The organism is Commensalibacter sp. W6292M3 (genome assembly GCF_016101315.1).
Taxonomy (GTDB): Bacteria; Pseudomonadota; Alphaproteobacteria; order Acetobacterales; family Acetobacteraceae; genus Commensalibacter; species Commensalibacter melissae.
This window is the reverse complement of sequence record NZ_JACFQT010000001.1, coordinates 403,700-461,370: the sequence shown is the minus strand read 5'-3', so window position 1 is coordinate 461,370 and position 57,671 is coordinate 403,700. Positions and strand designations below refer to the sequence as shown.

The following is a 57,671-nucleotide window of genomic DNA, read 5'->3' as shown; positions in this document are numbered from 1 at the left end:
AGGCTTATATATCCCTGAAACCTGGCCACACCTTTCCCATAATGATCTTAGGGAATTGAGAAAGCTTGATTATTCAGAACTTGCCGCAAAAATTATTGGTTTATTTACAGGGGATGATATACCTGCTCCCATCCTTTTGGATTTATGCAAACAATCCTACGCAAGCTTTAACCATAAAGCAATTGTCCCCTTGGTTCAGCTCGAACACAACCTTTTTGTTCAGGAACTCTTTCATGGTCCCACCCTGGCTTTTAAAGATATGGCCATGCAGCTTTTGGGACGCCTGTTTGATTATGTTCTCAGCCAACGAGAGGAGCATATCACAATTGTAGGTGCGACCTCAGGCGATACAGGCTCTGCAGCAATAGAGGCTTTTAAGGACAGTAAATACCTTACGGTCACTATTTTACATCCCTATGGACGCACTTCAGAAGTTCAGCGTCGTCAAATGACAACCGTCCTTTCACCCAATATCAATAATATTGCCATTAAAGGTTCCTTTGATGATTGCCAGGATTTAGTCAAGTCCATGTTTGCGGACATGCCATTCCGTAAAGAAATGCATTTATCTGCCATAAATTCCATTAATTGGGGGCGTATCGCCGCACAAATTCCCTATTATATTTATGCGGCACTATGTTTAGGCGCTCCTGACCGTGAGATTTCCTTTACTGTCCCAACAGGAAATTTCGGAAATATACTTGCTGCATGGACGGCAAAGAAAATGGGACTCCCCATTAGATTTTTAGGAGTCGCCTCCAATCATAATGATATCCTAACACGCTTTTTATTAAATAATGACATGAGTATACAAGAGGTAAAACCGAGTTTATCTCCCTCAATGGATATCCAGATTTCTTCGAATTTTGAACGGTTGCTTTTTGAATTGCTTGATCGTGATGCAGCGCAATGCTGTCAAATCATGCAAAATTTCCGCAAGGATGGAAAAATGAATATTCCTGAACAATCCTGGACAAAAGCGACGCAGAATTTTAAGGGAATGTCACTGAATAATGAAGAAACGAAAAAAGCCATTACAAAAATTTTCAAAGATTCACTGTATCTTGCAGACCCACATACTGCAATCGGAATAATAACCGCACAAAAATATCTTGAAAAAGATGTCCCTATGGTAACTGTTGCAACAGCTCACCCGGCCAAATTCCCTGATGCGATTAAACAGGCAACAGGAATTCTTCCTCCACTGCCACTTGCAATGGCGGATTTATATGAAAGAAAAGAAAACTATCAAATTCTTCCTGCAGATTTACAAGCGATTGAAAATTCAGTCCGCACTGTAGCCTATCAAAATAATTTTTAATTTTAGGATAATTATGAATCAAGCCATAAATATCACACGTCTTCCTTCCGGCATGTTGGTTGTGACTGAACAGATGAAACATGTAGAAACCGTTTCCATGGGAGCTTATGTTTCAGTCGGGACAAGATATGAAAAGGCTGAAGAAAACGGAATATCCCATTTTCTGGAACATATGGCTTTCAAGGGTACACACTCTCGCTCTGCATCCGTTATTGCGGAAACGGTTGAAAATGTTGGTGGACATATCAATGCCTTTACCGCCCGCGAACTTACAGCCTATTATCTTAAACTTTTAAAGGATGATGTGGAACTGGGGACAGATATTCTGGGCGATATCTTGACCCATAGTATTTTTGATGCGGAAGAATTTGAAAAAGAGAGAAGTGTTATTCTTCAGGAAATCGGTCAAGTTAATGATACACCTGATGAAATTATTTTCGATTATTTCCAGGAAACCGCTTATCCCGATCAACCAATGGGACGTCCCACTCTTGGGACAAGCAGTATTATCAGATCTTTGCAAAAAGAACATCTGCAACACTATATGAATTCACATTATAATGCGGAAAATATTATTTTCTCTGCAGCTGGTAATATTGAACACAATAAAATTGTTGCGTATGTAAACAAATATTTCAAAGACTTACCAAAAAAAAAATCAGTCTCTCCTGTTGCAGCCCTATATAAAGGTGGGGAATTCAGAAAATTAAAACACTTGGATCAGGCACATATTATTCTGGGCTTTCCATCATTTACATTCAAACATCCATGTTATTATGCCTCCATTCTTTTATCTATTATTCTCGGTGGCGGAATGTCCTCTCGTCTTTTTCAGGAAATACGAGAAAAAAGAGGGCTTGTTTACACAATCTACGCTTATAACCTTACCCATCAGGATGATGGAATATTCAGTATTTATACAGGTACTGGTAAAAAACAGGTCAAGGAATTAATGCCTGTTCTTGTACAAGAATTGAAAAAAATTCAAAAATACATCAAGCCCGAGGAATTACAACGCACCAAGGCTCAATTAAAGTCTTCCCTGTTAATGTCAATGGAAAGCACTAACAGCCGTTGTGAACAACTTGCACGTCATTTACAGATTTATGGCCGGATCATTTCCCCCCAGGAAATTTCCAAACGCATTGATGCTGTCACCCTTGATGGCATATGCCAAGCTGCAAAACACATTTTTACCCGTGTTCCCACGCTAACAGCGCTGGGTCCTATTGAAAACGTTCCATTTCTATCAAGTATTACCGAAAGTCTTGCACAATGACAGATCATAAAGATTTTATCAAAAACCTGATTTTAAAGGCTGAAAAGGCAGGGGCGACCGATGCGGATGCAATCTATCTTGAATCTACATCCGTTGGTGTGCAGGTCAGAAATGGTCAGGTGGAAGAGCTTGAACGTTCCGAATCAAAAACAGTTGGATTAAGAGTTTTAGTTAACAAACGCGTTTCAACAGTCTCAACAACTGATTTGCAACAACAGAATATGGAAAAGCTGGTAGAGCATGCTATTTCAATGGCAAAAATATTGCCAGAGGATCCCTATGCCGAATTGCCCGCACCCTCAGAAAAAAATTATATTGAACCGCAAAAGCTAGATCTGTATGACCCTACAGAACAATCAACCAAACAGATGATTGAGCAAGCCAAAGCCGTGGAAACTGCCGCAATTACCATAAAAGGAATAACAAATAGTATGGGAGGAAGCTGCAGTTATGGCAAGACAGCTATGACCTTGGCGAACAGTAAGGGTTTTTTTGGATCTTATCAACGTACCTCTCATTCGCTGGCTGTTTGTGTTCTGGCAGGAACCGGTACAGAAATGCAAAGAGATTATGACTTTCATTCCTCTGTTCATCTTCAGGATTTACAGTCCCCCAAAATCATCGGTGAAAATGCCGCCCGTAAAACGTTGGCCAAATTAAATCCCTCCAAACCCAAAACAGGTATATTATCTGTCGTTTTTCATCCTCGGGTTGCCAACAGCATTGTTTCTCATCTGGCAAGTGCATTAAATGGTCATGCAATTGCAAAAGGAACTTCTTTTTTGAAAGAGAAAATGGGACAATTTGTTTTTCCCGAAAATATAACCATTATTGATAATCCATACAAAATAAGAGGGTTGGCATCTCGTCCTTTTGATGCTGAAGGATTGTTTCCTGAAGAATTGAAACTGGTTGATTCTGGTAAAATAGCCAATTGGTTGTTAGACAATCGTACAGCAAAACAACTCGGTCTGCAAAGCAACGGTCATGCAACCAGAGGTCCATCATCTCCACCCACACCAACGACAACCAATTTGTATATTCAGCCTGGCGAACAAACCCCCGAAGAATTGATGAAAGATATTTCAGAAGGTATTTACATAACAGAACTCTTAGGCTCATCGGTCAATATCGTCACGGGTGACTATAGTCGTGGCGCCAGTGGGTTTATGATCAGAAATGGAAAAATTGCTGAACCAATTATGGAATTCACACTTGCTGGCAATCTAATGGACATGTTTTCAAAACTTCACGTCGCAAACGATCTTGATTTCAGATATACTACCAATAGTCCAACTCTACGGATTGATGAAATCAGTATTGCTGGACAATAATTTCATAACCTTAAGAGATGGATCAATAAAATGAAACGTGCGACCTTACACAGCCGTACACTGTTATTTTTATTAAGTGCTGCTTTGATTAGCCCCCCGCTCCTCATTTCTTCCTCTCATCAAGCTGAAGCAAGAGCAGGACGAGGGTTTTCCATGGGTAGCAGGGGAAGCAGAACCTTCAGCTCACCTTCCTATACTAGAATAACACCTAATGGAGGACAATCTTTTCAACGTACCATGACGAGACCTCCAGCAACTAATAATTCAGGTTTTAATGCGCGCCCTGTAGCACCGTCAGCTCCAACTACGCGACAGATATCCCCCAATAACGCAACAGCTCCGCAAAGAGGAAATTTTCTTAAAGGAGTTGCCGGAGGAGTTGCCGGAGCGGCTGCCTATGATATGTTGATGGGTCATCATCAAACCAACGCCCAAACTCCCGCTGCTAATGCCAATCAAAATACTGATCAGAACATGAATCCGTCAGATCCCAATACAATGCAATCACATCCGACACCAATGTCTCAACAGACACCCAAAAAGCATAATTCATCAGGATCTCTTGTATGGATTATAGTTCTTGGGCTTCTGGTATGGTTTGGTATCCGTTATTTTCGCAAAAATTCTGCCATTAATAAAGGACAAGGAAACAATAATTCAATAAATCCGATTAAGGAATATATCAAGGAATCAAATATACAACTTAATCAAAACGATTATACTGTTTTCCAACAACGACTCATCGAAATACAGGAAGCCTGGAATCATCAGGATTTGGGAAGTATGCAAAAAATTGCCACTCCCGAGATGGTGTCTTATTTCAATGAGCAACTTACCGATTTGGCTAGTAAAGGTCTGCATAACAGCACTTCAAATGTACAATTTGAACAAGGGGATCTTTCCGAAGTTTGGACAGAAGGTACACGTGAATATGCTACCGTGGCTATGCGTTATTCGCTAATCGATATAACGACCGACAATAACGGAAACGTTGTAGAAGGTAATCCGAATCAGCCTGTAACTGTAACAGAACTTTGGACTTTCGTACGATCGGTTGATCATAATTGGTGGTTATTGTCTGCCATCCAACAACAGAAATAATTTAAACTTTGATTAAGGTGATAATATATAAAATTCCACTTAATCCCAAAAATGCATAAAATAAAATTTTATTCCTTTGAATGTTACGGCGTTTTTTTTCCTGCCTTTCTTCAAGGGATATTTTTTTTTCAAAATATATCATGATTGATATTAGACACCCCATAAATCATAAATATAATGATCTATAATCAAGGCTAAAAATAAAAAGAAGAGATAAATCAAAGAAAAACGAAAAGACCATCTTGCCGCTTTATCACTTCTTAAACTTTTTCCTGAATGATCCTGTTTTTCAAGTAAAACACAAATGGCCATAAACATAAATCCGACATTCAATATCAACGCTGCCACCATATAGACGCTATGCGTGAAATGAAAATACACAGGCAATAAACTGACAATGGCCAACAAAATAGTATATATGAAAATCTGCCACCGTGTATGTCTGGCCCCTTTCACAACTGGAAGCATGGGAATACCAGCCCGTCCATAATCCTTGCAAGCATATAGGGATAAAGACCAAAAATGGGGAGGTGTCCAGAAAAAAACAATCAAAAACAGTATTATTGGGAATAATTGGATCTGTCCAGTTACACTTATCCAACCTATCAAGGGAGGAAAAGCACCCGCTGCCCCACCAATAACAATATTTTGCGGGGTTGATCTTTTTAACCAAACTGTATAAATCACACTATAATAAAATATTGAAAACGCCAGTATAAAACTTGCAAAAAAATTTGTAGCCAGAAACATAAGGATGACAGAGATAATGGATACAGTTACCCCATAAATCAAAGCATCTGAAGATTGAACCCTCCCCGAGGGCAAAGGACGGGTTATAGTCCTGTTCATAACACGATCAATATCCTGATCGTACCACATGTTAATGGCACCAGCACCTCCTGACGCAAGACAAATACAAATAATACTTATCAAAGAAATAAAAGGGTTTGCATATCCAGGTGCCAAAATAATGCCGACAATTCCTGTAAAAACAACCAAAGAAATAACCCTCGGTTTTAACAGAAGGAACCAATCCCTGACATTGCTTCCAACAATTAGTGGGTCGAAGCGTATACGCTGGTTGACAGCATTATTCTCAATCTGAATTTTACTCATCTGTTTTGCTTGTTTGCAGTAAACATGGGAGAAGGCAATTTCCATTCATTCGTGATTGCACCTTTACCCCAATAATTGGCTACAGGTTTAACCACGTTATAAAATATGGCATTGATAATCACACCCTGAAAAACAAATATGGATAGTCCCATAAATATGTCACCCCAAAAAACTGTGTTTCTACCTAATGGGATTATTTTCAATGTCAGAACAATTCCAATCATTGTAATCACAAAATGTGAAATTCCCAATGATTCTGAATATTGTTTTCCAAAAATTTTACCCATCCAAAAATAAAACCCTGCAAAAATTGATAATATAATTGCATAAGTTAGAGTTGAATGAATCTGATTTATTCCTTGAATTAATCCTTTATATGGCCAGGCAAAAAGTAAAAGGAACAAGCAGCCCAACGACCATAGCATAGGCGTTGATATGTTTTTTAAGCCTGTTTTAAACAAGTTCAATGCAAAAATACTTAAAACACATATCAATCCATATAAACCAACAGCAAATATAGTTTCGATGTTCACAAATGAATCTGTCTGAAAGTAGACTTCTGTAAATATGGATTTATTCCAAAATAAAAATAATAGAAGAGAGAATGCTGTTGTAATGCCAATTAATAAAATTTTATCCGATTTGATTTTCTTTTCCGAGATTGTCTGAAAAATATGAAATAAGATACCAAATGATGGCAAGATTAAAACTACAACCATGGGGAAAACGAAATTTTTTACAGTTTGTGAAATCGCCCAATCCAACTGCATATTATAATTGAAATAATCTCGTGTTAATATTCCCAATAATATTGATCCCACTCCCAATAAAAAACTCGCACTTATAACATGCATCCAGGCAAATAGGGGAATTGAGTAAAACTTAATATCCTGCCCACGATTATTAATAAAAGTAACAAGGACATTAATTGAAAATAAAACCGCACCAATTGACCAAAATACCAGGCTTATCAAGCTCATCAATCCAGTTTCTGAATTAAAAAAGGAAAAAAAATTAAAGAAAAATCCTGTCCATAATAAAATAATTGAAAGGATATTGATTAATGGAAACGCAAAATTTTTGCTTCCAATTAAAACAGGAAAGAACCATGAACCGAAGGCTACCATTAACGCTGGCTGTAAGACAAAAAAAACCATCATTCTGGCATGAGTCTGGAAAATGTTGATGGCGGCAGTTTGGTCATGAATTTGAAATAATAAAGGTAGAAATTCATTCAGTTGATAATATAAAGCGGTGATCCCTCCACTTAATCCTGCCAAGATAGCCAAAATAATGGCACTCATTCCTACTTTATAATTGATTTTCATTAATAATTTTCCACAAATATACTTTTTTTAGAGTATATCTATCTTTCAAAACTAACCAAAGTAAATAATCCTAAAGGCGGGACCGAATTTATTTCAGCCCTTTTTAACACTTCTGGTGGTAACAAGGACTGAATGGCAAAATCGGGATGCCAACCCAATGCCTTGGATGCAGGAGCCATAATTCGTTCAACATATGACCGGAGTCCTTTTTGAGCTATAAAATGATTCACAAAAAGAATATGTCCACCAGGCTTCACTACACGTTGTAATTCCTTAAACAATCGATCTGGATGAGGCACAACCGAGGCAACAAACATGCCAACCGCAATGTCAAAAGAATCCGTTTCAAAAGTCGTTGCCTCAGCATCCATTTCCAACAATGCATCAACATTATCGATTTTTTCTTTTTTCACACGCTGTTTGGCCTTTTCCAGCATATCGGTTGAAAGGTCAATACCCGTCACTCTTTTATCATTATGATAAGAAGGTAAAGCCAGGCCAGTTCCGACACCCACCTCTAATATTTTTTTCCCCGGTAAAGAATTAACCTTTTCAACGGCACATCGTCGGCCAAATGAAGAAACTGTACCAAAAACAGTATCATAAACCTTGGCCCAGCGACGATAGGCAAGCTTAACTGCATCTGCATTTAAGGCAGTATGAGGTAAAGGAGACACGCTATTGCTCCAAATTTGGTGAAATAACAAAATAATACAAAAATAACACTTTATAATCCAATTTCATAAAAATAGAAATTTTTTTTATTTACCTTAAAATTAAAGTATTATTTTTTATAATTTTTCTTTGGATAATCAAAATTCATCGAACACTCTTTATTGTTTCCCGAATTATGTCTATACTCCATTTTGTTAACAAATTAAATAAATATAATTAGGACTTAAGCGTTAAAATGTTAATGACAATTGTGGTATGGATCCTCGCGATTGGATCAATCATACTATGGAGCTATAATTTTACTTACCTAAAACATCGTGAAATATACGAGTGGTTTGATAATAAATTTGGCAAGGATGACCCCATACCGCCAATGCCTTCAAAATCGAATTCTGATCAATCCAGTGATGACAAAAAAAATAATCTTTAATTCTTTTTCATTATAGATAGGATTCAATAATATTCCAGATACAAGCGGCAGAATTCATTTGATTAAAACGGTCCAGCTCTTGTAACCCTGTTGGTGAGGTGACATTAATTTCAGTTAGGTAATCCCCCAATACATCTATCCCAACAAAAATCAACCCCTGCTCTTTCAGGGTTTTACCTATTTTAGAGCAAATATAAAGATCCCGTTCAGTTAATTGAGTTTTCTCCGCCACTCCCCCAACATGCATATTGGATCGCATATCTCCTTTTTGCGGAACTCGATTGATTGCACCGATAGGTTCCCCATCAACTAAAATGATCCTTTTGTCTCCCCTTTTAACGGAAGGCTCATAACGTTGCACCATCAGGGGTTCATTGGATATTGAAAACTGCATTTCTAACAATGCATTAAAATTCTCATCCTCATCCTGAATGCGGAAAACGCCTACACCCCCATTCCCGAACAACGGTTTAACAACAATATCTTTGTATTCCTCCCTAAACATCCGAATTGTTTCAACATCATGGGAAACAAGCGTGGGAGGCATTAATTCAGGCCAAAATGTAGCCATTAATTTTTCCGGTGAATTTCGAACGGATTTTGGATTATTTACAACAAATACCTTGTCCTTGCCCACACCATGAATACGTTCCAGAATATGTGTGGCAGTAATATATCCCATATCAAAAGGTGGATCCTGGCGCATCAACAGCACGTCAAAATCTGCCAGATTCACGGTTTCCACTTCTCCAAATTTTACATGATCACCTGTAACCTTTTGAATATTAACTTTTCGACCTCGTGCTGTTACATATTTACTTTTTTCATTATTGAACAAACTTAAGCTATTTACAGAATAAACAAAAAGTGAATAACCACGAGCCTGTGCCTCGAGCATCAATGCAAATGTTGAATCTCCATGAATATTTATCTTTTCCAAAGGATCCATTTGTACCGCGATTTTTAACATTTTTAAATATCCATTCTATTCTGACTCTGCATCATAAGTGATTTCTAAAATTTCAAGGTATTTTTCACCAACAGGGGTTTGCAACCTTATTTCATCCCCTACTCTAGCACGCATTAATGCCCTAGCTACAGGGGATACTAGACTTATTTGCCCTTTTTCCGTAATTGCTTCATCTGTTCCAACAATAGTAACCCTATGCTCACAATCATCCTCGGTTAAATAGCGCACTGTAGCACCAAAAAAAACCCGATTTTTTCCCTGTTGATCAATGGGGTCTACAATTTGTGCGTTCTCTAACCGTTTGGATAAAAATCGAACCCGACGATCAATCTCACGCAATCTTTTTTTTCCATAAAGATAATCTCCATTTTCAGATCGATCTCCATTACCGGCTGCCCATGAAACAATCTCCACTATTTTTGGACGCTCTTCATGCAATAGTTGCAATAATTCCTTTTTCAAACGTGTATAACCCCAAGGGGTGATATAAGGTAAAGACATATAAACAAACCTAAATTATAAAATAATCCCTATATTCCCATAAAGGAATAGAATATCCTGCCTTTTAAAATTTGCCCCGGTTTTAAGATAAACAAGCCGCGATCCGAAATTTCTGGCATATTGATTGCATTATTCATGTTAGTTGCCGGTTCCATAGTAAAAAAAGATTGGTCTGGTGGGGTATATACAACAAAATGCCGAAAAATAACGCTGGCAGAAACCGTTAAGAAACTATTACTATATTTCCAGCGGATAAACGCTTCGCGATCCCAGTTCACATAACAATTATCCAGAAAATCGTCTTGTTTCAAAATACGCATTTGATCAAAGTTCCATTGATCTTCGTTCAACATGCGACCCTCTGGCAATCCATCCGGACCATTGTTCCATACAGACGGTGCCGAAAAACCAATTTCAACAAGATTTCTTCTTGGCAAATAGGGATGAAAGCCCATCCCGATGGGTTGTTTGCAAATATCAGTATTTTTACATGACATTTGTATAAACAATCCACTTTCATAAACACAATATCTCAACCTAGCAAAATATGCATAGGGCCATTCCTTTTGAGATCCCTTATCCGGATTATAATTCAAAGTTAAAACAACACTATTTTCCGTAAAGGATTCAAGATCCCAAGACCTTTGCCATGCATTACCATGAATGGAATCCTTTCCGTTCGACGCATTGGGGGTTAATTGATAAACACTGTTATTGAATTTAAATTTACCGTTTGCAATACGATTAGAATAAGGCAACATCGGATAGGCTGCAATAATCTGGTCAGAATGTCTCGTCAAGGGCGAACGCTCGACTGGATAAAAAATCAATAAATCTTTTCTCAACCAATATGCTATGGCTCCACCCAAAGAAGGATATATGCCAATTCTATTATTTCCCGCCTTAATTTCCAGCATCCCGCATCCCTATTTAATGTTTCTTTGATCTTTGACGCCTCGATGGACCATAGCCTCCCCCACCAGGTCCAAGAGGTCTTGGTTTAAAATTGCTTTTTAGGGTTCTCCCCTCTTCTCTGGTACGGATTGTCGGTTCAATATCAGAAATTAATCCCATATCTAAATCTTCCAATCTCTTTATTTCATCTCGTATACGAGCAGCCTCTTCAAACTCAAGATTGGTGGCAGCGTTACGCATTTCCTTTTCCAATTCTGCTATGGTTCCTTTCAGGTCCTTCCCTACCAAAGAATGAATATCAGAAAATTCTGTTGGGGAAACCGTTACATAATCCTGTTCATAAACAGAAGCAATGATCTCTCCAATTTTCTTTTTTACCGTTGCTGGCGTAATATTATGATCTTCATTCCATTGTGTCTGTTTTTCACGACGTCTTGCAGTTTCTTCGATCGCATATTTTAAACTGTCCGTCATTTTATCCGCATATAATAAAACACGCCCATCAACATTTCTTGCTGCCCGTCCAATCGTCTGTATCAAAGAGGTTCTTGACCTTAAAAATCCTTCTTTGTCAGCATCAAGAATGGCCACCAATTGACATTCTGGTATATCCAGACCCTCCCTTAGAAGATTGATCCCTACCAGAACATCTATCACACCCAAACGCAAATCCCTTATAATCTCTATACGCTCCAAAGTATCGATATCTGAATGAAGATAACGTACCTTTATACCAGCTTCACTCATATAATCAGTTAATTTTTCAGCCCATTTTTTGGTTAGCGTTGTAACAAGAACACGCCCACCCTTCTTGATGACCTTATTTGCCTCGGATAATAAATCATCCACTTGCAATTCAATTGGTCTTATATCAGTAACAGGATCAGTCAAACCGGTTGGACGTATGACCTGTTCAATAAACACGCCTCCTGTTTTCTCTAACTCCCAGGGACCTGGTGTCGCACTGACAAAAATGCTCTGGGGACGATAACAATCCCATTCCGCAAAATTAAGTGGCCTATTGTCCATACAAGAAGGGAGTCGAAAACCAAAATCCGAAAGCGTTTTTTTACGTGCATAATCCCCCCGTTCCATTCCTCCTATCTGAGGTACACTTACATGACTTTCATCCACGATAAGCAAGGCATCTTCTGGCAGATATTCAAAAAGAGTAGGTGGAGGTTCACCGGGATTGCGTCCTGAAAGATAACGGGAATAATTCTCAATACCCTTACACAATCCTGTTGTTTCGATCATTTCAAGATCAAAAGTTGTACGCTGTTGAATACGTTCGGCCTCCAACAATTTGCCTTCAGCTACAAATTGATCAATTCTTTCCTTCAACTCAACCTTGATATTTTTAATTGCCTGATTCAAGGTTGGTCTTGGCGTAACAAAATGACTATTGGCATAAATAGTTATCGACTTTAAGTTTGCTGTATTAACCCCGGTCAAAGGATCAAATTCGTTAATTGATTCAACCTCATCCCCAAAGAGCTGAATTCTCCAGGCACGATCAGCGTTTTGAACGGGAAAAATATCTATTGTTTCGCCTCTTACACGAAACGTTCCCCGCTGAAAGGCCATATCATTTCTACGATATTGCTGTTCTACCAAAGCTTTTAGCAAATCCTCACGATTTATCACTCCGCCTTCCTCAACCCGCACAACCATATGAGAATAGGTTTCTGGAGATCCAATACCGTAAATACAGGAAACAGAGCCAACTATAATAACATCATTACGTTCTAGTAAAGCCTGTGTGGCCGCATGTCGCATACGGTCAATCTGTTCATTGATCTGACTATCTTTTTCTATATAAGTGTCAGATCGAGGCACATAGGCTTCCGGTTGATAATAATCATAATAACTGACAAAATATTCAACCGCATTATTTGGAAAAAATTCTTTCATTTCTCCATAAAGCTGCGCTGCAAGCGTTTTATTGGGTGCTAAAATCAAGGTTGGTTTTTGCACGGCCTCAATAACCTTGGCCATGGTAAAAGTTTTGCCTGAACCTGTTACACCCAATAAGACCTGGTCACGATCTCCAGCCTCAATTCCATCAGTAAGTTGTTTGATGGCGTTTGGCTGATCTCCTGAGGGCTGAAATTGCGATACAATTTCCAACCTGTTCATTTTCGGCTTTGCCGGAATCTTTTCTGGATGAAAAATGACAGTTCCGCTTCTTTTTGGTTTTTTCATGGAAATTATCTGATTGTGTTATGATTTCTATATTTGATTTAAGATTAAGACTTTGTATTTGCTATATTATATAGCATAATAAATGGGCTACTAAAATGAACAATCCCAGTTCATAGATCAAAAAAACAAATGTCTGTTTTCATCGCCTGAAATATTCGATAAAATCCATTTATATAAAAGATCATTCATTTAAATCAAACAGAGATACAATGTCTAATTCATCTTGTCACACCGATCAACCGAATCATGATACACTAAAATCCGAAAAGAAAAAATCGGATCAACTTCCTTCTTGGGACCTGACAGATTTGTACCCATCACCCGATTGTCAAGAATTAAAGAATGATCTGCAAAAAGCTCAAACCCTCATCACACAATTTTCTGAAAAATGGAAGGGGAATTTATCCCAGACATCAAGTCAGGAATTAAACCAGGCTCTTAAAAGTTATGAAATAATCAATGAAATATTGGGAAGAATTGGATCTTATGCTCAACTGATTTTCGCAACTGATTCGACCAATCCTCAAAATACCAAATTTTATCAGGATATCCATGAAAAAATAACTGGATTAAGCACGCAGTTTCTTTTCTTTACTCTGGAATTGAACCAGCTTAGCGAGGAAAATGTCAAGAATAAAATGCAGGACAACGAATTACTGCAGTGGAAACCGTTTCTTGATAAAATCCGTATATTGCGCCCTTATCAGTTAAGTAATGAAATCGAAAAGCTTTTCCATGAAAAAGCAGTTACGGGTGCCAATGCATGGTCAAGATTATATGACGAAACATTGGCGACCCTGGAAATCCCCTTAAAAGATAATACCGTCCCTTTAGGTGACGCTTTGAATAAATTATCATCTTCACAGGCAAAAGAAAGAAAAGATGCAGCCCAGGGATTGAGTTCGGTATTTTCGAAAAATCTGAGACTTTTCTCGATTATTACAAATACGCTGGCAAAGGATAAGCAAATCTCTGACCAATGGCGTGGTTTTCCCCGTCCAGACTCACAACGAAATTGTGATAACCAGATTGAAGACAGTGTCGTTGATGCGCTGGTTACCGCTGTTACCAATAATTATCAAAATCTGTCACACCGATATTATCTATTAAAAGCAAAATGGCTGGATGTGGACAAATTACATCATTGGGATCGTAATGCTCCCTTACCGGAAGATCATGATCAACTTATACCCTGGAGAGACGCGAAGACAATCGTTTATCAAGCGTATCATGAATTTGATCCTCGGCTGGGCAAAATGATTGATCAGTTTTTACATAGTCCATGGATTGATGCCACACTACGTACCGGGAAATCCTCTGGTGCCTTTGCCCATCCCACTGTTCCATCGGTTCATCCCTATATTCTTCTTAATTACCATGGTCGCAGCCGAGATGTCATGACATTGGCCCATGAGCTGGGGCACGGAATTCACCAGATTCTTGCTGCAAAACAGGGATATATTCTATCTGATACACCGCTGACCCTTGCTGAAACAGCCAGTGTATTCGGAGAAATGCTGACTTTCCAGAGCCTTTTAAAAAACCAAACAGATCCCAGACATCGTCATATTCTCCTAAGCCGTAAGGTTGAGGATATGTTAAACACAGTAGTAAGACAAATTGCATTTTATCAATTTGAACGCAAGGTTCACGAAGCCAGACATGAGAACGAGCTTTTACCTGAACAAATTGGTCAGTTCTGGCTTGAAACTCAACAAAAAAGCCTTGGCCCAGCTTTTGAATTTACACCAGACTATAATACATATTGGACATATATACCGCATTTCATCCATACACCTTTTTATGTTTATGCCTATGCGTTTGGTGATTGTTTGGTAAATGCACTCTATAATGTCTATCAGGAAGGGTTTCCCGACTTCCAGGACCTTTATATTGAAATGCTGAAGGCGGGTGGAACAAAAAGTCATAAAGAACTTTTGGCGCCTTTTGGATTGGATGCCTCTGATCCAGCCTTTTGGCAAAAAGGATTAAATGTAATCAATGATTTCATAGATGAACTGGAACAAATTTAGATGGTGCATAATAACGATAATCTTGATAAAACCAGTTTATTCAGTGGAATGAAACGTATGGTCAATTCTACCCGGGCGGTGGGGGGGATTGCCGCACGGTTGGCTGGTGAAAAAATGGGAATACCGATTAACAAAGCTTCCCATGCAGAAGAGTTGAAAAACATTCTTGGGAATCTCAAAGGCCCCATGATGAAGGTGGCGCAATTAATCAGTACCATTCCCAATGTCCTGCCTGATGAATATGCCGATGAATTGGCGCAGTTACAATCAAATGCCCCTCCGATGGGATGGTCTTTCGTCCGTCGTCGCATGAGGGGAGAATTGGGTCCGAACTGGGAAATCGCTTTTGACGAATTTTCACATGAAGCTGTCGCCGCAGCCAGTCTTGGTCAAGTCCACAAGGCAAAATTGCACGATGGAAGGGAAGTTGCCTGTAAATTACAATATCCCGACATGATTAGCACTGTTGAATCAGACCTCAAGCAACTTCGTCTATTAATTGCTTTATACCATCGATTGGACAATGCAATTAAACAGGACGAGGTTTACAAAGAGCTTGTTACACGTTTACAGGAAGAACTGGATTATAAAAGAGAAGCGGCCAATTTAAGACTTTTCTCCTACATGCTCAAAAATAATGACACAACAGTTATACCAAATGTAATTGAAAATCTTTCCACTGAACGTCTTATAACCATGGATTGGATAGAGGGCAAGAATCTAAGATCCATGATCACACCTGAATTAGATCAGGCTCATCGGAACAATATTGCCCGCGCACTCTTTAAAGCCTGGTATATTCCTTTTTATCAATATGGTGTCATTCATGGTGACCCGCATATGGGAAATTTTCTTATCAATCATCAAAATCAACTGTGTCTTCTTGATTTCGGTTCGATACGAATTTTTCAGGGTAAATTTGTCAAGGGTGTTATTGATCTTTGCCGTGCCGTAGAAACTAACAATGAGGAATTAGCCTATCAGGCCTATACCTCATGGGGATTTAAAAATATTTCCAAAGAGACAATGACTGTTCTAAATGAATGGGCAAGTTTTCTCTATGCCCCCCTAACCCAGGATAAAGACCGTTATATACAAGATGATACAGATCCGGATTTGGGACGTAAATTGGCCAATAAAGTACATAAAGGGCTTCAACAGGCTGGGGGAGTGACACCACCACGAGAATTTGTTCTGGTTGATCGTTCTGCAATAGGACTTGGAAGTTTATTTACAAGATTAAACGCAAAATTAAACTGGCATCAATTATTTCAGGAAATCATTGCAGATTTTGATGTTGACAAACTGGATCAGGAACAGGAAAAGGCAATAGAATTGGCCCGTGTTCCTCCCCCTTTGGAATAGAATAACGGCTACAGTGATTTAGTATGGAAAATTTGCTAGATCACTGTAGATATCAGGCAGTTAAAAGATTTAATACAAACCTTTAACTGCCTGATATAATTTTTTGAATTTTTGATATTTTTCTTGATATTGCGCACTGACAGATGGATTGGGAACATAGGTTGCCTGTATGGAAGGTTCTGGCAATAAATCTCCAAATGCTACATTTGGATGACAACTCAACATTGCCAATCTTGCGGCACCTAATGCTGGCCCCACATCTCCGCCTTCACGATATTGCAACGTTTCTCCTGTAATATCAGCCAGCAATTGACGCCAAAAAGAGCTTCTTGCCCCTCCGCCAATCAAACTGATATGGTCTGGCCTTAAACCCGTGGCATGTAAAACTTCCATACCCTCCGCCAATCCAAAACTTACCCCCTCTATTACTGCCTTGGCTATATCCTTCCAATCATGTTGATGGGTTAAGCCAAACAACATTCCATTTGCCTGGGGATTATTATGAGGCGTTCGCTCACCCGAAAGATAGGGAAGAAAAATAACGGATGATGGAATTAAAGAGGCCTGTCCTGACATTTCCAACAATTTAGGCACTGTCTGAATTCCCATAATCCGAGCAGCCCAATCCAAACAGGAAGCAGCACTCAGCATAACAGACATTAGATGCCAGGTGTTCGGCAATGCATGACAGAAACTGTGAACAGCCTGTTTACAATTATTCAAAAACCCATCACTCGCGACAAAATATACCCCGGATGTTCCCAAAGAAAGCATAGCCTGACCTTTTCGCCAGATACCAACCCCAATTGCTCCAACGGCATTATCACCACCACCGGCAATAACCGAAACTTTTGAAGTCATTCCCCATCGTTGCGCTAATTCAGGTTTAACCGTTCCGGTTGCCTGATTGCCTTCAAACAATTGAGGCATATTTTTTCGCGTCAACCCACATGCCTTTAATAAATCATCATTCCATTGACGATTTTTGACATCAAGCCACATAGTTCCAGATGCATCAGACATATCAGATGCATAAATTCCCGTTATCAACCAGCGAAGATAATCCTTGGGTAATAGGACTTTATCAATTTGTTGATATACTTCCGGCTCATGTTTGCGCACCCAAGCTATCTTGGGTGCGGTAAAACCAGGCATCAGTATATTGCCTGTTATCTCTCTTGAATTTTGTACATTCTCCTCAATTTCATTACACTCCCGATAGCTACGCCCATCATTCCATAAAATAGCAGATCGCAATATTTTACCATTTTTATCCAGCAAAACTGCCCCATGCATTTGACCCGTCAACCCTATCGCCTTTACATCTTTCAAGGAATATTGACTCGATAGTGACAAAAAAACCTTGTCTGTCGCCTCCCACCAATCAATTGGATTTTGTTCTGACCAAAGAGGATGGGGACGATAAACTTTCAGTTTTTCAGTATGGCTGGCGACAATCTGATGGTTATCATTCAATAAAATACCTTTAATACCTGATGTTCCAAGGTCAATCCCGATATACATAACCATCCTTTATAATGAAATATAATACAAAAATAATATCACTTATTTGACTGTTCCAAGCGTGACGCAGGAATTTGAAAATCCCTTATTGCAACTTTCATTCAAAAGTTTTTTAGCCTTCCCCTTATTCTTTGGAAAATCCTTACCAGACAGAAAAGCCATTCCAAGATTATACATGGCCTGGGCATTCCCTTCCTTAACAGAATTTTGCAAATAATATTCTGCCTTGCCAATATCCTTCTTAACATCCTGTCCAGTCAGATATATCTGTCCCAAAAGACGGGCCGCTTCGGAATTTCCATTACTAGCCAAGATATCAAATAGTTTAATTGCCTCAGATACGTCTTTTTTTGTACCAACCCCCTTATAATACATCTTGGCAAGAATGAATTGGGAATCTAGATCTCCTGCCGCAGTGCCTTGCATATAATATTGGAAAGCCTGACTGTCATCTTTTTGAACCCCCAGTCCATTTTCATAAAGTTGACCCAGATTATAATAAGCCTTTACTTTTCCCTGTTCAGCCGCCTCCCTAAACCAATAAATGGCCTTGGAGTAGTTCTTGTCAATCTGATCATTATTTTTGTATAATTCTGCCAAAACAAACTGGGTTTGTGCATCTCCCTGATTTGCACCCTTTTGATAGTATTGAATGGCCTTATTGATATCCCTTTTCACCCCTTGACCTGTTTCATACATCAAACCTAGAGTATAGATCGCATGGATATTATTTTGCGCTTCAGCCTTTTCAAACCAGAATTTGGCCTGATCATAATTTTTTTCTATGAAAAATCCCTGTTCATATAATTTACCCAGATAGAATTGCGCCTGAGCGTTCCCCTGTATTGCAGATTTTTTATACCAATCAACAGCTGCTGACGGGTCTTTCGGAATTCCGCTGCCTTTTTCATACATAGTGGCCAATTGAAATTGTGCCTTACTATCTCCTGCCTGTGCCGCTTTTTTAAAAAGGTCAAAGGCTTTCTGAAAATCCTTGTTAACCCCTCTTCCTTCCAGATATAATTCCCCCAGGGCATAAATTGCGTCATTATTTCCGGAATTGACCGCCTTGTTGAACCAGTTCAGTGCCTTGGAATAATCCTGGGAAACAATTTTTCCCTCTTCATACAAAATCGCCAATTTATATTGTGCTTCCGAATATCCTTTTTCAGCAGCCTGCTGCAATAAAGATAATGCCAATTGCGAATTTGGATTAACCCCTTTACCCACCATATACATCATTGCGAGATTGTATTGAGCTGTCACATTCTTTTTCGAGGCTTTTTCATACCAATAAAGAGCCTTGGAATATTCTTTATCAACCCCAGTCCCGTTTTCATACATATTGCCAAGTTTATATTGGGCGTCAGCATAACCTTTATAGGCGGCCTGCTCAAAACATCGTTGTGCCAATTTCGGACTTTTTGTAATATATTTCCCTTCCAGATAAAGATTTCCAAGAAAATACAAGGCATGAATATTTCCCTGATCGGCAGATTTTTTGATCAGTTCTATACCTTTAGTTACATTTCTATCATTTCCCTCAAGATAAATGATACCCAATTGATACTGCGCATTTGTCTCCCCCTTGTCTGCAGCGGTTTGATACCAGCGAATTGCACGTGAAAGATCTTTTTTTACCCCTTTGCCATTCTTGTACATATTGCCAAGTACATATTGGGCCTTTACATATCCGTGACGGGCTGCCTTGCGATATAACTGAATAGCTTTTTGATAATTCTGCTCGGTGTTTTCGCCATATTCATACATCACACCCAGCATATATTGAGCCTCGACATTTCCCGCCTCAGCTGATTGCTCAAAATATTCACGTGCTTTTTTATAGTTCTGAGACGTACCCTCACCCTGCATATAAAGATTTGCACGATTAAATTGTGCCTCAATAAATCCCTGACGAATCGTTTTATAGAAACAGATGCACAAAAACACAAAAATTATGCAAATTACTGCTGCACTTTTACCGATAAAGGCAATCTTAGATCTGGACATAAACCCAACAATAACAAAAAAGAAAATGAATTAAGGCTGAATTATAAAGAATTTAATCGATAAAATAAACTTAACAAATCAATTTATTACAGACTGGTATCCCGCTTTATCTCATCTTGAAACCTGATAATGAAATATACCAGTTACAGATATCATGTTTCGCTTAATCGAATTAGCTCCATCCCTTTTTGATGATCGTGAGGTATTCCTCTTCCCTCTAGATACATTTTTCCAAGGATTAACTGTGATTTTTTATGATTTTGATCGGCAGCTTTTTGAAACCATGCCGCAGCCTTATGATTATCCTGGATAACACCATCTCCCTTATAATACATGACCCCCAAATTAAATTGAGCCAAAACATAACCTTGTTCCGCAGCTTTTTTAAAATAATCATAGGCCTTTTGAAGATTTATTCTTGATGTCTTTCCAGTTAAATAAAGATATCCCAAATTATATTGAGCATTCATATCATTTTGATCAGCTGCCTGTTCATACCAATACACGGCTTTGTCAATATTCTGGAGGACACCCTTACCCTCCTCATACATTTGTCCAAGCATGAATTGCGCCTTGACGTAACCCTGCATCGCGGCCTTGTTATAAAAGCTGAAAGCCCTCTTATAATCTAATTCGACCGTATTTCCAGTAAAGTACAGATTGGCTACAAAATATTGTGCCTCAACATCATCCTGATAGGCGGCTTTCTCAAAATATCCTCTGGCTTTATTAGTATTTTTTTCTCCACCTTCACCATTCCAATACATCAAAGCTAGATTATATTCCGCTTTACGATCTCCCTGATTAGCAGACAGTTCAAAATATTCACGTGCTTTTTCAAGATCCCTCGAAACACCTTGACCATTCATATAGATGAACGCCAGATTAGTTTTTGCCTCCATATTACCTTTTTGGGCGGCCTGTTCGAAATAAACTCTTGCTTTACTATAATCCTTATCAACACCCTTACCATCAAGATAGATTAAACCTAGATTGAATAAAGCCTCACCCTCACCCTGACGAGCGGCCATTAAAAAATATTCATTGGCCTTTTGATAATTTTGCTCGACAATTTGGGCATCCATATAAATCTGCCCCAGTATCATCATTGCCTTTGTATTACCTTTTTGGGCCGCGTTTTCAAACAATTCAAAAGCTTTTTCAACGTCAGCTTTAACACCCAAGCCCTCGTAATAAATTATAGCCTTATACAAAATACCTTGCGCATATCCCGATGCAGCAGCTTTTTCAAAATATTCCAAGGCTTGTTTGTAATTTTGTGAAACACCATCCCCGTTAAAATACATTAAACCTATATCAACAGGATTGTTTCGTATTGCAGGTGAAGTTTCAGTTTGTATCCGATGATTTTTTTTATTATTGGATTTATTGATTATATAAAATAATGCAATGAAACCTGTACATAAAAGAATAATTATAAAAAAAATCATATGAACCCTATCGATTCAAATTGAATGTTTAGATCCAAAATAATTCTGAAAACGAAGATAATCAATAGTAAAATTAGTTATTTATAATTCGAAAATACTTGTTCACACTAAATTAATACTTGCCTCTTACTCAGTAACAACTTTATATTTCCTATGAATCATCCAATTTGAATTTTTAAGAAAATTTGATCATGAAAAACATTAAACCAATTTCTCTTGAAGATTGTCTTCCTCTCAGACAGAAAGTCTTATGGCCCTCATTAACAGTGGAGGAATGTATTGACCCAGAAGATCAATATTCAAAACATGTTGGATATATTCTTGATAACCAGGTTGTCAGCTGTTTTTCCATTTATCCAAAATTGCAAAACAATTATCAAATTCGTAAATTTGCAACTTCCCCCTCTTTTCAAAGAAAAGGTATTGGGACAAAACTTTTCACAACTGTTCTTAATGATCTGAAACAAAAGAAAATTGAATTTGTAACGCTGAATGCAAGAATAACCGCGGTTGAATTTTATAAAAAATTTGATTTTTATTTGTCCGGAAAAAAATTCATTAAAAAAAATATACCATTTATTCCAATGCAAATCGCATTGAAAGATTTTAATTTTAAATATAATTCAATTGAATAATTATTCTAAAGATATACAACTATACAGGATAAAAATTTATTGAATGGCGGAGAAGGTGGGATTCGAACCCACGGTACGCTATTCACGCACGGCGGTTTTCAAGACCGCTGCCTTAAACCACTCGGCCACCTCTCCGACTTATGAAAACTTCATATATGATTTAACGTGGATTTGGCAAGCATTTTTTTTACTTTTATTAATAAAACTGATTTTAAAAATGAAATATCATTATAAGATTAATTTGTTTAGATTAATAATAAAATAAAACATTAAATCGCCAAAAATCTTTGATAGAGTGACAAACATATCAGGTATTTCTTGATTATGTCTTATAAACCTTCTTTTTATCGGATATTTTATTACAATATTGGGCAATGATCGCAATTACAAATAGCTGAATTTGATGAAAAATCATTAAAGGCAATATTATCATTCCCACCATTGAGGGAGGCAATAACACGTTTGCAATTGGAACCCCGGAAGCTAGAGATTTTTTTGATCCACAAAATACAATGCTGATTTGGTCCTGCCAACAAAATTTAAAAAGTTTCGATAGCAAAAAAGAAATTATTAAAATTGAATCTAGTAAAACCACGTCAATTAAAATCAGTTTCATAAGCTGATACAAGGATAATTTGTACCATAAACCCATATTCACTGCCTGACTAAAAGCTGTATAAACAACGATCAGGATTGACCCACGATCAGAACAGGATAAAAGACGGGAATTTTTTAATGCCCATTCCCTTATCCACGGCTGCAGGATCTGTCCCATGATAAAGGGTAATAACAATTGGTAAACTATGTTAAGATTATCTCTTGAAAAAATAGCCTGATGATGATTTGAAAATATTGATCCAACCAAAAAAGGAGTTATGAAAATTCCCAGAATATTTGAGGCAGTAGCTGAACATATTGCAGCTGGCACATTTCCTTTTGCGATTGATGTAAATGCAATTGACGATTGTACTGTAGATGGTAAACAGCATAAAAAAAGAATGCCCATCCATAAGTCAGGCAATAACATTTTTGGGAATAAATAATGCAAGCCTAATCCCAGTATAGGAAAAATGACAAACGTACATGCAAAAATTAGTAAATGTAATCTCCAGTGAAAAATACCCTCAATCACTGCTTGACGAGATAACCTTGCACCTTGCAAAAAAAACATAAGAGCAATGGCTATTACAGCCAGATTGTTAAAAAAAAGAACACCCGAACCGTGACATGGAAAAAAGCTTGCTATTGCAACGGTCATTAATAGTAAAATTAAAAACGGGTCCAGATATTTCGGCATTGAAAATCCTTAATCTTTTAGTTTTGATCCAAATCATTATCCAACTATTATAATTTTCAATCTTTTGTAAATAACCCTTTAATATCTTTCTTAATATCGATATAGTTTAATTCTTTTTTGAAAATAAAAAATGTTTCTATGGTTATGAGTATATTTTTAAAGTCTTTGCCTTTTTTCGTGCTGATGCTTATTTATTCACTATTTAATAATGCAGTAGCTTTCGCTTCTGTAACTTGGCATTCATACTGTTCAAATATATCATCAGACACTGTTGATCATCATATCAATTCATTACAAGTTACTAATTATACTGTCAAAATTCCGGATAATTCCAATGTTTTCCTGAATAGCAAACAGTTAATGGTAAACCAGAGCGGTAAAACCTTGTCCAAAGATCAGTTGCAAAGAGTTACCAATATCACATCGACCGGATTGTTGACCGTATTTCTGAAATATCAAATCAATTCCTGTAACAAAAATTACTATACTGATTCTATTACACCTATATTAAAACAACTTAAACAAAACGAACAACTTACCATTATATGGCGAAACATTTTAATAAAAAATTTAAATAATGCCTACAAAGCTGATGAAATACGGTTGCAAGTTCAAAATATCGCTGACAATGTAAATTTGAAACTGTTTTTTTCAGGTCTGAATGAAATAAATCCCTCTCAAAAATCAAACATTTTCCTTCCAAGAGAAGGCATTTTGAATCTGAATACCCCTTCAAAATATTATCCCCTAATTTTAGCCGCTGCGAGTGGCAATAATGAGGATAAATTTTATGACCTGTCATTACCATTAAAAATCAATAACTTAATGATGCAGAACAATTTAACCCATATTACTGCGTATGGAAACGCTTTACTTGACCGAGAGCTCAACTTTCAATCGGCAAAAGGTAAAATCACTGTAAGCAATATGGAAAAATTGATTGCAAATAGTGGTTCTACCCGTATAAATAATCTAAAGACAGCATTGATTTTGGCTAAATTTGCTGGACGTTCTGTCGGAAACAATAATCTTGAATGGGATATAAACTGGCAGGGAAATCTGTTCAAGGTTAATAATGTTCCCATTCCCGTATGGTAATTTAAACAAAAAATATGAATTAAACAGTAACCTGATTAATGGGCTTGATACCATACCGATTATTTTCTGAACCGGGAAAACTTGCCATAACAAGAAAAATAATCTGAATTAAAAAATTGAGGTATAGATAGGGTAAGGGAATAATCATCAACAAAACCCACCAACCTGACAAATTAAGATCATGCAGGCGACGTATGAACAGTACAAATGATGGAAAGATCGTTAATAAAAAATATATTAAAAAAAATAGATGGATATCACAATAATAATAATGAAAAGTCACTCTGTAAATCAAATGAAAATATTCATCTATACAAAATAAAAAATATAGAATTAGACTATTTAAAACTGCAAAACACCAAAAACCTGATCTGCTTGTCCTGCCACTGAAATAAAAATAATGAAGTATAGCATCCCACCAATTCGATATAAAAATTGAAATCACCCGACCCAATCGAATATTATGCATCTTCATTATTTTATTTATTTCTCAAAAAAAAGCGAAACCATGGCTTCCCATGACTGCACCAATGATTGCAATGAAACTGATGGTTAATAAAAACCAGTGTAATCTCTGAACCTTAACATATACCTTATCGGGTTGTTGCTGGCCACTATTCCCTAATTTTTTATTGAGTATAAAGGGTTCAATTACAAATAACATGGTTGTAAAGATTAACCACACCAAAAACATGGCATGCATCCACCAAAATTCTATATGCTCAAATCGATTCCATATTTGCATTCGCCATACCATATAAAACCCGGATAATCCGGCTATCAAAGTTGTAAAACGAGCCTGTGTAGCAAAACGGCTTTCAATACGATGAAATATAGACAATCGTTCGCTGGATGAAAAATTTTTACGAATGGTTGGTAGAAGAACCGTTGTCACCATACATACTCCACCTATCCAAATTACAATTGCCAATACATGTAAAGCCCGCGCCAAAATTAAATCTGACATCTTGTTTCTCTTGAATTAATTAATATGTATATTTTTTACATCAATTTAATTTGAAAAAAATAAAAGTGCAATTATAATTTGCAAGGTAATAATATAAATAGCGAAATTTAATGTTCAAAACTTTGCAATAGCAAAGAAAATGCCTGTGTAAAATTGTTTCGATTGGGGTATCTCAGATAATATCCTGAAAAAGAGGGACAGTATTCAGATAAAACATGTACAAGATGTTTTTGCTGAATGGCGTGATAAACCTCTTTCAAGGGAATATAGGCAAAACCAAAACCATCCAGTGTGGCCTGTATGACCTGGGTTAGGGTATTACAAGAAAATTGACCTTCCATATGGATTATTTGTGTATTACCCTTTACAACAAATTCCCAATCATACTGATTTTGCATAAAAGAAAGAAAGTAGTTTATAGATTGATGTTTGAGCAAATCATGCGGCGTTTTTGGAATTTTTTTATCTTGTAAATATAATGGTGACGCAACAACCGCTATTTGGACAGGTGCGCTAATTTTTATTGATAAGAAATCTTTGTCTACAACTTCGCCAAGGCTTATTTTTGCATCATATTTTCCATGAATTTCTTTTTGAAGATTGGAGGAAACCTCTACATTAAATTTTATATCAGGATAATGTCGCAAAAAATTTCGCAAATGAGGCCATACAACAAAGTTTGCAGCATGTTCATCTGTTAAAAGATTGATATTTCCAAAAGGCCTTTTTTTCAAATCAATAATCTTGCCAAGCTCTTCAACAATTTCCTCTAATCTCGGCGCAATATTTTTCAATAAAATCTCACCAAGCTTGGTTGGCTCTACACTTCGTGTAGTACGGGATAATAATTGCACATCCAGATTTTTTTCAAGATTTCGCATGGTATGACTTAATGCGGATTGGGATACACCTAATTTTGATGCTGCCTTTGTAAAACTTCTTTCTTTAGCAATTGTTAAAAAAACCAAAAGATCATTGACATTTTTTTGCAACATAATCTAATTTCTCTACTTAACTTTATTTATTTCTTAAAAAAACATTTAAATTACGTAACATTATCATTGGATTAAAAAATATTCAATGATTTTAATAAATTATGTCTTATTAATAAATAAATTCATGAATGCTTCAAAATGTCATTTCTAACTAAATTCAGTCTACTTAATTTAGGAAATGACGTTTTATTATCGGTGAATTTCAACAAGCTTGCTTAATAAGAATTGACAACGCTGAATCCGTTTTGCAAACGGGGTTTCTCGCAAATATATCAATTTACCATCAGGACGCAATCTCACAGACTGATCTTTAATACCGGCTATCCATTGTACTAATCCTTCAGGATTTTTGAATTGATTGTTAAAAAACTGAACAACAACCCCTTTCGGTCCAGCCTCAATGCGATTAACACCAACTTTTTTACAAAGTTTTTTCAGTTTCATTACATGAAGCAGATTGCTTACTTCTTCAGGCAAGGTCCCAAAACGATCTATCAATTCAACTTGCATGGCTTCAATATCATCATGATTTTCCAGATTGCCTATTCGTCGATATAAACCCAATCTTACTGATAGATCCGTCACATAGGTTTCCGGGATCAGAACAGGTAATCCCAAAGTGATATTGGGTGTCCAATCCTGATTTTCCAATAACTGATTATTTTTTTCTGCACGGAGGCTTGCTACTGTTTCTTCAAGCATCTTCTGGTATAGCTCAACGCCAACTTCCCGAATATGACCAGACTGTTCTTCTCCCAGCAGATTACCCGCCCCTCTCAAATCCAGATCGTGAGATGCCAAAGTGAATCCTGCCCCAAGATTATCCAGTGACTGCATTATTTCCAGTCGCTTTTCAGAATTCTTGGAAAGAAAATGATGCTGTGGCCATGTCAAATACGCATATCCACGCTGTTTTCCCCGTCCCACACGACCTCTCAATTGATATAACTGACCTAATCCAAAATGATCAGCCTTATAGATTATCAGTGTATTGACAGTTGGCATGTCCAGTCCACTTTCAACAATATTGGTCGAAAGCAATACATCATATTTACCTTCATTGAATTCAGTCATCACCCGTTCAAGTTCTGTAGGGGATAACCGCCCATGAGCTTGTACCAACCGTAAATCGGGAACTATATCCAAAAGTTGATCTTGCAGGTTTTGCAGATCCTGAACACGCGGTGCAACACAGAATATTTGCCCCCCTCTGAATCGCTCCCTTTGAATAGCCTCTCGAATAACGATACGATCAAAGGGCATGATAAAAGTTCTAACAGCCAAACGATCAATTGGAGGCGTTGCGATTAGACTTATTTCTCGCATTCCAGTCAATGATAATTGCAACGTCCTTGGTAATGGGGTGGCAGATAATGTCAATACATGAATATCTTCACGCAAGGTTTTCAATTTCTCTTTGTGCGCAACACCAAAATGCTGTTCTTCATCTATAATAAGCATACCCAAATTTGCAAACTTGATCGTCTTGGCTAGTAAAGCATGTGTACCAATCACTATATTGACATTGCCATCTGCCAATTCCTTTTTGATCTGTGCCGCATTTTTTGATGTCACCATTCTGGAAAGTTGGGCAATTTTTACCGGAAATCCCTCAAAACGTTTCACAAAGGTTTGATAATGTTGACGTGCCAATAGGGTTGTCGGTACCACAACCGCCACCTGGCCTCCATTCATGGCCACAATAAAAGTGGCACGTAATGCCACTTCTGTCTTACCAAAACCAACATCACCACAAATCAAACGATCCATGGGACGTCCGGAAGCAAGATCCTGAATAATATCAGCAACAGCCCTTGCCTGATCATCCGTTTCAATAAAGGGAAACCGTGCACAGAACTCCTCCCACAATCCTTCAGGAGGGGTCTCGATCGTCGCTTCCTGCATCAAGCGGGCCGCGGCTGTTTTCAATAACTCACCAGCCATGTCCCGAATGCGAGCCTTCATTGTGGCTTTACGTTTTTGCCATGCAGGACTTCCCAGTTTATCCAGAGCCACACCCGTTTGATCAGATCCATAACGGCTCAATAACTCAATATTTTCGATAGGTAAGAATAATTTTTCATCACCATGATAAACAAGTGCCAGACAATCGTGTGGCGCAGCACCGATTTCCAGATTAACCAGTCCTTGATAACGACCAATTCCATATTCCTGATGTACAATAAGATCTCCCTCGCTAATCTCAGAAGCTTCTGAAATGAACTGCTCGGCTTTTTTCCGTTTTCTATGTGGACGTGAAATTCTTTCCCCTAACAAGTCGGCTTCAGAAACAAGAATGAAATCATCGGCAACAAATCCGCGATCCAAACCAAAAGTCAATAATCCAACAGAAGCTTCCCTGAAATTTTTAACTTCTTGCCACCCTTCCAGTTTCTGAACGGCGATTTTGTGTTCTTTCAATAATGTAGCGATGCGCTCTCTTGATCCGTTTGTCCATCCGGCAACCAATGTTTTCCGTCCAGATGAATACCATTCCCTGAATCTTGACTTGAACATATCAAAAACATTATCGGCTTCGACTGTCAGATTACTTTTAGCAAAAACTATACCTGGCCTTCCCCCTGCATCCATTCCACTGGATCCGTCAGGCATTGCAAAAGGATAAAAATACACCCCTTTATATCGCGTGATTATATGATGCCATTCAGATTGAGTAAGATATAGCAAATCAGGTGGTAAGGGACGATATACAACTTCGTCATTTCTTACTGGCTGTTTGCGGGCTTCATAATGATCAGCAATCATTTCCAGTCTTGGTTGCAATGCCTCCTCGGCCTGATATGAAAAAGACAGTTTAACATCAGAAACATAATCAAAAAACGTTTCCATCTTATCATGAAAAAGAGGTAACCAATGTTCAAGTCCTTGAACCATTCGGCCTTCCGAAACGGCTTCATAAATTGGATCACTCATTGATCCCTGACCAAACAGTTCTCGCCATTTCGTACGAAACCTTGATATGCTTTCCTCATCCAGAGAATAAACTGCGGTAGGTCTTAAAACAAGTTCTGTAACTTTCCGAGTTGAGCGTTGCGTAATCGGATCAAAACAGCGAATTGAATCTATCTCATCTCCGAATAAATCCAAGCGGACAGGCTCTTCTTCCCCAGCCAAGAAAATATCAAATAAACTACCCCTCAAGGCAAATTCACCCGGTTCCATAACTGTATCCGTACGATTGTATCCCTGCGCAACAAGAAGTTCGACTAAAAATTCCTGATCCAGACTTTCACCTTGTTTAAGGGTCAAAGCACGTCCTGCAAAGACTGATCTAGGTGCTATTTTTTGTAACAGTGCGGGTATTGTCGTCAATATGATCCTTGGCCCGGTCAAGGGTTCAAGTAATTGCGTCAATGTTGCTACCTGTTCCGAGGTTATTGCCTTGTTCGGGGATACACGGTCATAAGGCAAACAATCCCAGGCAGGAAAATTCAAAACATTTAATTGAGGTGCGATATAATAGAGTAAATCAGCCAACCGGTTCATATCTATATCATTCCGTGCGACATGAACCAGAACATGGTTATCTTTTTGATAACATTCCTGAGCAATTTTACTTAATAAAAAGGCATCATATCCCTCGGGAGCTCCCCATATCGGCAAAAAATTTTTAAATTGCTTTTTTGAGGCTCCCCCCATGCGATTTCTCCTTAATGTTTATTCGGTTTATTTTGTTGAGCAAAATGATATAGCGAAAGAAAAACAGGACTCTCAATTTTTTTTGGGTAAGGCTCGAAACCTGTCAACCATAACATCAGATCTGTATCAGCCAATTCCATTATTTTTTCAAAATCCTCAATTTCAATAATTGTCATTGCTGGTACATTCATCATCGCAAACTGACCGATGATTAAGTCAGCCTCGAAAGTCCCTCTATGAGTTGCACGATAAATCAGTCTGCGTTTTCGTGCCTCAAGTGAACTTATATTTTCTTTTTGCTCTACCATTTAACATATCCTATACTGATATCTAAATTTAAACAATTCTACACTCTCATAACCAAAATAATCATGAGTCCCCCCTCTATTCCGACTTCCCTTTATCTTTCCATAAAACCTATATTGTCCCCCTTATCCAGTCTTAAAGGTATAGGTCCGAAATTGAGCAAGTTAATGATCCATGCAATTGGTGGTGAGCGAATTATTGATTTACTCTTTCATTTGCCCACTTCTATAATTGACCGACGATATCGCCCCAAATTGCAAAATGCAATCCCTGGAAAAATAGTTACACTTCAAATAGAAATTACCCATATTGAAAAACCCCGTCATCATAAACAACCCTGGCGTATATTTGTTAACGATGGCAGTGCTAAAGCTGAAATGATATTTTTTTCATCGTGGCAAGCAAAAAAACTGACCCTTAATACAATATTTGTTGTTTCAGGTCTTTTAGAAAATAAAAATAACAAACTGATTATAACCAATCCACATTATATTGAACCTATATATAACCAACAGGCCATTCCATTAATTGAACCTGTATGGCCCTTAACAGCAGGCCTTTTCCCAAAAAATCTTTCAAAAGCTTTACGCCTGGCATTAAACCTATGTCCCGAATTGCCCGAATGGATCAATCCTTCCCTTTTACATCAACACCATTGGCCAAGTTTTAAAGAAGCGCTTCATTTGCTACATTTTCCAGGAGATTTCCCCACTTTTTTTGAAAATCAAACCTATGAAGCTGTTGAAAGTCGGGCACGTTCCCGTTTGGCATTTGATGAGTTATTCGCGGAACAATTAGCCATTACAAAAATAAAACATACAAATCAGTTAACCACAGGTAAATCCCTGATTGGTGATAATCATCTTATTTGCCACGCTTTACAAAAATTCGGATATTCACTGACATTTTCCCAAAGACAGGCATTCAAAGAAATTCAGACAGATATGGAACGCCCTTATCGCATGCTAAGATTATTACAGGGAGATGTCGGTTCCGGTAAAACCATTATTGCTATAATGGCCGCCTTACAGGCTGTTGAAGCGGGATTCCAAAGTGTTATTATGGCACCCACTGAAATTCTTGCCAGACAACATTATGAAACCTTTATGAAACTTGCTCCTGTTGAAATTTCATTTTTAAGCAGTTCCATAAAAGGAATAGCTCGCAAGGAAACCCTCGATAAAATTAAAACCGGAAAAACAAAAATTGCTATCGGTACACATGCCTTGTTTCAGGAACAAGTTGTTTTTCATAACCTGGCGCTTGTCATTATTGACGAACAACATCGTTTCGGTGTTGAACAACGCATTAGACTGGGGGAAAAGGGGGAAAATACAGATACACTTGTAATGACAGCAACCCCTATTCCAAGAACCCTTTTACTGACAAGATGGGGAGAATTGCAGGTCAGTCGTCTTACAGAAAAACCTGCAAATCGTAAACCTATACATACCACGCTACATGCATTAAGCAAAATTGATAAAATCTTGGAGGGTATCAAAAGAGCCATTCAAAAAGGTTGTCAAATATTCTGGGTCTGTCCTCTAGTTGAAGAAAGCGAGGTTATGGATCTGGCTGCAGTCAAAGATCGTTACATGAGCCTACAGCATTATTTTGGTATCGAGAATGTAGGCCTAGCGCATGGCCAACAAGATACCGGCGAAAGACAAGCTGAAATTGATAAATTTGCACACAATAAAACCAAAATACTAGTTGCTACCACAGTCATCGAGGTTGGCGTCAATATTCCCAATGCTAACATCATGGTTATTGAACATGCAGAACGTTTTGGTCTTGCACAATTGCATCAATTACGTGGGCGTGTTGGAAGAGGAGAAAAACAGTCATACTGTCTTCTTTTACATGATGATAAAATTAGTTATATAGCGAAAAAAAGATTATCCCTCATACGAGACACAGAGAATGGCTTCCTGATAGCTGATGAGGATTTCAGGATACGGGGCGGCGGAGAGGTAACAGGTCGTAGACAATCCGGTTTACCCAATTTTAAAATGGTCAATGAAATCATGTTGGATCATTGGATTAATACAGCCTGGAAAGCTGCTGAATACTGGTATAACAAAAAGGCTCAGGCCTCCATTGATGAAAAAACGTCAATACAAGTTTTACTCATGTTATTTGAAAAAAATAATATTCAAAACCTTATCAAAGCAGGATGATTTCCAGAATAGCATCACAGTAATAAAACAAAACAATTTTCAATAAATTATAATTTGTAATTCAAAAAATCTGAAGAAACATCATTTTAAGATAATTAAATTAACATAAATTTATTCTTCAATTATTGAAATAATTTCATATTTAATTTGCCACAAATCAATAATATTATAACATATTGACAAATATTTCCTTTCTCTTTTTTATATTTTCATTTATTTCAAAAAAATTAAAGTTTCATATAATGATTTCAAATAATTTAATTTTAAAACAAGATTTCCGTTCATTTGAAAAAATATCAAAGCAAAAAAAAATTTGTATTTCATCCCCTGCCATTTTATCTCTTCCCAAAAATTTTAATACTATAAAAGGTAAAAGGGATTTCATGCGAGGGTTGTCTTATTATAACGTAAGATCAAATCCTAAAAATAATGATCAAATAACTTTACCTCTTACGTATTTGACTCTATTTACCCTTAAAAACGCATATTTTATCGTTTTCCCGGGACTGGACGGAGTAATCGTAACATCCGAAGGATATATCGTTGATGAACCTTCTTGTTTTTTAATGAAACAACAATTGCCATCCAGTGAAAATCATTCTGGCTTTTTATTTCCAGACATTGAACAAAAGTCCAGTTTAGATAATGTTTTTGTGGGTTTTGACGCTGCTTGCTTTAATTATTATCATTGGTTATTGTATGGAATCTCCAAAACACAATTAGCCAATTCCATATTGTCACCTGATACAATTCTTGCCTTACCATCTGAACATAGCCTATTCGACAATCGGCAATGTGCTTTCTCACCAACAACTTATGTTCAAAGCCTTGAATATAGTGGATTGATTAATCGTGCCACTTTTATGAATTATGGTATTTACCCTGTAAAAAATCTGCATTTTTTCTGGCATAATCCCCTGATGCCGGAATTATATCTAACATTTGATGAAATTTATACCTTATTCGATACAATCCAGCCCCCTGTCAGTGCTTCATTACCCAAACGTTTTTACATTTCAAGGGAGCATCATCCAAATCCTCGAATTAGTTTTGATGAACAGCGTATTATTGATAAAGTTTTGAATGAAAAATCAATTGAAAAAGTGTTTCTTGAAAACATGGATTTTGCTGCACAAGTGAATCTTTTTCGTCAGGCTGATCTGATTATCGCCCCTCATGGTGCAGCTTTAGCAAATATGGTCTTTGCAAAAAAAGATACAGCTCTATTGGAGTTAAATAGAAAACTGGATAATCAAAATCATCTGCGTAATTGTTTCTATCTTCTTACCGCAGTTAAAAAGCAACGTTATGGTTGCATAAATTTAAGTGATCAACCTTTAACAGAAAATGATTTATCCAGTGCGATAAATCAATTGATAAATTAGAATTCCTTCATCTGATCATTAAATGCAATATTAACAAACAAAGATCAAGGTAAGGTAAATTACGAGATATTATAATATTTTAACAGTTCACCCTTTAGGAAAAATCTTTTCCATAGTTTAATAAATTCCCCCAATGATTAATAAACCTAATATCCTCAATTATGATTCAGTTTTCAGATATCGCATAAGCAACGCATATTCGAGAGAAAGATTTTTCTGGACAGGAATATAGACAATATGACTATTTCCTGGTGCGATTTTAATGGCTTCCCCTTTCGTGTTTTCCATTTTTTCTAAAGTAAAGCTAACATTTCCGCCAGGAGTCATTATTTCTAGTTGATCACCAATTTCAAAACGGTTTTTAACCGCGATTTCGGCAAGATCATCCCTGAAATTACCAGTGAATTCACCAGCAAATTGCTGTTTCACCGAAATTGATGAACCTGTTTCATAATTTTGATATTCATTATGTTTATGTCGACGTAAAAAACCTTCAGTATATCCACGATGAGCCAGGGATTCCAAACTTGTCATCAAGTTCATATCAAATGGCCGACCTGCCAAGGCATCGTCAATTGCCTTGCGATATATTTGAGCAGTACGGGCACAATAATAATGAGATTTTGTTCTCCCTTCAATTTTAAGGGAATAAACACCAATATTAACCAACTTTTCAACATGCTGGATTGCTCTCAGATCCTTTGAGTTCATGATATAAGTGCCATGTTCATCCTCAAAGGCTGTCATCTCCTCATCAGGGCGTTTTTCTTCGCGCAGAATGAAAACTTTATCCGTTGTCTCCCCTTCACCCAAGGTTGGTGGAACATCATCAGATTGACAACATGTTTCAGATTGGTTTTTATTGACAATTTCTCCCAATTCATTTTCAGTTGCCTCTTCAACATCATATTTCCAGCGACAAGAGTTTGTACATGTTCCCTGATTGGCATCACGGTGATTAATATATCCCGACAATAGACACCGACCTGAATAAGCCATGCAAAGGGCCCCATGCACAAATACCTCCAATTCGATATCTGGAACATGTTGATGAATTTCTTCAATTTCCTTGAGGGAAAGCTCACGTGACAAGATAACCCGTGTTAATCCCATCTCTTTCCAAAATTTAACCGTGGCCCAATTAACAGCATTGGCCTGGACGGATAAATGTATGGCCATTTGAGGAAAATGTTGCCTCACCATCATAATTAGTCCAGGGTCAGACATGATCAAAGCATCAGGTCCCATGGTGACAACAGGCTCCAAATCTTTGATAAATGTCTTTAACTTTGCATTATGAGGTGCAATATTAACCACCACATAGAAAGATTTTCCTTGAGCATGTGCCTCATCAATACCGATTTTAAGATTTTGGTGATTGAATTCATTATTGCGAACTCGCAGACTGTAACGTGGCTGTCCTGCATAGACCGCATCTGCACCGTATGCGAAAGCATATCGCATGGCCTTTAACGTACCAGCTGGACTTAAAAGTTCTGTTTTCAAAGAATGACGCATAACAAGGTAAAACTTTAATGAAATAAAAAAAGCCTTTTTAACAAGGCCAAGAAATTTTTCAACCTTTTAAAAAAGCTATATGCAGATAAAATTATTTATCTTCATAATTTAATTTATCTAGGCAAGAGTACATGCCTCCGTTAACCGTCTGACCACTCTTTCTCGCCCAATCAACGGTAAAAGCCCTCTCATCTCCGGCCCTTTATCCTCTCGTGTTAATGCCAGACGCAATGGATGAAAAAGAGATTTTCCCTTTCGACCACTAACCTCTTTCAAAATATTGGTCCATTGGCTCCAGGTCTCTTGCCCCCAAGGTTCAGTTGGCAAACATTCCAAGGCCAGATGAAGATATGATTTATCTTCATCCGCAACTTCAGGAATAATATCCTCATGAACCAAATCCCACCAATATCGCGTTTCAGACAGTATATCGATATTGGGTCGGACAATATTCCAGAATTCTTCTGTAACAGCTTCAGGCAATCGATCTCTGACTTCTGAAAATTCCATTGTATGCAAACACTTTTTATTCAATGCCAACATTTGTTGAATATCGAACCTTGCTGGTGAACGCGAATATGAGGATAAATCATAATCCTTTGCCAATTCGTCAACAGACAACAATTGTGGATCTCTTGATGTCCCCAATCTTGCCAGATAGGAAACCACTGCTTTTGCCTCCAATCCGTCCTCGCGCAATCGGCGCAAGGAGATACTTCCCAATCGTTTTGAAAGCTTACCCCCATCCTCGTCAAGCAGTAACGGTAGATGGGCAAACTGGATGGTGTTTGGATGATCAGACAATGCTTCAATCAAATCCAGTTGAACACCTGTATTTGTCACATGATCCTCACCCCGGATAATATGCGTAATGCCACTTTCAAGATCATCGACAACTGATGCCAAAGTATATAAAACGGTACCATCTGCCTTGATCATGACTGGATCGGAAATGGAGGATAATTTGACGTGACAGTCACCCATAACCAAGTCTTTCCATTTCATTTCACGCCCAGAAAGCATGAAGCGCCAATGAGGTTTTTTTCCGTTTGCCTCTGCCTCTTTTCGTTGTTCAGACGTAAGCTTAAGCATTGCCCGATCATAAATAGGAGGCTTATTTTGCCGACGACGCAACTCTCTCTTAAAATCAAGCTCCTCTTTGGTTTCAAAGCATGGATACAGACGCCCGGACTGTTTTAATTTTTCTATTGCTAATTGATAACGATCCATACGTTCAGATTGACGCATGAATTCATCCCAGCTAATCCCAAACCATTTTAATGCCTGATATATTTCCCGAACATATTCCTCCTTGGAACGTTCAACATCCGTATCATCAATACGCAACATAAAGGTTCCACCATGATGACGGGCATAAAGTGCATTAGCAACTGCTAGACGGGCATTTCCTACATGCATCAAACCAGTAGGACTTGGGGCAAAACGTAATTTCATAATCTGTACTTGTATTTTAATTAACAAAGAAAACTTATATTATTTGTCGTCTTCAGGAAAATCATCCTCTTCCACCAAACGACGTGGATCAAGCGCACGCCAGTCCCTTTCCATTGGCGTAGCAACATTTTCAATAAACATCATAATGGAATCCGAAGAATCCCAATTCTCTTTTTCTTGTGAATCAACAACTTTCGCATCTTCTCCAAAAGCTGACCAAGCATCAAAGATTTCCTGTCGTGAAGCTCCTGGAATACGGCATCTTTCAACACTGTCCCGAACATAAGTTTTGGCGAATGCATTGGCATGTTCCAAACTGTAAAAACCGGCAACCACTTCAGTGACCTTATTTTTTTGCTCACTCGAAAGATCAAAGATCTGTACATTATATTCTCTCTTGTCTTCTTTGTTCTGATCTTCTTGATTTTGCAAATTATTTACCCCAATCATATATTATAAATTATCATATTCCCAAGTTAGGCATATACTGTCGGGCAAGATTAATCAAAAATTCCCGACCTTTTTTAACCAAAGGTTTGCCATTATATGCAATAATATCGGCAGTTGCATATGTTTCATTCCATAAAACAGGAATGAATGAACCGGTCCCGACAATATCAACCGGGGCTCTTGCTTCAGAAATGATACGACATTTCTCGATATCAAACCCTGAAGAGGCAATGATCTTAACCCTATCAAATCCAGCCTCATCAAGTTTTTTACGCATATACCATATTGCAGCCGCAGAGACACCTGTTCCTGCCAGATATGTCAATTCTTTTTCGGAACAATAGCGTTGAATTGTTTCAGGAGCATATCGCATTAACAGTTCATATGATGACTGTCTATTCAGTCCTTCAATGTATCGTCCACCATGAGTATCCAAGCGCAGCAAAATTTTACCCTGGGCCGCCAATTCTGGAAAAGCCTTGCAAACCGCCAATCCATCCGTAATTTCTTGACCAAAGTAATCAACCAATACACCAAGTTCCTGATCTGGAAACTGCTCATGAAACATTTCAGCAGCTTTAAGGGTTGAACCGGCATAACCGATCAAGGCATGCGGCATTGTTCCAAGTCCTTGATGTAATCCATAAAATTTTGAGGTTATCGTACTCGCAGTCCCGATAAATCCTTTCGCTCCGTTCTTTTTTTGCGCTGCCTTGCTACCAACCCATGCAGCATACTCCACCAACTCCTGCATTTCATAACCGGCACAATGTCGCGCATCCATCGCGATGAAGCTTGTATCTGGCAAAAGTTGGATCATCTGAAACGCATTGCAGGCGGCAACACAACAGGCGCCTAGTTTTTGCAATAATATGGTTTCCAGTGTGACAAGCTGTTTAAAGGATCCCTTTAAGTATAATATCGGCAACCCTGCTCCAACCCATTCCCCTTCTGGAAATGCCAGTTTATAACTGGCATTAATTTTTTCCCTGGCGATAATATGCTCTAGCCATTCAAGAGCAATTCGAGGTGCAGAAATTACAGGACGTCGTAAAAAAACGGCATAGACAACTTCTGTATCCCCATATTGCTCGATTATTTTCTGTGTACGAACAAAATACATATCCGTACGATCTAATATTTCCTCATTATTACCAGGTACTGTCACAGCCAAGGTAGATGACAGAATTTTATCCACGTTCTTTTTTTCTAATCCATCAGTCATCCATTTGACTTTCAATAATATTACAAAACAATATTCCTGTTAATGAGCCGCAAAATTTCTTTTGGTCAACTCATCAGCAAGCAGAAAAGCGATTTCCAAAGACTGTTCAGCATTTAAACGAGGATCACAAAATGTCTGGTATCGTTTTGCAAGATCAGACTCCTTTAGATGATGGGCTCCACCGATACATTCCGTAACATTTGTTCCGGTCATTTCAACATGAATACCACCCGGAATAGCGTTTGAAGAAGTCATTACATCAAAAAAACCTATAACTTCAGCAAGTATTGAATCAAATGAACGTGTCTTGACCCCGTTACTTGTTGAAATCGTGTTCCCATGCATTGGATCGCAAAGCCATGTAACAATATGGCCAGAATCTTTAATCCCCTGAACTATCTTGGGCAAATAATCCCTAACTTTTGCAGCCCCCATGCGACTGATCAGAGAAATACGTCCCGGTTCATTGTTTGGATTCAAAATATCCAACAATTTTAATAAATCCTCCAAATCGGCAGATGGACCAACCTTGATACCAACCGGATTTTTAACGCCTCGCAAAAATTCAACGTGCGCACCATCAGGTTGACGTGTTCTATCACCTATCCATAAAAAATGCGCCGAACAATTGTACCAGTCATCGGATGTTGAATCAATTCGTGTCAAAGCCTGTTCATAGGGCAATAATAAGGCTTCATGAGATGTGTAAAATTCTGTTTCATGAATTTGCGGCGTATTTTGTGATGTCAAGCCACAAGCTTTCATAAATGCTAGAGTTTCATCTATTCGATTGGCCAATTTGTTGTATTGTTTTGCCAGAGGCAGGCGCTTGACAAAATCCAGATTCCAGCGATGGACTTCATTTAGATTAGCATAGCCACCATTTGCAAATGCACGGATCAAATTCAAGGTCCCAGCTGACTGGAAATAGGCAATTTCCATTCTTCTCGGGTCTGGAGTACGGGCCTCTTTCGTAAATTCAGCTCCATTGATAATTTCGCCACGGTATGATAAAAGACTCATACCGTTCTTATTTTCATGTGATGAAGAGCGTGGTTTGGCAAATTGACCTGCAATGCGACCAATTTTTACAACAGGAACTTTTGCTCCAAACGTCAGGACGACAGCCATTTGAAGAATAACCCTGAACATATCCCGAATGATATCAGCCGTAAATTCCTCAAAATTTTCAGCGCAAGGCCCACCCTGTAATACAAATGCCTTACCTTCCGCTGCTGCTGCCAATTGCTGTTTCAGTTTACGCGTCTCACCTGCAAAAACCAAAGGTGGATATTGGAATAATTTATCTTCGATTAATTTCAATACGGATTGATCTGGATATTCTGGCACCTGTTTAATTGGAAATGAACGCCAAGAATCTGGTGTCCAGTTCTTATTTACATTAGCATCAGACAATATCTTACTATCCATTGTAAATCCTGTTTCAATAAAAGCTTAAATTACAAATATTTTATCTAATATTTTACATTCAAACATACAATAACATTTTCCTAAAAAAACATATTATTTATCTTTTAATATAAAAAATTAACCATATTTATAAAATAATTAACCAGCAGCTTTAATATTGTATGGTGTTTCATATAATATACTCTATACAGATACACGATTTTTATATAAAACTTTCCTTAAATATCTTTGACCTTGAACGAATGGGAACAACAGTTAATGATGATTTTCTCTCGCCGGGCTTTTCTTGCCAGCTTAACCGCATTTATCCTTTATTCGGGTATTCCGCATGAAACTAAAGCTGCCTCCACCGTTCAAACTATTCGTGTCGGTATCATTAGTGGTCCTGAAGAGGAACTGGCCCTTACCGCCAAGGAAGTTGCAAAAACAAAAAACATTGATATTCAACTGGTCAATTTTGACGATTACAACATTCCAAATGAAGCGCTTGTTGGTAAAGATATTGATGCCAACGCTTTCCAAACAGTTCCCTTCATGGATGCGCAAATTCAGGCAAAAAATTATAAATTGGCCGTTCTTGGAAAAACATGGGCGGAACCACTGGGTTTTTACTCACATAAAATCAGATCCATCCGTGATCTTCCTGACCAAGCAAAAATCGCCATTCCCAATGATTCTTCCAATCAGGGCAGGGCTCTTAATCTTCTAGTAAAAGCCAATCTCATCCAACTACGGCAGAATGCTCCGGCATTACCTAGACTTGGGGATGTCATCAGTAATCCACATCATTTTCAGCTTATTGATCTTGACGCCTCCCAGTTATCCCGTGCCCTAGATGATGTCACAATGGCCGCGGTCAATACGAATTTCGTCATACCGGCCGGGATCAATCCAAAATCTGCTTTACTTAGAGAGGATATTAAAGACAGTCCTTATGACAATATCTTGGTTGTGCGTAAAGGGGATGAAAACCGCCCTGAAATGAAATTGTTGCTGGAGAGTTTTCAATCCGATGCCGTGAAAAAGGCAATGGAAGATAAATTTCACGGCGCTATATTGCCTGCATGGTGACACATTCTTTTCCTCAATGCAGTTTAATTGATAAAAATTTATGACTTCAAATTTACCCGTTATTGAATTTGACAATGTTTGCAGAAATTTTGGCAATCATGCCGCATTATCCAACCTTACTTTCTCCATTCAAAAAGGAGAAATAGTTGGAATTATCGGACACTCTGGAGCAGGAAAAACAACCCTGTTACGATGTTTGGCAGGGCTGGAAAAACCAACAAGTGGCAAGGTCAAGATTGAAGGAAAAGATATAGCCCATTTGCCTGAAAAGGCTCTTATTCCATTAAGACAGCGAATTGGGCTGGTTTTTCAGCATTTTAATCTACTTAATTCTAAAAATGTTTTAAATAATATTGCCCTTCCCTTGAAAATTGCAGGGATTCCTAAAGCCAAGCGAATTGAGAAAGCAAAAGAATTGCTCGAACTGGTTGGCATTCCTGACAAGGCCCTCAATTATCCAGCCCAGTTATCGGGGGGGCAAAAACAACGTGTTGGAATAGCAAGAGCCCTGGCAGCCAATCCCGCCCTTTTGTTATGTGATGAGGCAACCTCTGCCCTTGACCCAGAAACGACACGTTCAATAATTGAACTTTTATTACGAATTAATCAGAAACTAAAACTTACAATTGTTTTGATCACTCATGAAATGAGTGTTATCCGCCTTTTAGCAGATCGAGTTTTTGTTCTGCAAAAAGGTAAAATCATCGAGAAGGGAGCAGTCGGTCAAGTTTTTACTCATCCGCAATCGGAAACAACCCAACAATTATTGCAAGAGGAACAGCCTGCCCTTCCTCAAAGTATATCGCAAAATATTCATCCCAACCCTGACAGGAATGACCATGCCATTCTACATGTCGTCATGATGGGCAAGGTTGTAAGAGATCCCTTAATAGCTAATCTTCAAAAAGATTATCAAATTTCCGCAGTACTGTTGGAAGGAAACATAACCCATATACGTGAAACACCAATTGGCACGACATTTCTTGCCGTTCCTGCGGATCAATGGCAACAAACAATAACAGCTCTTACAAGCATGGGTGTTGAGACAGTTGAAAAGGTTGGTTATGTCCGTCTTTAATCTTGATCAAATGAATAATTTCATAAGTCAGTACTCTCATATTTCAACATATCAACTTGAGCAGTTATATATTGCTATTGGCCAGACATTGGAAATGACTCTAGCTTGTGGTTTGCTAACCTTGACAGGTGGATTACCTCTCGCCTTTTTCCTGGTTATCACCGCACCTGACGGTTTAAGGCCCGCACCGATATGTAATCGATCGATTGGATTCATTATTAATATATTCCGATCCATTCCTTTTATAATATTGCTAGTGGCCCTAATTCCCGTAACGCGATTTCTTGTTGGAACCGCTATTGGCACGACTGCAGCAATTGTTCCGTTAACTATTGCAACTATTCCCTATTTTACCAGAATAGCGGAAGTTTCCCTTAAGGAAGTCGACCGTAATCTTATTGAGGCAGTTAAAGCGATGGGAGGAAGCAATTTTACAATTATTAAAGAGGTTCTATTGCCTGAAGCTTTACCGGGACTCATTTCCGGTTTTACCGTGACTCTAATCCTGATTATTGGAATATCCGCCATGGCTGGGACCATTGGGGCAGGTGGATTGGGTCATTATGCTATACAATATGGATATCAACAATTCAGATCGGATATTATGGGAATTGTAATCGTTATATTGGTGCTCATGATTTCAGGAATTCAATGGTTTGGGGATTATCTTGCAGGGAAATATAATCACCGTTAGCCTTTAGATAAAATAAAAATTACTGATATCTCTGAAATCTTCAAATATGTTTTTATTTCATTTTATGTTATAGATTGAAGAATAAACCCATCCATTTCATCACGGGCTTAACTTTTCAAATTTGGTATATTATATCAAGAACGTAAATTATAAATCTATATCAGCTATTTTTTAGAGCCATAAAGGATAAATTATAATGAATTGGTTTAAAACTGGATTGTATACAGTTTTACTTTCTACGACTTTACTATCTGTCAAAACTTATGCACAAGTTACGCCAATCAATCAAGAAGAAAGCGGAACTTTACCAGGCTTATCCAAACAATCCGTTCAAATGAAATCCCAGGAAGCTGAAAAAGGGGGTGAACATATTACCGTTCGAGGACACCGTGAACCACCTCCCGGTTATACCTATGCGCCTTCCATGAACATGCAAAATGGACCAGATCCCGAGCATCAACAAGCTTTGGCTGAATCGAAAGACAAGGTAAGTGGTGCCAATCTTTCAAGATATGGTACCGCGTATCAGGAAAGTGGCCCAATGGGACAGGGGAAATTAGGGGATTCAACAGGAAATGGATGGTTAACCCCCCGATAATCAAACTTTTAATTTTGTTTATCTGTAACCCTTGCAACCTGACGAAGGGTTACAATTTCCTCCGCAGAGGTTGGATGAATACCGATTGTTTCATCAAAAACTGCCTTGGTTAAACCTGCCGCAACTGCAACTGAAAATCCTTGCAGCATTTCTGGTGCGTTATCTCCGACAATATGAAGTCCAACAACCTTTTGCGATGATTGATCAACGATCATTTTAATAAAGGTTTTAACCTTACGTTCCGTTAAACTATAGCGCATTGACGTAAAATTGGAGATATAGATATCAACTGCTCCTTTTAGCGCAGCCTCTTCTTCAGTTAAACCAATGCTTCCAATTGGTGGATTAAAAAATACAGCCTTCGGAATGTAGTCATAGTTACTTTTACGAATTTTATTTCCGAATAAACGATCAGCTAGGGCATGTCCTTGAGCAATGGCTACAGGAGTAAGATTAACAAAATCTATCACATCACCGATCGCATAAATATGGGGAATTCGAGTTACAAAATCTTCATTAACAATGATTTCCCCTTTTTTCCCCTTTTCAATCCCAATTTTTTCAAGATTTAATCCTGACAAATTGGGATGCCGACCAGTGGCAAAAAATACACAATCTGTTTGCACCACTTCTCCGTTATCAAGATAAAGATGATATTGCTCACCTTGTTTAATAATCTTTTTTGGATGGGCTTTGACATGTTGGATAATATCCTTACGCTGTTCAATCGCATCATAGACAGCCTGACGTATATCCTGATCAAATCCTCTGAGGGGGACAGGTTGACGATAAATTAAATCCACATTTGAACCCAGTCCGGCAAATATGCCGGCAAACTCAAGTGCAATATATCCAGATCCAATGATGGCAATATTTTCAGGACGTTTTGACAAATAAAAAGCTTCATCTGAAGTAATGGCGTATTCATTTCCTTCAATATCAAGTTTCGTGGGTGATGAGCCTGTTGCAATAACAATATGCTTGCCTGTAATAAATTTATCTTCTGCATTTTCATCAGATAATACAGAAGATGAAATTTTAAGAGTATGGTCATCTTTGAAAGAGGCATGACCTGTAAATAGAGTCACCCCCGCCCTTTCCAACATGGAAATATAAATATTATTTAACCGTTTTATTTCATTGTTTTTTGCCTCAATAAATTCAGGCCAATGATGGTGTCCGGGAACCGTATCCCATCCATATCCGTGACTATCTTTGACCTGATTGTTGAAATTGCTTGCATAAACCATAAGCTTTTTTGGTACACAGCCAATATTTACGCAGGTACCACCCCAATATTGTTTCTCAACAACCGCAACACGGGCACCATGGGAAGCTGCAATACGGGCACAGCGAACACCGCCTGAACCTGCTCCTATAACAATAAGGTCAAAGTCGTATTTCATGAATTATTGCTCCGCAAATGCTTTTTCAATTACAAAGGAACCAGGTGATGAACCGTTGCCTTCTACAAAACCTCTTTTTTCAAGAATTGACTTGGTTTCCGCCAACATTTCTGGAGAACCGCAAATCATAGCACGATCATGTTCGGGATCCATAACAGGTAAATTAATATCAGAAAACAGTTTCTCATTTTCAATCAGGGTCGTGATACGATCTCTTACAGGAAATTCCTCACGAGTAACTGTAGGATAATAAACCAGTTTTTCTTTCACATATTCTCCCAGAAATTCATTATTTGGCAAATCATTTAAAATATAATTATGATAAGCCAGTTCCCCTTTGATGCGTACAGTATGGGTCAGGACCACTTTTTCAAAATTCTCGTATACCTCTGGATCACGAATAAGGCTCATGAAAGGTGCCAATCCGGTTCCCGTTGAAAAGAAATATAAGTTTCGACCGGGTTTCAAATTAGGAAGCACCAGGGTTCCCGTTGGTTTACGTCCAATAAGAACCGTATCACCGACCTTCATATGACATAAACGTGAAGTCAAGGGACCATCAGGAACCTTGATTGACAAAAATTCAAGATGTTCTTCATAATTAGCGCTTGCAACACTATAAGCTCGCAATAAAGGTTTGCCATTTACCTCGATTCCGATCATGCAAAATTGACCATTTTCAAATCTTAAACTTGACGTGCGCGTACAAGTGAAAGAAAAAAGACGGTCCGTCCAATGATGAACAGATAAAACCTTTTCAGCATTTAAGTGACTATATTCTTTAGAGGGCGGGGAAAGACGAAAAGAATCATCAATCATCACTGATTCTGTCATTATTTACTAATCTCCTGCAATATTGGTCAATTTATATGAAATTTATCTTATATATTGAAACCCAATTCGTCATTTTTAAAAAATTACCGTGTTTAAAATTATCTCTAATAAGAAAATACTGATAAAATTTTTTGATTCAATCTTATTTAATCAATTTTTTCAAATTATACATAAATATAAGGCATTAAAATAAAAAAACTTATATTATAAGTACTATATGTTGCGAAAAACCTATATTATCTTTTATCTTGTATTCTAGATATGTACTAAATAATAAAATTCAATTTTTTAATCTGTTAAATCATATGAACTCATCCCCTGCTGAACTTGCCCTTTACAAAGTCTTACAAGAAACCCGGCTAGATATTACGCCTCAAGAGGAAAATCGTCTAAAAAAACTCATTGAACGTCAATTTGAAACTGACTCTGACACGATTGCACCAGCAAATTTTATAAAACTTCTCTGTAATATTCGTAGAAAGGGATGGGCCAAAAAATTAACCCAGCTTGTCCAACAAAAAAAATATGTTTGGGTTCAACCCGAAGATATTGCATGGGCGGTTTCGTTTATTCACACACCTGAACCCAATGAAACTAATTTTGAAAATGTATTGCGGCTTGCCCTAGGAAACCGTTTGAAACAATCAAGCGGTAATGCCCATGAGGCAATTCAAAATTTACAGCTTGAAACCAATAATGTCTCAGCCAGAACATTCGATAATAAACAATTGACAATTATGGCAGATACCGTTGCCATGGCTTTTGATATACAGGATAAAGATAGTTTTATTGATCAGATTTTGACAGATTATAAGATCAATAAAGAAAAAGATGAACAGTTACTACAAACAGCCAAAGCCCGTAAGAAACAGGAGATAAAACGACAAAGGGAATGGGAAAATAGCCTTGTAAGCTTCAAGGATATACCCACAATATTGCATTGCTCGTCCAGGGATGCCCTAAAATGGATTGGACAGAACAGAATTCCAATTGCCCAGAAAATAAAGAAACGCGGAAAAGATATTTGGAAATTTGATCCTGTTGAATTGAGAAAATTACGCAATCAAATTTCAAGTTGGATCGAAGAAGTCCCTAAGGGAAAAAAGGGTAAATATATAAACCTTGGTGATCTCAATATCAAAAACAAGGTATTGGCCAATGTAGCGGCAATGGATCGATATGCAGGGCATTTTATAACAGCCCGCTCCCTGAAAAGACATATCACCATTGTGACTGGACCAACCAACAGTGGAAAATCTTATACTGCCTTGGAAACAATGGCTAAAAGTGAGAGTGGAATTGCCCTTGCACCACTACGTTTATTGGCGCATGAATTCAAGGAAGCCCTGGCGGAACGTGATATTGAGGCATCCTTGAAAACGGGTGAGGAGCGCAATATTATCCCCGGAAGCCGTTTTCTGGCAGCTACTGTAGAAATGTGCCCGATGGACAATCCTGTTGATGTGGCGTTGATTGATGAGGCGCAAATGCTGATAGATCCTGACCGTGGCGCAGCATGGACGGCTGCAATTATGGGCGTTCCGGCACGCCATGTTTTTGTTCTGGGTTCACCAGAATGTATCCCTATTGTCAAACGCATTGCCAATTTATGTGATGACCCCTGTGACGAGATTATTCTACAAAGAAAAAGTCCCCTTATCACTGCCAGTTCGCCAATCAGGTTATCAAAATTGAGAACGGGTGATGCACTTATCGCCTTTTCAAGAAGAGAGGTTTTGGATCTACGTTCCCTTCTAATGCAGAAAGGTCACCGCGTTGCTGTAATATATGGGGCCTTGAGTCCGGAAGTCAGGCGGGCGGAAGCAAAACGCTTCAATAATGGCGAGGCAGATATTTTAATCGCAACAGACGCTATCGGTATGGGATTAAATTTATCCATCAAACGTGTTATATTCAGCACGATCTTTAAATTCGATGGTCAAAACAGGCGCCCCCTCACATCCCAGGAAATCAAACAAATAGGCGGACGTGCAGGTCGATATGGCAAGCATGAAAACGGAATTGTAGGTATTATGGCTGGTGCGGGCGATCCTGCCTTCATCCATCGTAATCTGGAGGCCCCTCCAATCCAGGAAAATGATTTGCGACCCCTGGTGCAACCTGACAGTGATATTGTTCAAGCAATTGCCAATGAAATCAATTCAACAAGTTTATTCGGTGTATTGACACGCTTGAAACGGGCTGTTTTACGTCCTGATGATCCCAATTATCGATTGGCAAAAATGGAGGAAACATTCGCGATTGCATCCTCACTGGAGGGAGTGGATGGTCTTTCCCTTAAAGATCGCTGGACATATTCAACATGTCCGGTCGATGACCGTGACAATGGCATTCAACGGCTTACCCATTGGGCAGCGGATCATGCTGCCGGCAAAACCATACCCGCCCCTGGATCTGGAAAACTACCGAATCCAGTCCAAGCCTCCCGACGCGAACTTGAACGCGCTGAAAAAATGCATAAACGCCTGGTAAGTTGGCGCTGGCTATCCTTGCGTTTTCCCGATTTTTACCCAGATCTGGAAAATGCCGAGAAAAATACGAAGAAATTAAATGAATGGATTGAATCAGTCCTTCGCCAAAAACGCAGGAAGATTGAATTGTAATTAAATTCATGTGAATAATTTATTAACTGTTTTGAAAATATTTTCAAATCGATCTAAAGTTTCCTTTGATAAATTATTACAAAATGCAGGGTCGGTTGAAAATTGATAAGCGGGTTCATAATGATTAAATCTATTTTCATGCATAAGGTTATTCACCTGTTTTATAATACCTTCTATTTTCTTATCTAAATCTTCTATTTCAATCTTTTTTACTGGAAATGTCTTGTTAAATAATTGTATATATTCTTGTGGCTGAAAAATATCCTCAATATCTGCTTTCTGTCTATTTTCCAAAAATTCATGGAAAAATTTTATATTTTTTGAACGAATGATTTTTTCCTGATGCATTTTATCTAATTTTGCTTTTGCCTTTTGATCTTCAAAAGAATCCAACAGGCAAACAATTTGTAGTTCATTACCCCGTAATAAGGAAATGAAAGTGGCAACTTTATCCAGACCACCGGTTGGAACTATCGATATATCCTGATTCAAACCTTCCCGACTTTGCAATTTCAAAAACTCAGAAATCGTTTTTAGATACAATAAATCAGAAACCCCTTCTACCAGCAAATTCTTAGAGGATATAAAAAGGTTTTGGACAAGATCATATCCTAAAGCGGCCTGTAAGGGGAATAAAGTGTCTGGATCTTTTTGTTGGATAGTATCCTGAACTACGGATCCTTTATCAGCATTAGAAGGATCATCAAAAACGGTTCTTACTCTATTTAAGTGATCCATTTCGATCATGAAGGGTGAATGCGTTGTGTAAATAATCTGATAATCATTTTTTAAATCATTAAAAAATGTTAATAGATCTGCCTGAGCAGCGGCATGCAAATTTAATCCTGGTTCATCCAAAAGTAGAATATAGGAAGACAAAGGATCAGCTTGAATTTTTTGAAATCAAACTATAAATGAAAAGAACCAATTAAATACCTCTACTACGATTATGTAGAGGCAAGGTCATTCGGTTTTTAAAGTTTTGAACCCTTAATTTGAGGTAATGATCAACAATTGTATAGGATACTATTTGCTTTTCAACTTTACCGTAAGGTGATGTTATATTAACTGTCTTTGTTTTTTCCTTTTCTTTAGACTCGATATCAAAATCAATTTTCAAATTACTATTTTGATTCCAATATTTAAATAACTCATCAGAAATTTTATTTGCTGTTGCTTCTAATTCAGCTTTATAAATTTCATAATCATCTGATGCTAAAACTTCATTTAAATCCATATCAGCAAGTTCAAGAAAAGCTTTTGCTGTTTTTAAACTGTCTGTTAATTCTAAATTTTCATCTTGAAATTCTTCCAAACGAATCTCAGAAGGCAATTGATAATATTCGTCATAATAAATAAATTTGGGGATGTATGGCTGTATAATTTGAAAATAAATATATTTTTCTATAAAATTATTCCATTGCACACTGTTTGTTACAATGAAAGGAGTGATTTTATCTAAATTTTCTATAGAACCTGTATATTTTTTCTTAATTTCTTCCAATTCTTCTAAAGAATCAATATTTAGAAAAATTTCTAAAATATTTTCATCAACATTGATATTAAAATTTTCAAAAAATTGCTGGGCATTAACCTTTATTCCTTCAATAGTGATTTCATTTTCAAAGGATACATTCTTGATAATTTCATAATTTCCAGCCCAGATATTTTTACCCAATTGTTCTTCAATAGAAGCTAAAATATCATCTGTTATTTCATAAACACAGCTAATCGCTAACAGCTTTGGATCCTTATCCCTTGATTTTAACTCTTTCCGTGGATAGTCTAATTGTAAATTAAAAGTAAATTTATCATCTTTTTGAAAGTAGTTACTTTTTGCCAGGCATTCTAAAAAAGCTGTTTTTCCTGATTCATTTTTACCGACTAAAACTGTGATATCATCTTCAATGTTAACTTCCTGTTCCTCTGTAAAAGATTTATACTTATGAATTACTACTTTCTTAAGCTTAATTGCTCTTTTAGTTTTCATAATCAATCCAATAATAATTTTATTAAATTATAAAAATTATAACGATGATATAAAAAAGGCGAATAATTTTTTATTATTCGCATTAAAAATTTAACTATAATCAAAATCTTTTCGATAAAATCGATTTTGGAGAAGACAATGTTGTGGTTTTATCAATTAGAGTATCCACGACTTTATTCTTAACAGGCTTTAGTAAATTGGCTGTTTTAATACCTAACCTCCTTAATTTCCACAATCCCTTTTCTTCACGTGTATAAAGCGTTGCAATAGTGTTTGTCAGGGTAAACATCGGCATGGTTTTGATTCTTAACCGTTTTTCGAAATGACGTAATTGTTTCGATGTGCCGATTTCCTCTCCCCTTTTTAAACCTGCCAAAACTTCATCTGCCAGGATTTCCTGGGCAATCAGGGCAAAATTGTAACCATGGGCTGTGATAGGATGCATTCCAATAGCCGTATCGCCGACCAAGGCAGCATGTCTTGTTTCAAACCGGTTGGCAAATACAGTTTTCAAAGGATAAACATGCCGGGTGGAAACAAGCTCCATTTTTCCAAGCCGTCCATGTATGCGTTTCATTATTTCCAGATTGAATTGTTCGGCTTCCAACGATCTGACCCGATTCATTTCATCAGGAGGAAGAGACAATACAACAGAAGTGACATTATTATTCAATGGCAGTAAGGCAACAGTCTGTCCTTTGTCAAACCATTGCAAGGCAACTTGATGATGAGGCAACTCATGCTTCATACGACATACCATCATATGACGATGAAAATCATGCAGCAAATATCCAATTTCAAGACTATCCCTTATTTTGGAGAAACGTCCGTCACTTACAACAGCCAGTTTTGTAGAAAAAACTGCATCGTCCTGATCTGCATTGGAATATTCAACCCGGGCATAATCAACAAAGCAATTTAATTTATTACAGCGTGTATTGGATAAAACAGTAATCCCTTCACGAGATTGAACCTCTTCAAATGTTGCCTTTCGGATCAGATGATTTGGAACAAGATAACCAAGAGCCTCTTCGCCCTTTCCCTGCGTGTCAAAAATCAAAGGATTGTTTTCTTCCCCATTCTCAACCCTGGCCTCCCTGAGCGAAGAAATTTCATCTTGAGGAATACGGTCCCATATCCCCATTGATTTCATCAATGAAACGGAATGATGGGTCAAAGCTATTTCACGACCATCAAAAGAAGGTTCTTGCAAAGCTGTCATTGGGGCTGGATCAATAACAGTGACTTTCAGACCAATCCCTTCCAGGGACAATGCCGCACTTAATCCTGCAGGACCCCCGCCAATCACAACAACATCCATCATATCTTTAATCTTTAACATCGTTTCATCTCTTTAACTATTTATGAATCAATTTTGAAATTTACTGCACTTCCCTGCCAGTTAGCGACATAATCATCCACTGAAACCCGTGGAGGTGCCTCAGATCCTTCCACAGGTGTTCCGATAAACATAAACCCGATCATTCTATACGGTTTTTTCAGTCCCAATAATTCCGTAATTTCAGGAACATCAATGGGGCCTGTAATCCATTTTGCACCAAATCCCAGAACATGGACAGCATTCAATATATTCATAGTTGCCGCTGATGCTGCCATCAACTGTTCATCAAGGGAGATAGACGTCTTGTCATCATGAAATTGACGAAATCCAAGTGCCAAGATCAAAGGGGCATTCGAAAAATTTTGCACTATTTTGGTTATATAAGCAGGAGGATAACAAGAATCCGGTTTTGTAAGGATTTTTTCCAATGATCTTACCCATTTTTCTCGATACTCTTTACCAATAATCACAAAACGCCAGGGACGTAAGCGCCCATGATCAGGAGCCCGCATCGCTGTTGATAAAATTTGATGCAATTCATCGTCATTTGGCGCAGGTTGCGTTAATGAACCACATGAAAAACGAGAAAGCAGAAAATCAATATTTGACATAAAATTATCCATTACAATAAAGTTATTTATAATTTTACCATTTATAATGTAAGTTTCATATCAAATCTAAACTTACTGTAATTTCCTCGAGACAAAAATACGTAAAAAGTATTATGAATTTAAGTTATATTCATAAGAAATTCATGATTTCATAATTTCATTTCTTACTCTTTAATCTTGGCATTCCGGCAAAAGCAAGTTATTAATTGAATGTCAAATAAAATTTATATTTTAAAGTTATCTTTTATGAATACTCAAAGACAGGTATCCGTACATCGCAAAACCTCGGAAACAGATATCCAACTCACCCTGAATCTTGATGGAGCAGGTCAGTCCAATATCGAAACGGGAATCGGTTTTTTTGACCACATGCTGACAGCTCTTACCAAACATGGCTTGTTTAACTTGGACATAATGGTCAAAGGCGATCTACATATTGATTTTCATCATACAGTGGAAGATGTCGGCATAACTTTGGGTCAAGCATTCCAGAAAGCGATTGGAGAGAAAAAAGGAATCTGTCGGTTTGGACAAGCCTCTGTTCCTCTGGATGAGGCCTTGAGCGAAGTCGTTATCGATATTTCTGGTCGCCCATACCTGGCATGGAACGTGTCTTTTCCAACAGAAAAGATAGGAAAGATGGATACCGAATTATTTGAAGAATTTTTTCGTGGGTTTGTGATGAGCGCCCATTTAAACCTGCATGCAATATTGCATGCGGGTCGTAATTCCCATCATATTGCCGAGGCAACGTTTAAAGCAGCTGCACGTGCTTTGCGAATGGCTTGCGAATTCGATTCACGTGCTTTGCATTCCATTCCATCAACCAAAGGTGTGTTGTGAAATATTTTACTGTCTATGCAAACCAAAACCAACCTTCCGAATTAAGACTGGTGCCTGAAGGTTTTTCCTGGCTCGTATTTATACTTGGACCTGTTGGTCTTTTTGTCCAAAAAAGCTGGATTCATGGATTAATTCTTTTAAGCATTTGTTTTTCACTGGTTATCTGGATACATCCATCTTTCTTCTTGATGGCTTTGGTACATTTTATAGTAGGTTGCTTTGCCTTCCACTTTCAAAGAACGGAATTGCAATGGGCAGGATGGAATCTTCAAACCGTAATTGCCGCACCCAATAAGAAATTTGCCCTTCTTCGTTTACTTGATAAAAAACCCCGTTTAACAAACTATATCAATTCATGAAACATAAACCCGACAGCATTATTGTTATTGATTATAACGGCGGAAACCTTGCCTCCGCTCAACGCGCCCTGATTGCGGCGGCCCACATGATCAATCTGCCTGTTGATGTTGAAATCAGCAACAAACCAGAACATATTCAAAATGCGGACCGTCTTATATTACCTGGTCAGGGAGCGTTTGCAGATTGCATGAGTGGATTGCAATCCATTCCCGGTTTGCTTGAATCGTTAAATGCCAAAGTTCGGCAAGGGACCCCTTTCCTAGGAATTTGTGTTGGCATGCAAATAATGGCTGAACAGGGATTGGAACATAAAACAACCAAAGGTTTGGGATGGATCCAGGGTAAAATAAAACCTATCGATACAACAGATTTACCTTTACCCCATATGGGATGGAATGAACTAAATTTTAAAGTAAATGCACATCCTGTTATGAATGGAATAAATCCAGGTGATCATGCATATTTTGTCCATTCATATGCTTTGTCCGCTGAAGATAACAAGGATATTATCGCCACAACCGATTATGGCATATCCATTCCGGCCATCATCGCCAAAAAGAATGCGATTGGCACGCAGTTTCATGTCGAAAAGAGTCAACAGGTTGGATTACATATTTTGGCAAATTTCCTAAGATGGAATCCTACCCCCGCTTAGCAAGTATTTATTAATTACAATGGATAACATCAACTCAAACCTACTTCCAAAAATCGAATTAGAACAAATTACCACCCTTGATAATGATGATGATTTGCATGCAATCTGTGAATCTCTGGAAGCCGCAATACTGGCTGGTTATCATTGTCGCTGGGTTAAGGCACCACCAAGACAATTGTTGGAAAGCTATATAAAGGGATCGTTACTTGTTCCCGAAAAAACTCTTTTCACAGGTCGAATGGATGGACATATTGTCGCATTTTGCGAGGTTGAAACACCACTAAAAGAAGAGGAATCTCCCTATATTGCTGCAAAAATCACCATTTTTGCAGTTGCACCCTATGCCATAAATGTCGGCGTCAGTAAACGTTTACTTCTAAAAATCGAACAGACCATTGCCCAACTAGGTTTCCCGATCATTAATGTGCAAATTGATGAAAGTCAGAAAAAATTATTTCAGTTTTATTTGAAAAATGGATATCATCATTGGGCAACCCACCCTTATTATCGAAAAATCAACGGGCAAATTTTCAGGGGATATTTTCTATATAAATCCTTTTTGAACCTACCATAATTTTAACTTCATGAAGTGTAACTTATTTATGTCCAGCTTTTCTTCAGCAGTCCATCCCCTAACATTATATCCCGCGATTGATTTGAAAAATGGTCAATGTGTTCGATTACGTCAGGGTGAAATGGATCAGGCAACAATATATTCTGACAATCCCGGTGAACAAGCTCTAAACTGGAATAATCAGGGTTGTAAATGGTTACATGTTGTTGATCTTGATGGTGCCTTTGCAAAAAAATCTGTTAATACAGAAGCTATTTTAAGCATTCTTGCCAATTCTCAGGTGCCTGTTCAACTTGGAGGTGGAATACGGGACCTAAATGCTATCGAATATTGGCTTTATAAGGGCATAAAAAGAGTTATTCTCGGTAGTGTCGCCGTTAAAAATTCCAGACTAGTTTATCAGGCCTGCAAATCCTTTCCTGGTCAAATCGTGATTGGTATTGATGCCAAAAAAGGATATGTATCCACCGAAGGTTGGGCGGAAACCTCTGAAATGAAAGCCCTGGACCTCGCCTTACGTTTACAGGACAGCGGTGCTTCTGCCATTATCTTTACTGAAATTGAACGAGATGGCATGTTATCCGGACTTGATCTTGAACAAACTGCCAATCTTGCCCATCATCTCCAGATACCGATTATCGCCAGTGGAGGCATTGGTAACCTTGCACATATTGAGGCATTACGAAACGTTGCCAATCAGGAGCCAGGAATAGAGGGGGTAATTGTTGGTCGAGCCCTCTATGATGGACGCATTCGGATCAATGACGCTTTAAAGGTGTTGGAAACATGTTGAAAACCCGTGTCATTCCCTGTCTTGATGTCAAGAACGGACGTGTGGTCAAGGGAGTCAATTTTGTCTCCCTACGTGATGCCGGTGATCCCGTTGAACAGGCATTGGTTTATGATAAGGCAGGTGCCGATGAATTGACATTTCTGGATATAACCGCAAGCAATGAAAACAGAAACACCATCATTGATGTGGTGAATCGTACAGCGGAAAAAATTTTTCTTCCTTTGACTGTTGGCGGGGGTATTCGTACACCGGACAATATACGTGCGCTTCTTTTAGCAGGAGCGGATAAATGCGCCATTAATTCCGCAGCCATTAAAAATCCGGATCTTGTTAATGATGGAGCCAATAAATTTGGCAGTCAATGTATCGTTGTTGCTATTGACGCACGATCTGATAATAAAGGTTCATGGGAGGTCTACAGTCATGGTGGTCGTACTCCAACGGGTATTAATGTCATTCAATGGGCAAAGGAAATGACCAGACGTGGTGCTGGTGAGCTTTTAATTACCAGCATGGATCGTGATGGTACGGGAAAAGGTTTTGATCTTGATCTTCTGAAAGCAATTAACAGTAATGTTAATGTCCCTGTGATTGCTTCGGGGGGTGTGGGTCAATTACAACATTTTACCGAAGGCGCACAAACAGGAGCAACAGGATTACTTGCAGCCAGCGTTTTTCATTTTGGCCAATTTACGATTGAGCAGGTAAAAAAGTCTCTGGCAGGAAACAACATTCCCGTCCGCCTTTCCTGATCTGTATTTAATAAAGGAAACAAGGTATGAAATCCAATCTAAATGGTGAAATTCTTGATCGTCTATATAAAAAGATTGAAGAAAGAAAAAATAATGACCCTCAAAAAAGCTATTCCGCCAAATTACTGAAAAAAGGGTCACACAAGGTTGCACAGAAATTCGGTGAAGAAGCTATTGAATGCCTGATTGAATGTGCCACAAAAAATCCACAAAACCTGATCAGTGAAAGTGCCGATGTTTTGTATCATTTGTTGGCCATGTGGGTTATAACAGATATATCGCCTGAAGATGTTTGGGCGGAACTTCATAAAAGAGAGAAAATAAGCGGGATCGAGGAAAAGGCTTCTCGTAATTTAAAATCTTCAAAATAACAGGTGAAACAATGGCTTCAACTTCAGTTCGTTACGATTCTCAAAATATATTTGCTAAAATTTTGAAAAAAGAAATTCCAGCAAAAACAATTTATGAAAATGAATATGTGTTGGCGTTTCACGATGTAGCCCCCAAGGCACCAATTCATGCCTTGGTCATTCCCAAAAACCCTTATACCTCCTATGCTGATTTTTCTCAACGTGCAGCCCCCGAGGAAATTGTGGCTTTTACCAAGGCTGTTGCACATGTAGCCAATTTATTGGGTCTTGACAAAGATGGTTATCGCATTATCAGCAATATTGGCAGGAATTCCGGTCAAGAAATTTTCCATTTTCACTTTCATATTCTTGGTGGGAAAAAGTTACCATTTGCTTAATTAAAATTTTTCCATGATTATTAAAGCAGATAAAGAAACACCTTTAGCAAAGGCAATGAATAAGAAAGAAATCAAGGAATTCATTCGTCTTCTTGCCAAGGCACGTCCGGACGCTAAAACTGAACTGAATTATTCTTCACCCTACACGCTTCTAGTATCCGTTGTTTTGTCGGCTCAGGCAACTGACATATCTGTTAATAAAGCCACAAATAAATTGTTCAAGATTGCATCTACACCTGAAGCAATGGTTGCTCTTGGTGAGGAAAAATTAGTTCCCTTTATCAATTCCATCGGTTTATGGCGTGCCAAATCCCGAAATGTTATAGCGCTTTCCAAACAATTGATCGAAAATTATAATGGGCAAGTCCCGCAAACGAGAGAGGCTTTGGAAGCTTTACCCGGTGTTGGAAGAAAAACAGCGAATGTAGTATTAAGTGTTGCTTTTGATCAACCTGTCATGGCAGTTGATACGCATATATTTCGAATAGGCAATCGCACTGGTCTAGCGCCCGGCAAGACACCCCTCGATGTTGAAAAA

At 38.0% G+C, this 57,671-nt stretch carries 52 protein-coding genes and 1 tRNA gene (2 of these 53 running past the window's edge); 25 read left to right on the top strand and 28 right to left on the bottom strand.

Annotation, left to right across the window (positions count from 1 at the left end; translation table 11 throughout):
* The 4 genes in view from thrC to H3T57_RS02055 are tightly spaced (at most 30 nt apart) and all read left to right on the top strand, a layout consistent with a single transcriptional unit that may run on beyond the window.
* A protein-coding gene (gene thrC, locus H3T57_RS02070; protein WP_198192937.1) for a threonine synthase crosses the window boundary here: on the top strand, positions 1-1,321 show its 3' portion. It extends 80 nt beyond the left edge of the window; only the last 1,321 of its 1,401 coding nucleotides appear in the window; its start codon lies off the left edge, out of view; the stop codon is at positions 1,319-1,321.
* 13 nt (positions 1,322-1,334) lie between these two features.
* On the top strand, positions 1,335-2,600 hold the full coding sequence (locus H3T57_RS02065) for a pitrilysin family protein (protein WP_198192934.1): 1,266 nt from the start codon (positions 1,335-1,337) through the stop codon (positions 2,598-2,600).
* The gene (locus tag H3T57_RS02060; protein WP_198192931.1) at positions 2,597-3,934 is read left to right on the top strand and encodes a TldD/PmbA family protein; all 1,338 of its coding nucleotides are present in this window, start codon (positions 2,597-2,599) and stop codon (positions 3,932-3,934) included. Before H3T57_RS02065 ends, H3T57_RS02060 begins: the two co-directional genes overlap by 4 nt.
* A gap of 30 nt (positions 3,935-3,964) precedes the next feature.
* On the top strand, positions 3,965-5,035 hold the full coding sequence (locus H3T57_RS02055; protein WP_230882850.1) for a TIM44-like domain-containing protein: 1,071 nt from the start codon (positions 3,965-3,967) through the stop codon (positions 5,033-5,035).
* A gap of 150 nt (positions 5,036-5,185) precedes the next feature.
* Here H3T57_RS02055 and H3T57_RS02050 read toward each other — a convergent pair whose 3' ends face one another.
* From H3T57_RS02050 to H3T57_RS02040, 3 genes are read right to left on the bottom strand one after another with little or no spacing between them, the layout of a single operon-like run.
* Positions 5,186-6,151, bottom strand: coding sequence for a heme o synthase (locus tag H3T57_RS02050; RefSeq protein WP_155565948.1), 966 nt, complete (start codon positions 6,149-6,151; stop codon positions 5,186-5,188).
* Positions 6,148-7,479 carry a cbb3-type cytochrome c oxidase subunit I gene (locus H3T57_RS02045; RefSeq protein ID WP_198192928.1) on the bottom strand — a complete coding sequence of 444 codons (1,332 nt, stop codon included), beginning with the start codon at positions 7,477-7,479 and terminating at the stop codon, positions 6,148-6,150. The genes H3T57_RS02050 and H3T57_RS02045 overlap by 4 nt, the downstream gene beginning before the upstream one ends.
* 38 nt (positions 7,480-7,517) lie before the next feature.
* Positions 7,518-8,192, bottom strand: a complete 675-nt coding sequence (locus H3T57_RS02040) for a class I SAM-dependent methyltransferase (RefSeq protein WP_370533610.1) — start codon at positions 8,190-8,192, stop codon at positions 7,518-7,520.
* A 203-nt stretch (positions 8,193-8,395) separates the two neighbouring features.
* On the opposite strand from H3T57_RS02040, the gene H3T57_RS02035 reads away from it, so the two are divergent.
* Complete coding sequence (locus tag H3T57_RS02035) at positions 8,396-8,584, top strand: hypothetical protein (RefSeq protein ID WP_155565638.1); 189 nt, start codon at positions 8,396-8,398, stop codon at positions 8,582-8,584.
* A 10-nt stretch (positions 8,585-8,594) separates the two neighbouring features.
* Here the strand turns inward: H3T57_RS02035 and gshB are convergent, their stop codons facing one another.
* The 4 genes from gshB to uvrB are packed head-to-tail and all read right to left on the bottom strand — an operon-like array spanning position 8,595 to position 13,175.
* A complete protein-coding gene (gene gshB, locus H3T57_RS02030; protein ID WP_198192924.1) occupies positions 8,595-9,554 on the bottom strand; it encodes a glutathione synthase in 960 nt (319 codons plus the stop codon).
* Between the two features lie 15 nt (positions 9,555-9,569).
* Positions 9,570-10,055 (bottom strand): transcription elongation factor GreB, encoded by a 486-nt coding sequence (gene greB, locus H3T57_RS02025; protein WP_198192922.1) that lies wholly within the window; start codon positions 10,053-10,055, stop codon positions 9,570-9,572.
* Between the two features lie 29 nt (positions 10,056-10,084).
* On the bottom strand, positions 10,085-10,972 hold the full coding sequence (locus H3T57_RS02020) for an aldose 1-epimerase (RefSeq protein ID WP_110438228.1): 888 nt from the start codon (positions 10,970-10,972) through the stop codon (positions 10,085-10,087).
* Positions 10,973-10,985: 13 nt separating this feature from the next.
* A complete protein-coding gene (uvrB, locus tag H3T57_RS02015) occupies positions 10,986-13,175 on the bottom strand; it encodes an excinuclease ABC subunit UvrB (RefSeq protein ID WP_283949367.1) in 2,190 nt (729 codons plus the stop codon).
* Positions 13,176-13,384: 209 nt separating this feature from the next.
* On the opposite strand from uvrB, the gene H3T57_RS02010 reads away from it, so the two are divergent.
* Both H3T57_RS02010 and H3T57_RS02005 read left to right on the top strand, forming a co-directional pair.
* A complete protein-coding gene (locus H3T57_RS02010) occupies positions 13,385-15,208 on the top strand; it encodes a M3 family oligoendopeptidase (protein WP_198192915.1) in 1,824 nt (607 codons plus the stop codon).
* Positions 15,209-16,573: an AarF/ABC1/UbiB kinase family protein gene (locus H3T57_RS02005; RefSeq protein ID WP_198192913.1), complete on the top strand. Its 1,365-nt coding sequence runs from the start codon at positions 15,209-15,211 to the stop codon at positions 16,571-16,573.
* A gap of 69 nt (positions 16,574-16,642) precedes the next feature.
* Here H3T57_RS02005 and xylB read toward each other — a convergent pair whose 3' ends face one another.
* From xylB to H3T57_RS01990, 3 genes are all read right to left on the bottom strand, one after another.
* The gene (gene xylB / locus H3T57_RS02000) at positions 16,643-18,097 is read right to left on the bottom strand and encodes a xylulokinase (RefSeq protein ID WP_198192911.1); all 1,455 of its coding nucleotides are present in this window, start codon (positions 18,095-18,097) and stop codon (positions 16,643-16,645) included.
* Positions 18,098-18,139: 42 nt separating this feature from the next.
* Positions 18,140-20,107: a tetratricopeptide repeat protein gene (locus H3T57_RS01995; protein WP_198192909.1), complete on the bottom strand. Its 1,968-nt coding sequence runs from the start codon at positions 20,105-20,107 to the stop codon at positions 18,140-18,142.
* A 152-nt stretch (positions 20,108-20,259) separates the two neighbouring features.
* The gene (locus H3T57_RS01990; RefSeq protein WP_155566981.1) at positions 20,260-21,558 is read right to left on the bottom strand and encodes an SEL1-like repeat protein; all 1,299 of its coding nucleotides are present in this window, start codon (positions 21,556-21,558) and stop codon (positions 20,260-20,262) included.
* A 191-nt stretch (positions 21,559-21,749) separates the two neighbouring features.
* On the opposite strand from H3T57_RS01990, the gene H3T57_RS01985 reads away from it, so the two are divergent.
* Entirely contained in the window at positions 21,750-22,193 is a 444-nt protein-coding gene (locus H3T57_RS01985) for a GNAT family N-acetyltransferase (protein WP_155565647.1), read from the top strand.
* Between the two features lie 44 nt (positions 22,194-22,237).
* Here the strand turns inward: H3T57_RS01985 and H3T57_RS01980 are convergent.
* Positions 22,238-22,328 (bottom strand) — tRNA-Ser (locus tag H3T57_RS01980).
* Positions 22,329-22,515: 187 nt separating this feature from the next.
* Entirely contained in the window at positions 22,516-23,490 is a 975-nt protein-coding gene (locus tag H3T57_RS01975) for a bile acid:sodium symporter family protein (RefSeq protein WP_198192906.1), read from the bottom strand.
* A 144-nt stretch (positions 23,491-23,634) separates the two neighbouring features.
* Here H3T57_RS01975 and H3T57_RS01970 point away from each other — a divergent pair, with 144 nt between their 5' ends.
* Positions 23,635-24,588 (top strand): hypothetical protein, encoded by a 954-nt coding sequence (locus H3T57_RS01970; protein ID WP_198192904.1) that lies wholly within the window; start codon positions 23,635-23,637, stop codon positions 24,586-24,588.
* Between the two features lie 19 nt (positions 24,589-24,607).
* Here H3T57_RS01970 and H3T57_RS01965 read toward each other — a convergent pair whose 3' ends face one another.
* The 5 genes from H3T57_RS01965 to H3T57_RS01945 form a co-directional block, all read right to left on the bottom strand.
* Positions 24,608-25,063: a DUF805 domain-containing protein gene (locus H3T57_RS01965; protein ID WP_155567073.1), complete on the bottom strand. Its 456-nt coding sequence runs from the start codon at positions 25,061-25,063 to the stop codon at positions 24,608-24,610.
* 15 nt (positions 25,064-25,078) lie between these two features.
* Positions 25,079-25,555: a hypothetical protein gene (locus H3T57_RS01960; RefSeq protein ID WP_155565651.1), complete on the bottom strand. Its 477-nt coding sequence runs from the start codon at positions 25,553-25,555 to the stop codon at positions 25,079-25,081.
* Positions 25,556-25,662: 107 nt separating this feature from the next.
* Positions 25,663-26,550, bottom strand: coding sequence for a LysR family transcriptional regulator (locus tag H3T57_RS01955; RefSeq protein WP_122123776.1), 888 nt, complete (start codon positions 26,548-26,550; stop codon positions 25,663-25,665).
* Positions 26,551-26,739: 189 nt separating this feature from the next.
* On the bottom strand, positions 26,740-30,210 hold the full coding sequence (gene mfd / locus H3T57_RS01950; protein WP_198192901.1) for a transcription-repair coupling factor: 3,471 nt from the start codon (positions 30,208-30,210) through the stop codon (positions 26,740-26,742).
* 11 nt (positions 30,211-30,221) lie between these two features.
* Positions 30,222-30,518 carry a succinate dehydrogenase assembly factor 2 gene (locus H3T57_RS01945; protein ID WP_110438242.1) on the bottom strand — a complete coding sequence of 99 codons (297 nt, stop codon included), beginning with the start codon at positions 30,516-30,518 and terminating at the stop codon, positions 30,222-30,224.
* 63 nt (positions 30,519-30,581) lie between these two features.
* On the opposite strand from H3T57_RS01945, the gene recG reads away from it, so the two are divergent.
* Together recG and H3T57_RS01935 are read left to right on the top strand one after the other, a co-directional pair.
* Positions 30,582-32,696, top strand: coding sequence for an ATP-dependent DNA helicase RecG (gene recG, locus H3T57_RS01940; RefSeq protein ID WP_198192899.1), 2,115 nt, complete (start codon positions 30,582-30,584; stop codon positions 32,694-32,696).
* A gap of 383 nt (positions 32,697-33,079) precedes the next feature.
* Positions 33,080-34,081: a DUF563 domain-containing protein gene (locus tag H3T57_RS01935; protein ID WP_198192896.1), complete on the top strand. Its 1,002-nt coding sequence runs from the start codon at positions 33,080-33,082 to the stop codon at positions 34,079-34,081.
* Between the two features lie 159 nt (positions 34,082-34,240).
* Here the strand turns inward: H3T57_RS01935 and yegQ are convergent, their stop codons facing one another.
* The 5 genes from yegQ to H3T57_RS01910 form a co-directional block, all read right to left on the bottom strand.
* Positions 34,241-35,599, bottom strand: a complete 1,359-nt coding sequence (yegQ, locus tag H3T57_RS01930) for a tRNA 5-hydroxyuridine modification protein YegQ (RefSeq protein WP_198192894.1) — start codon at positions 35,597-35,599, stop codon at positions 34,241-34,243.
* Positions 35,600-35,716: 117 nt separating this feature from the next.
* Positions 35,717-37,054 (bottom strand): glutamate--tRNA ligase, encoded by a 1,338-nt coding sequence (gene gltX / locus H3T57_RS01925; RefSeq protein WP_198192892.1) that lies wholly within the window; start codon positions 37,052-37,054, stop codon positions 35,717-35,719.
* A 39-nt stretch (positions 37,055-37,093) separates the two neighbouring features.
* On the bottom strand, positions 37,094-37,486 hold the full coding sequence (locus tag H3T57_RS01920) for a hypothetical protein (protein ID WP_122124282.1): 393 nt from the start codon (positions 37,484-37,486) through the stop codon (positions 37,094-37,096).
* Positions 37,487-37,517: 31 nt separating this feature from the next.
* Positions 37,518-38,729 (bottom strand): nicotinate phosphoribosyltransferase, encoded by a 1,212-nt coding sequence (locus H3T57_RS01915; protein WP_370552859.1) that lies wholly within the window; start codon positions 38,727-38,729, stop codon positions 37,518-37,520.
* A 39-nt stretch (positions 38,730-38,768) separates the two neighbouring features.
* Positions 38,769-40,160 (bottom strand): class II 3-deoxy-7-phosphoheptulonate synthase, encoded by a 1,392-nt coding sequence (locus H3T57_RS01910; protein ID WP_122123782.1) that lies wholly within the window; start codon positions 40,158-40,160, stop codon positions 38,769-38,771.
* Between the two features lie 258 nt (positions 40,161-40,418).
* Between H3T57_RS01910 and H3T57_RS01905 the strand changes: the two genes are divergently transcribed.
* From H3T57_RS01905 to H3T57_RS01890, 4 genes are all read left to right on the top strand, one after another.
* On the top strand, positions 40,419-41,231 hold the full coding sequence (locus H3T57_RS01905) for a MetQ/NlpA family ABC transporter substrate-binding protein (RefSeq protein WP_232349709.1): 813 nt from the start codon (positions 40,419-40,421) through the stop codon (positions 41,229-41,231).
* Positions 41,232-41,271: 40 nt separating this feature from the next.
* Complete coding sequence (locus H3T57_RS01900; RefSeq protein ID WP_198192887.1) at positions 41,272-42,309, top strand: methionine ABC transporter ATP-binding protein; 1,038 nt, start codon at positions 41,272-41,274, stop codon at positions 42,307-42,309.
* Between the two features lie 40 nt (positions 42,310-42,349).
* Complete coding sequence (locus H3T57_RS01895) at positions 42,350-43,003, top strand: methionine ABC transporter permease (RefSeq protein WP_198193466.1); 654 nt, start codon at positions 42,350-42,352, stop codon at positions 43,001-43,003.
* A gap of 196 nt (positions 43,004-43,199) precedes the next feature.
* Positions 43,200-43,601 carry a hypothetical protein gene (locus H3T57_RS01890; RefSeq protein ID WP_198192885.1) on the top strand — a complete coding sequence of 134 codons (402 nt, stop codon included), beginning with the start codon at positions 43,200-43,202 and terminating at the stop codon, positions 43,599-43,601.
* 8 nt (positions 43,602-43,609) lie between these two features.
* On the opposite strand, the gene gorA is transcribed toward H3T57_RS01890, so the two are convergent.
* Both gorA and H3T57_RS01880 read right to left on the bottom strand, forming a co-directional pair.
* Entirely contained in the window at positions 43,610-45,007 is a 1,398-nt protein-coding gene (gene gorA / locus H3T57_RS01885; RefSeq protein WP_198192883.1) for a glutathione-disulfide reductase, read from the bottom strand.
* A 3-nt stretch (positions 45,008-45,010) separates the two neighbouring features.
* Positions 45,011-45,841 carry a ferredoxin--NADP reductase gene (locus H3T57_RS01880; RefSeq protein ID WP_110438251.1) on the bottom strand — a complete coding sequence of 277 codons (831 nt, stop codon included), beginning with the start codon at positions 45,839-45,841 and terminating at the stop codon, positions 45,011-45,013.
* A gap of 305 nt (positions 45,842-46,146) precedes the next feature.
* Here H3T57_RS01880 and H3T57_RS01875 point away from each other — a divergent pair, with 305 nt between their 5' ends.
* Complete coding sequence (locus H3T57_RS01875; protein WP_198192881.1) at positions 46,147-48,465, top strand: helicase-related protein; 2,319 nt, start codon at positions 46,147-46,149, stop codon at positions 48,463-48,465.
* A gap of 6 nt (positions 48,466-48,471) precedes the next feature.
* On the opposite strand, the gene H3T57_RS01870 is transcribed toward H3T57_RS01875, so the two are convergent.
* The 4 genes from H3T57_RS01870 to H3T57_RS01855 all read right to left on the bottom strand — a co-directional run bounded on the left by H3T57_RS01870 (position 48,472) and on the right by H3T57_RS01855 (position 52,408).
* Positions 48,472-49,344, bottom strand: coding sequence for an ATP-dependent endonuclease (locus tag H3T57_RS01870; RefSeq protein WP_198192879.1), 873 nt, complete (start codon positions 49,342-49,344; stop codon positions 48,472-48,474).
* Positions 49,345-49,393: 49 nt separating this feature from the next.
* Positions 49,394-50,455: a hypothetical protein gene (locus H3T57_RS01865; RefSeq protein ID WP_198192878.1), complete on the bottom strand. Its 1,062-nt coding sequence runs from the start codon at positions 50,453-50,455 to the stop codon at positions 49,394-49,396.
* Between the two features lie 100 nt (positions 50,456-50,555).
* Positions 50,556-51,797: a 5-demethoxyubiquinol-8 5-hydroxylase UbiM gene (gene ubiM, locus H3T57_RS01860; RefSeq protein ID WP_198192877.1), complete on the bottom strand. Its 1,242-nt coding sequence runs from the start codon at positions 51,795-51,797 to the stop codon at positions 50,556-50,558.
* A 20-nt stretch (positions 51,798-51,817) separates the two neighbouring features.
* Positions 51,818-52,408 (bottom strand): nitroreductase, encoded by a 591-nt coding sequence (locus H3T57_RS01855; protein WP_162988599.1) that lies wholly within the window; start codon positions 52,406-52,408, stop codon positions 51,818-51,820.
* 246 nt (positions 52,409-52,654) lie between these two features.
* Here H3T57_RS01855 and hisB point away from each other — a divergent pair, with 246 nt between their 5' ends.
* The 9 genes in view from hisB to nth are tightly spaced (at most 28 nt apart) and all read left to right on the top strand, a layout consistent with a single transcriptional unit that may run on beyond the window.
* Positions 52,655-53,251 carry an imidazoleglycerol-phosphate dehydratase HisB gene (hisB, locus tag H3T57_RS01850; protein WP_198192870.1) on the top strand — a complete coding sequence of 199 codons (597 nt, stop codon included), beginning with the start codon at positions 52,655-52,657 and terminating at the stop codon, positions 53,249-53,251.
* Positions 53,248-53,610: a hypothetical protein gene (locus tag H3T57_RS01845; RefSeq protein WP_198192868.1), complete on the top strand. Its 363-nt coding sequence runs from the start codon at positions 53,248-53,250 to the stop codon at positions 53,608-53,610. The genes hisB and H3T57_RS01845 overlap by 4 nt, the downstream gene beginning before the upstream one ends.
* Complete coding sequence (gene hisH, locus H3T57_RS01840) at positions 53,607-54,266, top strand: imidazole glycerol phosphate synthase subunit HisH (RefSeq protein ID WP_155565664.1); 660 nt, start codon at positions 53,607-53,609, stop codon at positions 54,264-54,266. Before H3T57_RS01845 ends, hisH begins: the two co-directional genes overlap by 4 nt.
* Before the next feature lie 19 nt (positions 54,267-54,285).
* Positions 54,286-54,840, top strand: coding sequence for a GNAT family N-acetyltransferase (locus tag H3T57_RS09200; RefSeq protein ID WP_347375187.1), 555 nt, complete (start codon positions 54,286-54,288; stop codon positions 54,838-54,840).
* Positions 54,841-54,868: 28 nt separating this feature from the next.
* Entirely contained in the window at positions 54,869-55,633 is a 765-nt protein-coding gene (hisA, locus tag H3T57_RS09195) for a 1-(5-phosphoribosyl)-5-[(5-phosphoribosylamino)methylideneamino]imidazole-4-carboxamide isomerase (protein WP_347400626.1), read from the top strand.
* A complete protein-coding gene (gene hisF, locus H3T57_RS01830) occupies positions 55,627-56,385 on the top strand; it encodes an imidazole glycerol phosphate synthase subunit HisF (protein ID WP_155567086.1) in 759 nt (252 codons plus the stop codon). The genes hisA and hisF overlap by 7 nt, the downstream gene beginning before the upstream one ends.
* A gap of 26 nt (positions 56,386-56,411) precedes the next feature.
* On the top strand, positions 56,412-56,756 hold the full coding sequence (locus H3T57_RS01825; RefSeq protein WP_155565666.1) for a phosphoribosyl-ATP diphosphatase: 345 nt from the start codon (positions 56,412-56,414) through the stop codon (positions 56,754-56,756).
* Positions 56,757-56,767: 11 nt separating this feature from the next.
* Positions 56,768-57,133: a histidine triad nucleotide-binding protein gene (locus tag H3T57_RS01820; RefSeq protein ID WP_155565667.1), complete on the top strand. Its 366-nt coding sequence runs from the start codon at positions 56,768-56,770 to the stop codon at positions 57,131-57,133.
* Between the two features lie 13 nt (positions 57,134-57,146).
* Positions 57,147-57,671: the 5' portion of an endonuclease III gene (nth, locus tag H3T57_RS01815; RefSeq protein ID WP_230880509.1), read on the top strand. The gene runs 159 nt beyond the window's last position; only the first 525 of its 684 coding nucleotides appear in the window; its start codon is at positions 57,147-57,149; the stop codon falls past the right edge of the window.

What these genes read in the sequence shown, in the direction of transcription:
- H3T57_RS02065 (WP_198192934.1), top strand. Translation starts at nt 1,335, where the DNA reads ATGAATCAAGCCATAAATATCACACGTCTTCCTTCCGGCATGTTGGTT.
- H3T57_RS02060 (WP_198192931.1), top strand. Translation starts at nt 2,597, where the DNA reads ATGACAGATCATAAAGATTTTATCAAAAACCTGATTTTAAAGGCTGAA.
- H3T57_RS02055 (WP_230882850.1), top strand. Translation starts at nt 3,965, where the DNA reads ATGAAACGTGCGACCTTACACAGCCGTACACTGTTATTTTTATTAAGT.
- H3T57_RS02050 (WP_155565948.1), bottom strand. Translation starts at nt 6,151, where the DNA reads ATGAGTAAAATTCAGATTGAGAATAATGCTGTCAACCAGCGTATACGC.
- H3T57_RS02045 (WP_198192928.1), bottom strand. Translation starts at nt 7,479, where the DNA reads ATGAAAATCAATTATAAAGTAGGAATGAGTGCCATTATTTTGGCTATC.
- H3T57_RS02035 (WP_155565638.1), top strand. Translation starts at nt 8,396, where the DNA reads ATGACAATTGTGGTATGGATCCTCGCGATTGGATCAATCATACTATGG.
- gshB (WP_198192924.1), bottom strand. Translation starts at nt 9,554, where the DNA reads ATGTTAAAAATCGCGGTACAAATGGATCCTTTGGAAAAGATAAATATT.
- greB (WP_198192922.1), bottom strand. Translation starts at nt 10,055, where the DNA reads ATGTCTTTACCTTATATCACCCCTTGGGGTTATACACGTTTGAAAAAG.
- H3T57_RS02020 (WP_110438228.1), bottom strand. Translation starts at nt 10,972, where the DNA reads ATGCTGGAAATTAAGGCGGGAAATAATAGAATTGGCATATATCCTTCT.
- uvrB (WP_283949367.1), bottom strand. Translation starts at nt 13,175, where the DNA reads ATGAAAAAACCAAAAAGAAGCGGAACTGTCATTTTTCATCCAGAAAAG.
- H3T57_RS02010 (WP_198192915.1), top strand. Translation starts at nt 13,385, where the DNA reads ATGTCTAATTCATCTTGTCACACCGATCAACCGAATCATGATACACTA.
- H3T57_RS02005 (WP_198192913.1), top strand. Translation starts at nt 15,209, where the DNA reads ATGGTGCATAATAACGATAATCTTGATAAAACCAGTTTATTCAGTGGA.
- xylB (WP_198192911.1), bottom strand. Translation starts at nt 18,097, where the DNA reads ATGTATATCGGGATTGACCTTGGAACATCAGGTATTAAAGGTATTTTA.
- H3T57_RS01995 (WP_198192909.1), bottom strand. Translation starts at nt 20,107, where the DNA reads ATGTCCAGATCTAAGATTGCCTTTATCGGTAAAAGTGCAGCAGTAATT.
- H3T57_RS01990 (WP_155566981.1), bottom strand. Translation starts at nt 21,558, where the DNA reads ATGATTTTTTTTATAATTATTCTTTTATGTACAGGTTTCATTGCATTA.
- H3T57_RS01985 (WP_155565647.1), top strand. Translation starts at nt 21,750, where the DNA reads ATGAAAAACATTAAACCAATTTCTCTTGAAGATTGTCTTCCTCTCAGA.
- H3T57_RS01975 (WP_198192906.1), bottom strand. Translation starts at nt 23,490, where the DNA reads ATGCCGAAATATCTGGACCCGTTTTTAATTTTACTATTAATGACCGTT.
- H3T57_RS01970 (WP_198192904.1), top strand. Translation starts at nt 23,635, where the DNA reads ATGAGTATATTTTTAAAGTCTTTGCCTTTTTTCGTGCTGATGCTTATT.
- H3T57_RS01965 (WP_155567073.1), bottom strand. Translation starts at nt 25,063, where the DNA reads ATGAAGATGCATAATATTCGATTGGGTCGGGTGATTTCAATTTTTATA.
- H3T57_RS01960 (WP_155565651.1), bottom strand. Translation starts at nt 25,555, where the DNA reads ATGTCAGATTTAATTTTGGCGCGGGCTTTACATGTATTGGCAATTGTA.
- H3T57_RS01955 (WP_122123776.1), bottom strand. Translation starts at nt 26,550, where the DNA reads ATGTTGCAAAAAAATGTCAATGATCTTTTGGTTTTTTTAACAATTGCT.
- mfd (WP_198192901.1), bottom strand. Translation starts at nt 30,210, where the DNA reads ATGGGGGGAGCCTCAAAAAAGCAATTTAAAAATTTTTTGCCGATATGG.
- H3T57_RS01945 (WP_110438242.1), bottom strand. Translation starts at nt 30,518, where the DNA reads ATGGTAGAGCAAAAAGAAAATATAAGTTCACTTGAGGCACGAAAACGC.
- recG (WP_198192899.1), top strand. Translation starts at nt 30,582, where the DNA reads ATGAGTCCCCCCTCTATTCCGACTTCCCTTTATCTTTCCATAAAACCT.
- H3T57_RS01935 (WP_198192896.1), top strand. Translation starts at nt 33,080, where the DNA reads ATGCGAGGGTTGTCTTATTATAACGTAAGATCAAATCCTAAAAATAAT.
- yegQ (WP_198192894.1), bottom strand. Translation starts at nt 35,599, where the DNA reads ATGCGTCATTCTTTGAAAACAGAACTTTTAAGTCCAGCTGGTACGTTA.
- gltX (WP_198192892.1), bottom strand. Translation starts at nt 37,054, where the DNA reads ATGAAATTACGTTTTGCCCCAAGTCCTACTGGTTTGATGCATGTAGGA.
- H3T57_RS01915 (WP_370552859.1), bottom strand. Translation starts at nt 38,729, where the DNA reads ATGACTGATGGATTAGAAAAAAAGAACGTGGATAAAATTCTGTCATCT.
- H3T57_RS01910 (WP_122123782.1), bottom strand. Translation starts at nt 40,160, where the DNA reads ATGGATAGTAAGATATTGTCTGATGCTAATGTAAATAAGAACTGGACA.
- H3T57_RS01905 (WP_232349709.1), top strand. Translation starts at nt 40,419, where the DNA reads ATGATGATTTTCTCTCGCCGGGCTTTTCTTGCCAGCTTAACCGCATTT.
- H3T57_RS01900 (WP_198192887.1), top strand. Translation starts at nt 41,272, where the DNA reads ATGACTTCAAATTTACCCGTTATTGAATTTGACAATGTTTGCAGAAAT.
- H3T57_RS01890 (WP_198192885.1), top strand. Translation starts at nt 43,200, where the DNA reads ATGAATTGGTTTAAAACTGGATTGTATACAGTTTTACTTTCTACGACT.
- gorA (WP_198192883.1), bottom strand. Translation starts at nt 45,007, where the DNA reads ATGAAATACGACTTTGACCTTATTGTTATAGGAGCAGGTTCAGGCGGT.
- H3T57_RS01880 (WP_110438251.1), bottom strand. Translation starts at nt 45,841, where the DNA reads ATGACAGAATCAGTGATGATTGATGATTCTTTTCGTCTTTCCCCGCCC.
- H3T57_RS01875 (WP_198192881.1), top strand. Translation starts at nt 46,147, where the DNA reads ATGAACTCATCCCCTGCTGAACTTGCCCTTTACAAAGTCTTACAAGAA.
- H3T57_RS01865 (WP_198192878.1), bottom strand. Translation starts at nt 50,455, where the DNA reads ATGAAAACTAAAAGAGCAATTAAGCTTAAGAAAGTAGTAATTCATAAG.
- ubiM (WP_198192877.1), bottom strand. Translation starts at nt 51,797, where the DNA reads ATGTTAAAGATTAAAGATATGATGGATGTTGTTGTGATTGGCGGGGGT.
- H3T57_RS01855 (WP_162988599.1), bottom strand. Translation starts at nt 52,408, where the DNA reads ATGTCAAATATTGATTTTCTGCTTTCTCGTTTTTCATGTGGTTCATTA.
- hisB (WP_198192870.1), top strand. Translation starts at nt 52,655, where the DNA reads ATGAATACTCAAAGACAGGTATCCGTACATCGCAAAACCTCGGAAACA.
- hisH (WP_155565664.1), top strand. Translation starts at nt 53,607, where the DNA reads ATGAAACATAAACCCGACAGCATTATTGTTATTGATTATAACGGCGGA.
- H3T57_RS09200 (WP_347375187.1), top strand. Translation starts at nt 54,286, where the DNA reads ATGGATAACATCAACTCAAACCTACTTCCAAAAATCGAATTAGAACAA.
- hisA (WP_347400626.1), top strand. Translation starts at nt 54,869, where the DNA reads ATGTCCAGCTTTTCTTCAGCAGTCCATCCCCTAACATTATATCCCGCG.
- hisF (WP_155567086.1), top strand. Translation starts at nt 55,627, where the DNA reads ATGTTGAAAACCCGTGTCATTCCCTGTCTTGATGTCAAGAACGGACGT.
- H3T57_RS01825 (WP_155565666.1), top strand. Translation starts at nt 56,412, where the DNA reads ATGAAATCCAATCTAAATGGTGAAATTCTTGATCGTCTATATAAAAAG.
- H3T57_RS01820 (WP_155565667.1), top strand. Translation starts at nt 56,768, where the DNA reads ATGGCTTCAACTTCAGTTCGTTACGATTCTCAAAATATATTTGCTAAA.